Origin of the sequence: Streptomyces camelliae (assembly GCF_027625935.1) — a bacterium.
GTDB classification, from domain to species: domain Bacteria; phylum Actinomycetota; class Actinomycetes; order Streptomycetales; family Streptomycetaceae; genus Streptomyces; species Streptomyces camelliae.
The window spans coordinates 7,063,973-7,118,974 of the sequence record NZ_CP115300.1 but is presented as its reverse complement, the minus strand read 5'-3'; the positions used below and the strand labels follow the sequence as shown (position 1 = coordinate 7,118,974).

Below are 55,002 nucleotides of genomic sequence, written 5' to 3'. Positions count from 1 at the left end.
CGGGAGGTGAGTTCCAGCTCGATGGGTCCGGCGGCGAGGACCTTGCCCTGGCGGATCATGAGGACGTGGGTGAAGCCGGGGGCGATCTCCTCGACGTGGTGCGTGACCATGATCATCGAGGGGGCGATCGGGTCGCGGGCGAGCCGGCCGAGGCGGCGGACCAGGTCCTCGCGGCCGCCGAGGTCGAGGCCGGCGGCGGGCTCGTCGAGCAGGAGCAGCTCGGGGTCGGTCATCAGGGCGCGGGCGATGAGGGTGCGCTTGCGCTCGCCCTCGGAGAGGGTGCCGAAGCGGCGGTCCACGTAGTCGGTCATGCCGAGGCGGTCGAGGAAGGCGCGGGCGCGCTGCTCGTCGACCTCGTCGTACTCCTCCTGCCAGTGGGCCGTCATGCCGTAGGCGGCGGTCAGGACGGTCTCCAGGACGGTCTGGCGCTTGGGGAGCTTCTCGGCCATGGCGATGCCGGCCATCCCGATGCGGGGGCGCAGCTCGAAGACGTCGACCTTGCCCAGGGTGTCGCCGAGGATCGTGGCGGTGCCCTTGCTGGGGTAGAGGTAGCTGGAGGCGACGTTCAGGAGGGTGGTCTTGCCGGCGCCGTTGGGGCCGAGGATGACCCAGCGTTCGCCCTCCTTCACCGACCAGGAGACCTGGTCCAGCAGAGCCCGGCCCTCACGGATCACGGATACGTCCTGAAGCTCCAGAACCTCGCTCATGAGCGCGTTGTCTCCCCTTGCAGTGTGGCCGGTCTCGGCTGTCGCGTACGCCTGTGGCTCGGGCCGCAGTGCCGGTGGGCGCGGCCCTCATGAAATCTACGCCACGAGTGCGCCGCTCCATTCCATCGGTCCGGTCCTTAGGGTGGGGGCATGCTCTCGGAACCGCGTTCAGGACGCCTTGCCGCTTGGGGAAATGCCCTTTTGGCCGGACTTGTCTCTCCGGATGACGCCGTGCTCGCCATCGTGGGCGAGGACGCGGTGCACCGGGTGGAGGGGCTGCCCGGGGAGTCCGCGCCGGTCGGGCTCACGCTCGCGCTGGGGCGGCTGCGCACGTTGGGGGTGACCGGGCTGCGGGTGGCGCTGCCGGCGCCCGGCCATCCGCTGGGGCTGAGCGGTCCGCCGGAATTCAACGCGCGGGCGCTGGAGGCCGAGGAGGCGGTGGTCTGCTTCGGGGCCGCGTTCGGGCTGGTGCCAGAGGTGTACGAGGCCGGGCCCGCGGGTGATGTGCATGCCGAGGTGGTCTGGCATGTGCTGCCGGTGCGGGAGGCGCCGCCCGCCGATGTGCCGTCGCTGGGCGAGGCCGAGCGGGAGCTGGCGGAGGCGTTGCGCGAGGCGACCGAGGTGCTGTCGAAGCTGGACGTCACCGGGTCGGGTCCGGTGGCGGAGGCGGCGATCGACGCGTACCGGGCACGGGCCGAGCGCGGCCGGGAGGTGCTGGCGCCGGGATATCCGCCGCGTGCGGTACGGGTGTTGGAGCTGGCGCAGCGGGTCACGCTGCTGGTGTCGCTGGCGTACGGCAATGGGCACGGGGGTGCGGTCAGCGCCGGCGAGATGGCCGCGCGGTCGGAGGCGTTGCGACCGGTGGAGCGGACGGCTCGGCGGGCGCAGGTGGCGGCGTACAACTCCATCGTGGAGGAGCGGGAGCGGGGAACGCGGTAAGGGGTGGGCCGGGGGGCGTCGCCGCTCGGGGGTGCGGCGGGCGCGCCCGCGCCCGCGTCGACGCCGACGACGGACACGGCGACCACGGCCACGGCGGCCGTGCGGTCGGCTGCGAAACCGACAGGCCTCCCGGTGTGCCCGGGAGGCCTGTGGTCACTGTCGGCGGGACGTCACTGGTTGACGCCGAGGTTGCCGAAGGCCGGGTTCAGCGCGCCGATGACGTTCGCGCTGTTGCCGACCACGTTCACCGGGATGTGCACCGGCACCTGAGCGACATTGCCCGAGACGACACCGGGGGAGCCCTGGGCGTCGCCGACGGCCTGGGCGCCGTCGTTGGCGGAGGCCAGGCCCGCACCGGCGGCCACGAGACCACCGGCGAGCATCGTCACGGCCGCTGCCTTCTTCAGGTTCTTCACTTTCCAACCCCTCCTAGGCGTTCACCACGGCGGTTCGCCGTGGCACGCACTGGAGAACGGCACGGTTCGCCGGAGGATGCGCCGTCCGGGTGACATTCCCACGACGGTATGAATCTCAGTCCGGAGTGTGACCCTCAGGGTTGCCGTGCGTGACGCCCGCGGCGGGGCGGCGGGGCGGGTGTTTCAGCCGGCCACGCCGTGGCGTACGGCCCACAGCGCGGCCTGGGTGCGGTCGGCGAGGTCGAGTTTCATCAGGATGTTGGAGACATGCGTCTTGACGGTCTTCTCCGACAGGACGAGGGCGCGGGCTATCTCGCGGTTGGAGCGGCCGTCGGCGATCAGGCCGAGCACCTCGTTCTCCCGCTCGGTCAGCGAACCGCCCCTGCCCTGGCCGGAGTTGCTCTCGTCCTGGGAGAGCAGGGCGCCGGCGACCTCCGGCTGGAGCAGGACGTGGCCGGCGTGCACGGAGCGGATGGCGCCGGCGAGGGCGTCGGGGTCCACGTCCTTGTAGACGTACCCGGCGGCGCCCGCGCGCAGGGCGGGGACGACCGTGCGCTGTTCGGTGAAGCTGGTGACGATCAGCACGCGCGCGGGGTTGGCGAGTTCGCGGAGCTTGCGCAGGGCGTCGATGCCGTCCATGCCGGGCATCTTGACGTCCATCAGGACGACGTCCGGGCGCAGTTCCTCGGCGCGGGCGACGCCCTCGGCGCCGTCGGCCGCCTCTCCGACGACCTCGATGTCGTCCTGCACCTCCAGGAAGGTGCGCAGGCCCCGGCGGACGACCTGGTGGTCGTCGACGAGCAGCACCTTGATCGGGTCAGCCACCGGGGACCTCCATCTCGATCGTGGTGCCCTTGCCGGGCACCGATTCCACGGTCAGCGTGCCGCCGACCCCGCTCGCCCGGTCTCGCATCGAGACCAGGCCCAGATGCCGTCCGGCGTGGCGGACGGCCTTGGGGTCGAAGCCCCTGCCGTCGTCGCTGACGCGCAGCACGGCTCCGCCGCCGCGCCGGTCGACGCTCACCGCGACATGGCCGGCGCCGGAGTGGCGCAGTGCGTTGTGCAGGGCCTCCTGGGCGACCCGGAGCAGGGCTTCCTCCTGGGCGGCGGGCAGGGCGCGGAAGCTATTACTGGTGAAGGTCACGCGCGCGGTGTGGGCGCGGTCGAGGACCTGGATCTGGGTGCGCAGGGTGGCGATGAGACCGTCCTCGTCGAGGGCGGCGGGGCGCAACTCCACGACGGCGGCGCGCAGTTCGTCGACGGCCTCGGCGGCGAGCGTGGCGACCTGCTGGAGTTCGCCCTTGGCGCGGGCGGGGTCGCGGTCGACGAGGGCCGCTGCGGCCTGGGCGGTCAGGCGCAGGGAGAAGAGCTTCTGGCTGACGGCGTCGTGCAGTTCGTGGGCGAGGCGGGAGCGTTCCTCGGCGATGGTGAGCTCGCGGCTGCGTTCGTAGAGCCGGGCGTTGGTGAGGGCGATGGCGGCGTGCTGGGCGAGGATGGCGAGCAGCTCCTGGTCCTCTTCCGTGAAGCCGCAACTGCCTTCCGGTTCGGGGCGCGGGGGGTGTGCGGGGTTTCCCCCCACAGAATGCAGCTTGTTGGCGAGGAAGAGGGCGCCGATGACCTCGTCGCCGTCGCGGATGGGCAGGCCCAGGAAGTCGACCAGGTCGGGGTGGGCGGACGGCCAGCCCTCGAAGCGGGGGTCCTTGCGCACGTCGGCGAGACGCTCCGGGCGGGCCTCGTGCAGCATCGAGGCGAGGATGCCGTGCTGGCGGGGCAGCGGGCCGATGGCCTTCCACTGGGCGTCGCTGACGCCGTCGACGACGAACTGGGCGAAGCCGCCGTGGTCGTCGGGGACGCCGAGGGCGGCGTACTGCGCGTCGAGCAGCTCGCGGGCGGAGGCGACGATCGTCTTGAGGACGTCGCGCACCTCCAGATGCCTGCTCATGGCCAGCAACGCGGAGCTCACCGCGGCGAGGCCGGACCGGGGGCCTTGACTCATGTCCTCACGGTACCGGCGGGGTGTGACAGCGCGGATCGGACCGCCGGGGGCCGGGCCCGGTCCGCTGGGCGTAGGGCGGGCGGCGTAGGTCGCCGACCCGGGTTCGGCGGCGGGGCCCCTCGGCCGGGGTTCGGCAGTGCGGTGGGTCGCTCGGCCGGAGTTCGGCGGTGTGGGCCGCTCGGCCGGAGTTCGGCGGTGTGGGCCGCTCCGCCGGGGCGCGAGGAAGGCATCGGGTCCAGGGAGCGCGGCAGAGGTCCCTGGCGAGGGGGCGCAGCACGGATCCCTCCACGCGCGGGGACGACGGCCGGTGGGCGGTCGAGCTGCGGGAACCGGACGACGAGGGCGGCACGCGCGCGCGTACGGGCACGCACGCGGGGACCAGGGTGTCGTTGCCGGGTGGGGCGCGGCCGGGGCGGAGGAAGTGGTGCGGGCGGCCGAGGCGGAGGGAGTGGTGCGGGCGGCCGAGGGGTGGACGGACCTGGTGGTCATGCCGGAGCGCGGGGTGCGGGTGGTGGACGGGCTGCTGACCGGGCTGCACGAGCCGGAGGCCTCGCACCTTACTGATGCTGGAGGCGGTCGGGGGGCGGGCCGCGGTCGACCGCGGCTACGACGAGGCGCTGCGCGGGCTCTGCCTGTGGCATGAGTCCGCCGATGTCCACCTCGTCCTCCCGGAAGAGAGCCCTCACACAGAGCATTGCGATGGCAACTCTTGGTGAAACCGTTACGTCTCTGATGTGAGCCCGCGCATAGGGCCCACATCACGTACTAACGGACATAGGAGAAAAAGCTTCCCGGAGCGAACGGGGCGGACGGGCCAGTCTGTCCCGTTTTGCCCTTCCCCGATCCACTACCCGGGATCGTATGTCACATCTTTGCCTGGGCATTTTGCGCCAGCTAAGAATTGCTCCGTCGCTCAGCGCCGTGGGTCACCGGCCCGCGGCGTTCGTGCGGGAGGAGCCGATTCCCCCGGCGGACGCAGGAGCGACCTCCGCGCTTACGAGAGGTCCATCAGCCATGCCCAAGAACGTTCTCACCCGAGCTCATAGTCGCGCCCTGACCAAGCAGGGCAAGGCCGCCATCGCCGGTGTCGCCGCCCTCGGCGCCGCCGCCCTGGCCATCTCGGCGGCCCCCGGCCACGCCGAGACCGTCACCACCGGTGCCCCGGCCGCCGCCGCCCAGGTCGCGAGCAGCACGGCGCTGAAGAACGTCCAGGGCACGGTCACCGACCAGCTCGCCACGGACACGGTCAAGCTCGACGGCTTCGCCGCGCAGAAGAAGGCCGCCGACGCCGCCGTGGCGAAGAAGGCCGCCGACGAGGCCGCCGCCAAGAAGGCCGCCGCCGACGCCGCCGCGCAGAAGGCCGCTCAGGAGCGCGCCGCCAACGACGCCGCGAGCCGTTCCGCGCAGCGCCCGCAGATGGAGATGGTCGCCGCCAAGAAGACGTACGCCAACAACCTCGACGGCTGGATCCGCGAGGCCCTGGACATCATGAAGGCCAAGGGCATCCCGGGCTCCTACAGCGGTCTGCACCGCAACATCATGCGGGAGTCCTCGGGCAACCCGATGGCCATCAACAACTGGGACATCAACGCCGCCAACGGCATCCCGTCCAAGGGCCTGCTCCAGGTGATCCAGCCCACCTTCAACGCGTACCACGTGTCGGGCACGTCCTGGAACATCTACGACCCGGTCGCCAACATCACTGCCGCCGCCAACTACGCGGCGCACCGCTACGGCTCGATGGACAACGTCAACAGCGCGTACTGAGGCCTGGCGCGGACCTCAGCGACGTAACGGACGCAATGCCGAAGGGCGGCACCCCGGGAAACGGGGTGCCGCCCTTCGGCGTCGTACGGGCGCGGTTACTTGCGCATGACCTCCGGCTCGTGGCGGCGCAGGAAGCGGGCCACGAAGAAGCCGCAGATCACACCGAGCACGATCAGCGCGACCATGTCCAGGGTCCAGGCCCCGCCCGTGTGGTTCCACAGCGGGTCGGTGCTGCTCGGGTTGTCGGTGTTCGGCGCGATGTTGTTGAAGTCCAGCGTGGCACCGGCCGCGGCCACCGCCCAGCGCGACGGCATCAGGTACGAGAACTCGTTGACGCCGAGCGTGCCGTGCAGAGTGAACAGACATCCGGTGAAGACGACCTGGATGATCGCGAACATCACCAGCAGCGGCATGGTCTTCTCGGCGGTCTTCACCAGCGAGGAGATCACCAGGCCGACCATCATCGACGTGAAGCCGAGCGCCATGATCGGCACGCACAGCTCGAACAGCGTCGAGCCGCCGAGTACGACGCCCTGGTCCGGGATCTCGCGGCTGGAGAAGCCGATCACGCCGACCAGCAGGCCCTGCAGCACGGTGACGGCGCCGAGCACGACCACCTTGGACATCAGGTACGCCGAGCGGGACAGACCGGTCGCGCGCTCCCGCTCGTAGATGACCCGTTCCTTGATCAGCTCACGCACCGAGTTCGCGGCACCCGCGAAGCACGCGCCGACGGCGAGGATGAGCAGCACCGTGGTGGCCGTGCCGTTCGGGATGTGCGCGCCGGTGCGCGGGTTGACCGCCTCGTTGACCAGCAGGCCCCGCTTGTGGTCGATCAGCAGGCTGACCGAGCCGAGCACCGCCGGCAGGATCACCGTCAGCGCCAGGAAGCCCTTGTCGGAGACGATCACCGACACATAGCGCCGGATCAGGGTCATCAGCTGCGAGCCCCACGCCTGCGGCTTGGGCGGCTTGATGGCCTGCGGCGGCGGCATGTGTGCGGATACGGACTGCGGGGCGGCCGCGTCGATGTCCGCCGCGTACATCTGGTAGTGCTGCGAGCCCTTCCAGCGGCCCGACCAGTCGTAGTCACGGTAGTTCTCGAAGGCGGAGAAGACATCGGCCCAGCTGTCGTAGCCGAAGAAGTTCAACGCCTCCTCCGGCGGGCCGAAGTACGCCACCGCGCCGCCCGGCGCCATCACCAGCAGCTTGTCGCACAGCGCCAGCTCGGCCACCGAGTGGGTGACGACGAGGACCGTACGGCCGTCGTCGGCGAGGCCGCGCAGCAGCTGCATGACATCGCGGTCCATGCCCGGGTCGAGACCGGAGGTCGGCTCGTCCAGGAAGATCAGTGACGGCTTGGTGAGCAGCTCCAGGGCGACCGAGACGCGCTTGCGCTGACCGCCGGACAGGGACGTGACCTTCTTGTCCTTGTGGACGTCCAGCTTCAGCTCGCGCAGCACCTCGTCGATGCGGGCGTCGCGCTCGGCCGCGGTGGTGTCGGCAGGGAAGCGCAGCTTGGCCGCGTACTTCAGGGCCTTCTTGACGGTCAGCTCCTTGTGCAGGATGTCGTCCTGCGGGACCAGACCGATGCGCTGGCGCAGCTCGGCGAACTGCTTGTACAGGTTCCGGTTGTCGTACAGCACCTCGCCCTGGTTGGCGGGCCGGTAGCCGGTGAGCGCCTTGAGCAGGGTCGACTTGCCGGAGCCGGACGGGCCGATGACCGCGATCAGCGACTTCTCCGGGACACCGAAGGAGACGTCCTTCAGGATCTGCTTGCCGCCGTCGACGGTGACGGTCAGATGGCGCGCGGAGAAGGAGACCTCACCGGTGTCGACGAACTCTTCCAGCCGGTCGCCGACGATCCGGAAGGTGGAGTGACCGACGCCGACGATGTCGTTCGGGCCGAGCTGGACCGAGCCGCCCTTGGGCACCGGATGGCCGTTGACGTACGTGCCGTTGTGCGAGCCCAGGTCGCGGATCTCGAAGCGGCCGTCGGGCGTCGAGTGGAACTCGGCGTGGTGCCGGGAGACCTGGAGGTCCGAGACGACCAGCTCGTTCTCCAGGGCACGGCCGATGCGCATCACGCGGCCGATGGAGAACTGGTGGAACGTGGTCGGGCTCCGGTCGCCGTAGACCGGCGGCGCCCCCGCGCCGCCACCGGGCGTCTTCTGCGCGTACTGATCGGCGGGCGCCGCCTGCTGCTGCGGGAACGCCGCGGCCTGCGGCTGCTGCCAGCCGGGCTGCTGCGGCGCCGGTGCCTGCTGAGGCACCGCCTGCTGGGCCGGTGCCTGCTGCGGTACGGCGGCCTGCTGGGCCGGCGGGGCCTGCTGGGCCCAGCCCGGAGCACCGGCTGCCTGCGCGCCGGCGCCCTGCGCGGCGTACGGCGCCTGCTGCTGTCGGCCGGCCACGGCACCGGACAGATTCAGCCGCGGTCCGTCGGTCGCGTTGCCGAGGTGCAGCGCCGAGCCCGGGCCGATCTCCATGTGCTGGATCCGCTGACCCTGCACGAACGTGCCGTTGGTGCTGCCGTGGTCCTCGACGACCCAACTGCGGCCGTTGAAGCTGACCGTGGCGTGTCGCCAGGACACCCTGGCGTCGTCGAAGACGATGTCACCCTGCGGATCGCGGCCGAGGGTGTACGGCCGGGACGGATCCAGCGTCCAGGTCCGTCCGTTTGATTCCAGAACGAGTTCAGGCACTCCATGCCCCACTGAGTTGTCCCCCGAATTACCCCCATCGCAGGGAGTCTAGGGATGTCGAACATCGGGGGGAACTATTTCAGGCTCCGCCCTCTGACCGAAACCCGGGCCTTGTCACGGATGCACCCGTGCGCTCCAACTCGCGCCGTTGACGGGGTTGAAATCCATCCGGAGAGTGGTAATCCCGGCGAGGGGGACAAGCACGGCCGTGCCGCCGCGCGGCGGTTCGACGGCCACAGCGCCGCGGTTCGGCGGGATCTGCCACGAGGGGATCGGGGGGTCTGCCATGAGCTCAGCCACGCGTGCCGGGTCCACGCGGCGCGCCGGAAAGGTGCCCTGGACGGATGCCCTGTTGTCCGCGATCGCCGCGGTGAGCTGGGCGTTGATCGGGATGGCGGGCACGGCCGCGCTCGGACTGCATCTGCTCCAGGCGGACACGGCGGGCTCACTGGGCCCCATGACGGCCGCTGTTGTGGCGCTCGGGGCGGGTGGTTCGGTCACGCCGTCGGGCGATGTGTCCGCTTTCGGACTGAAAGGCGCCGAGGCGCACACCGCCATCGAGATCACGCCACTCGGGGTGAGTCTGGTCGGTGCCCTGCTGTTGTCGTGGTTCTTCCTACGATCCTTGCGCACGGCCGGAGTTGTCATCGCCCCCGCCGAACTCCTCGCGCGCGCGGGCACGATGACGGTGCTCTTCGTGGCGATGCTGGGCGGTCTCGCCTGGGCCGGGCACGACGTCATCACCATCGACGGCGGCTCGCTCGGCGCCGGTGCGCTGCCGGGCGCGGGCGGGAAAGGGAGCGGCGGACTCAGCCTGCCCGGCCTCGGGGACGTGAGCGGGCTGCTGCCGGACCGGATCGGCGGCCTGATCCACGCCAAGGCCGGCGTCGGCTTCACCGTGGACACCCCGGCCACGCTCCTGGGCGGGCTCGGCTGGTGCGCCGGGGTTCTGCTGATCGCGCTGCTGGCCGGCCGCCGCGCTCCCCTGCCGCCGGGCTGGTCCGCGGTGCACCGGGTGGTACGGCCGGCGGTCTCGGCGCTCGTCACCGTCCTGCTGCTGGCCGTCGCGGCCGGGCTCGCCGCGGCGGCGTACGCGGCGATCGGCGACGACCACCCGCGGCGGATCGCCGGCGCGGCCCTGCTCGGCGCCCCCGACGGCGTCTGGCTCGGCCTGCCCCTCGGCCTGTTCGTCCCCTGGGACGGCCACGCCACGGGACTGCTCCGCACGGTCCTCCCCCATCCCCTGGACCAGCTCATCGGCACGAGCTCCGACCGTCCGGTGACCGTGCGCCGACTGGCCGACCTGGACAACCGGGTGTGGCTGCTGACGGTGGCGGCCGCGCTGGCAATGCTGCTGGCCGGCGTATTGACAGCGGCGCGTACGGCGGTGGTACGCGGGTCTTCTCGCAGCGCCGTGGGGCGGGGCGCCGCGGGGCGGGGAGTGCGGGGGCCTCACGGCGCCGTGGGGCGCGGGGGGCGGCGGCTGGGCAGCGCCCTGAGTCGTAGGGTGCGGCCGGGGGACACCGCCCGCGGTTATGAGGTACGGCCGCCAGACAGCACCCGCGGTGATGAGGCACGGCCGCAAGGCAACCGCCCCGGCCGCGGAGTACGGCCACCCGACACCGCGCTCGGCCGTGAGGTACGGCCGCCAGACAGCACCCGTGGTGATGAGGCGCGGCCGCAAGGCAACCGCCCCGGCCGCGGAGTACGGCCACCCGACGCCGCACTCGGCCGTGAGGTACGGCCGCCCGACACCGCCCTCGGTCTGGCCGTCCGCTGCGCTGTGCGCCTCGGCATCGTCACCGCCCTCGCCCTCCCTCTGCTCGTCCGGCTGGCGGACGTCTCCGTGACCGCGTCGCTGTCCGTCCTCGGCTTCGACGCCTTCGGCGCGGGTGTCGTGCTGCACGGCCACCTCGGGTCCGCGCTGTTGCTGGGGGCGGTGTGGGGTGCGGGCGCGGGGGCGGTGGGGGCGCTGCTGGCCTGGGCCACGGGGGCGGCGGGGTCCAGTGCGGTGTGGGCGGCTCGGGGAGCACCGGCCGGGGTGGCGGTCGACCGGGCCGAGGACGAGGAGGGCGCCGGCGCGGTGTACGGCCCCGGGCGCGGGAGTGCGGCCGAGACTCACGGGAGTGCGGCCGAGGCTTCGGGGTACGGCGGTGCGGCGGGGCCTGCGCCCTACGGTGGCCCCGGTGCCGGCGGCTCCGGTGCCGGCGGCTCCGGTGCGGCAGGATCCGGACGCCCCGGACACGGCGGCGGTGCCGGGCCGTACGCTCCAGGTGCGCCGTACCGGCCGCCGAATCCGGACACGAACCCCTACCTGAAGGTGCCGGAAGAGCCCCGCGGGGAGCCCGAGGACGCGCGACCGCCGGGGTCCCGCGACGATGTGTACGGCGCCCCGACCGTCGCCGGGCCCCTCGACGGCGCTCCCCCGCCACCCCGGCGCCGTCCCCCGGCACGGCCAGGGGACCGCTCACGGCGGCCGGACGGTCCCGAGTGGCCACCGCCGCCCCCGCCCCCGCCCCCGCCCACGGCACCGCCGGGGAAGCCGAAGCGGCGCGGCTGACTCCGCCGGGTCCCCGCCCGGCACCCGGCCGACACCGCTCCCCCTGTGCCGCCTCCCGTTTCTCCCCGTGCTGCCCTGCCCGCCCGGGGTGACTCGTGGCACAGTCGAGGTGGAGCCAGGGGATGCCGTACGGGGGCGCCACGGTTTCTCCTGGTGGCAAGATCCCCGACACCGATCGGACATCCATTGTTCCGTGTCCGTCAGGCGGACCTCGGCGGCGCGGGGCACTGGGTGCCGGATACGGTGGTGACACCATGAGCGCTTCGCAGATCCCTGCTTCGCAGACCCCCGAGGTCCCCACTCTCCTCGTCAAGATCTTCGGCAAGGACAGGCCGGGCATCACGGCGGGCCTGTTCGACACCCTGGCCGCCTACCTCGTCGACGTGGTCGACATCGAGCAGGTCGTCACCCGGGGCCGCCTGGTGCTGTGCGCGCTGGTGACCAAGCCGCCGGCCGGCCTGGAGGGCGACCTGCGGGCCACGGTGCACAGCTGGGCCGAGTCGATGAAGATGCAGGCGGAGATCATCTCGGGGCTCGGCGACAACCAGCCGCGCGGTCTCGGGCGCTCCCTGGTGACCGTTCTCGGCCATCCGCTCACCGCCGAGTCGACGGCCGCCGTGGCCGCCCGGATCGCCAAGGCCGGCGGCAACATCGACCGTATCTTCCGGCTCGCCAAGTACCCGGTGACCGCGGTGGAGTTCGCCATCTCCGGTGTGGAGACCGAGCCGCTGCGCACGGCCCTGGCCTCCGACGCGGCGGCACTGGGTGTCGACATCGCGGTCGTCTCGGCGGGGCTGCACCGGCGCGCTCAGCGGCTGGTGGTCATGGACGTGGACTCCACCCTGATCCAGGACGAGGTCATCGAGCTGTTCGCCGCGCACGCCGGCTGTGAGGACCAGGTCGCCGAGGTGACGGCGGCGGCGATGCGCGGGGAGCTGGACTTCGAGCAGTCCCTGCACGCGCGCGTGGCGCTGCTGAAGGGGCTGGACGCCTCCGTGGTGGAGAAGGTCCGCAACGAGGTCCGGCTGACGCCGGGCGCGCGCACCCTGATCCGTACGCTGAAACGACTCGGCTACCAGGTCGGGGTCGTCTCCGGTGGCTTCACCCAGGTCACGGACGATCTGAAGGAACGGCTGGGCCTGGACTTCGCGCAGGCCAACACGCTGGAGATCGTCGACGGCAAGCTCACCGGCCGGGTCACGGGCGAGATCGTGGACCGGGCGGGCAAGGCGCGGCTGCTGCGCCGGTTCGCCGCGGAGGCCGGGGTGCCGCTGTCGCAGACGGTGGCGATCGGCGACGGCGCCAACGACCTGGACATGCTGAACGCGGCCGGTCTGGGGGTCGCCTTCAACGCCAAGCCGGTGGTGCGCGAGGCGGCGCACACGGCGGTGAACTTCCCCTTCCTCGACACCGTGCTGTATCTGCTGGGCGTCAGCCGCGAAGAGGTCGAGGCGGCGGACACGCACGACGAGGGCTGAGCCGCTCCGGCCGCCCGGCACACGGAAGGGCCCGGCACCGCGCGGTGCCGGGCCCTTCCGTGTGCCGGGGAGGTCAGTCGGCGGGGGCCCAGTAGTCCGTGAGCGTGGCCACGCCCGGCTCCAGGCTCTTCCAGGGGCCGTCGAAGGTCAGCAGGGCGAATCCGGCGGGCGGGAGGCCGCGGCGCTCCATCCGATCGCGGGCGTCGCCCTCGACGGCTCCGGAGAGGATGCCGGCCAGGCCGTGCGCACCGGGGTTGTGGCCGATCAGGATCACGTTGCGCACGTCGTCCGGGGTCTCGTTGAGCACGGCGATCAGCTCGCCGGGGGAAGCCTCGTAGATCCGCTCCTCGTAGACGGTCCTCGGGCGCTCCGCCAGTTCGTGGACGGCCAGCTTCCAGGTCTCGCGGGTCCGGACCGCGGTGGAGCACAGGGCCAGGTCGAAGGCGATACCGGTGTCGGCCAGCTTGCGTCCGGCGACGGCGGCGTCCATGCGTCCGCGCTCGGCGAGGGGACGCTCATGGTCGGACACCTGGGGCCAGTCGGCTTTCGCATGCCGGAAGAGGACGATCCTGTGAGGTTCTGCGGCGCTCATACGCCCCAGCTTCGCATGAAACAGGCCATGTGGTGCAGGGAGTTGATGTGCGGATTCACCGCGCGCGGGGGCTCCGGGTCAGCGCGCGAGGAGATGCTGGGCGCGCTCGAAGAGCTGCGTGATCGCGGGGTCGCCGCCGGCCGCGTGCGCGTCCGAGGGGTTCAGTATCAGCAACAGCAGCGCGATGAACGCGAGCGCGGGCAGGGCGAGGGCCCACCAGGGCAGCCGGATGTCCACACCGCCCGTGGTCGCCGGGTGGGGCCGGGAGTGGGTGCGGGCCGACATGATCGCCTCCGTGGGTCTTCGAGCGGGTCCGTGACCGCCATGTGCGGTCACATCTCGAAGCTACGGAATCCGGGGCCGCCAACCCATCCGGACTTCCACCCAGTTGACCCTGACCCTTACCCCCTAAGGGATGGTGGAGCTAGCCCCACCATCCACCGGGCGGAACGGCCGGCACCGGGCCCGGAGGTGGCCGGAAGGCGACCCTCAGGGCATGGCCGCCTCAGGGGGAGACGGCCTCAGCCGGGAGACGACCCAAGGGGGAAGGCGCCCCCAGGGGAAGGCGCCCCCAGGGGAAGGCGACCTCAGGGGGAGGCGATGATCGCGATGACGGCGATGACGGCGAAGATGGCGAAGAACGAGCCGAAGACGAGCAGCATCTTCTTCTGGCCGTTCTGCGGGTTCGGGTCGAGCACAGGCTGCATGCGGTCAGTGTCGCACCCGTCCCCCGCGCGCGTGCCGCCGGGGCCCGCCGTGCCGCCGGGGCCCGCTCAGCGCGCCGTCGCCTCGTCCTCCACGGTGCGGTTGCGGCCCGCCAGGAAGCCGACCAGGATCTGCGGCACCATCAGGCCCGCCATGAGGGCGATCGGCAGTCCCCAGCCGCCGCTCTGCTGGTAGAGCACACCGACCAGCAGCGGGCCGGGGATGGAGATGAGGTAGCCGGTGCTCTGCGCGAACGCGGACAGCTGGGCGACGCCCGCACCGCTCCTGGCCCGCATGCCGACCATCGTCAGGGCCAGCGGGAAGGCGCAGTTGGAGATGCCGAGCAGCACCGCCCAGGCCCAGGCGCCGGCGGCCGGCGCGACGTAGAGACCGGCGTAACCGGCGAGCCCGCACACGCCGAGGACCAGCACGATCGGCCCCTGCTGGGGCAGCCGGGTGGCGACGCGCGGGATGACGAAGGCCAGCGGCACGCCCATCACCATGGTGACGGCGAGCAGCACGCCCGCGGTGCCGGCCGGGACACCGGCGTCCCGGAAGATCTGTGCCATCCAGCCCATGGTGATGTAGGCGGCGGTGGCCTGGAGGCCGAAGAAGACGGCGAGCGCCCAGGCGGTGCGGCTGCGGGTGATGCGCAGGGGCGCGGGCTGGTCCCCGGCCGACTCGGCGGACCCGGCCGCCTCCGCCGCACGCCCCGGCTGCGGCCGGGGCCGGAGCTGCGCGGGGGCGGTGCCGCGGTCCCTGACGAGCGGCAGCCAGGGCAGGACGGCGGCGGCCGCGAGGGCGGCCCACACGGCGAGGCCGGGCCGCCAGCCGCCGCCCAGGCCGTCGGTCAGCGGCACGGTGACCGCGGCGGCCAGGGAGGTACCCATGGCCAGGGCCATCGAGTACAGGCCGGTCATCGAGCCGACGCGGTCGGGGAACCAGCGCTTCACGATGACCGGCATGAGCACGTTGCTGACCGCGATGCCCATGAGGGCGAGTGCGCTGGCGGCCAGGAAGCCGGCCGTACTCCCGGCGTACGGCCGTATCAGCAGGCCCGCGGTGATGGCGGCCATGCCGGCGCACACCACGGCGGCCGGGCCGAAGCGGCGGGCCAGGCGGGGGGCGGTGACGCCGAAGACGGCGAAGCAGAGCGGGGGCACGGAGGTGAGCAGGCCGGCCACGCTGCCGCTCATGCCGAGCCCGTCGCGGACCTCCTCCAGGAGGGCGCCGAGGCTGGTGATGGCCGGGCGGAGGTTCAGCGCGGAGAGCACGATGCCGACGACGACCAGGCGGGCCGCCCACGCGCGCGTGCGGTCTGCGCCGGGGACCGCATCGGAGGTCGCACCAGGGGTCGTCTCGGCAGTACTCGCCGCGGCGGTGACCCGGCGTCCGGGGTCCCGGTGTCCGGGATCCCGGCGTCCGGGGGATGGCATCGCCGTACGGGTGTCCGTGGTCCGGGTTTCCTCACTAGCCATGAAACACATCATAGAATCATGGGATGATTGGTTGTCCATCCCCGGGACGTCCGGACCCGGGCCTGTCGTGCGAAGGTGTGCCATGCCCCTGAGCCACCCGCGTCGTTCGGCGCTGTCCGAGCAGGTCATCGCCGAACTGCGCAACCAGATCACCTCCGGCGAGTGGCCGGTCGGCTCGCGTATCCCGACGGAGCCGGAGCTGGTCGAGCAGCTCGGCGTCGCCCGCAACACGGTCCGCGAGGCCGTCCGTGCGCTCGCGCACAACGGTCTGCTGGACATCCGGCAGGGCTCCGGCACGTACGTGGTGGCGACGAGCGAGCTGGCCGGCGTGATGCACCGCCGGTTCGCCGGCGCCGACCCGCGGCACATCGCCGAGCTGCGCGCCGCGCTGGAGTCGGCCGCGGCGAAGCTGGCCGCCGAGCGGCGCACCGAGAAGGACCTCAAGCAGCTGGACGCGCTCATGGAGCGGCGTGAGGAGGCCTGGGAGACGGGCGACGCGGAGGCGTTCGTGGCGGCCGACGCCACCTTCCACCTGGCCGTCGTGGCCGCCTCCCACAACGACGTCATGACGGCGATGTACGCCGACCTGGGCGAGGTGCTGCGGGACTGGCTGCGCGCGGACGTCGGGGCGGAGCTGACCCCGGAGACGCACATGGATCACACCCGGCTGCTGGACGCGATCCGCACCGGGGACGCGGAAGCGGCGGCGGCCGAGGCGGCGAGCTATCCCTTCCTGTGCCGGCCGGGCCGGTTCAGCGCACCTTCTGGTGGCTGATCCAGGCAGAGCGGACCTCCTTCCAGCACCGGCCCGTGAGCCGTACCGTCAGGGCGGGCCCGGCGTCCACCGGGGCGCTGTCGGTGTCGATGTCCCACCAGCGCGCGCACTTGATGTGCAGACGTACGCGGTCGGTGTCGACATAGGGGTTGTGGCAGTAGGCCACCACATGTGAGCCGTGCACCGCCGTCCGGCAGGCGGCGCCGAACGGGCTGGGCGCGGGCGGCTTCCCGTCGTGCACGCGCGCGTGGGCCGGCGCGGCGTACGGAGCGGAGAGCAGGAGGGCCACGGCCACGGTCACCGGGGCCAGGCTACTGGACAGGCGCACAAGGGGACCTCCTCGGCCGGGCTGGGGAGGATCACGTGAGGTGAACGCGTAATCAAGAGTGCGCCGTTGAGCCGGGTGCGCGCCCGGCGGGTGGGCCGAACGGGTGACGTCGCCGATACGGCCCCCGATACGACCCCCGATACGGCCGAGGCCCGCAGCCCCTGAAGGGGTGCGGGCCTCGGCCGGTGGTCGTGCCTCGGCGGCAGCGTCACGCGCCGATCGCGTGCAGGCCGCCGTCGACGTGAATGATCTCGCCGGTGGTCTTCGGGAACCAGTCGCTCAGCAGGGCGACGATGCCGCGGCCGGCCGGCTCCGGGTCCTTAAGGTCCCACTCCAGCGGGGAGCGGGTGTCCCAGACGGCGGCCAGCTCGGTGAAGCCCGGGATGGACTTGGCGGCCATGGAGCCGAGCGGGCCCGCGGAGATGAGGTTGCAGCGGATGTTCTGCTTGCCCAGGTCACGGGCGATGTAGCGGCTGGTCGCCTCCAGGGCGGCCTTGGCCGGGCCCATCCAGTCGTACTGCGGCCAGGCGAACTGCGCGTCGAAGGTGAGGCCGACGACCGAGCCGCCGTTCTGCATCAGCGGCAGGCAGGCCATGGTCAGCGACTTCAGGGAGTACGCCGAGACGTGCATGGCGGTGGCGACGGACTCGAACGGGGTGTTGAGGAAGTTGCCGCCGAGCGCGTCCTGCGGCGCGAAGCCGATGGAGTGCACGACGCCGTCCAGGCCGCCCAGCTCCTCGCCGACGATGTCGGCCAGCCGGCCGAGGTGCTCGTCGTTGGTGACGTCCAGCTCGATGACCTTGGTGGGCTTCGGCAGCTTCTTGGCGATGCGCTCGGTCAGCGTGGGCCGCGGGAACGCGGTCAGGATGACCTCCGCGCCCTGCTCCTGGGCCAGCTTGGCCGCGTGGAAGGCGATGGAGGACTCCGTCAGCACACCGGTGATCAGGATGCGCTTGCCCTCAAGGATTCCGCTCATGGTGATCAGTGACCCATTCCCAGTCCGCCGTCAACGGGGATGACGGCTCCAGTGATGTACGAGGCGTCGTCCGAGGCGAGGAACCGCACCGTCGCGGCGATCTCCTCGGGCTGCGCGTAACGGCCGAGCGGCACCTGCGACACGATGTTCTTGCGCTGCTCGTCGGTGAGCACCTTGGTCATGTCGGTGTCGACGAAGCCAGGCGCGACGACGTTGAAGGTGATGTTGCGCGAGCCCAGCTCACGGGCGAGGGAGCGCGCGAAGCCGACCAGGGCGGCCTTGGAGGCGGCGTAGTTCGCCTGCCCCGCCGAGCCCAGCAGACCGACCACGGACGAGATCAGGACGACGCGGCCCTTCTTGGCGCGCAGCATGCCGCGGTTGGCGCGCTTGACGACCCGGAAGGTGCCGGTGAGGTTGGTGTCGATGACCGAGGTGAAGTCCTCCTCGGACATGCGCATCAGGAGCTGGTCCTTGGTCACGCCGGCGTTGGCGACGAGGACCTCGACCGGACCGTGCTGGTCCTCGATCTCCTTGTAGGCCTGCTCCACCTGCTCCGGGTCGGTGATGTCGCACCTCACGGCCAGGCAGCCCAGATCCGTCAGGGTGGCCGGCGGCTCACCCGAGCGGTACGTGATCGCGACCTTGTCCCCGGCATCGGCGAATGCGCGGGCGATGGCGAGGCCGATGCCCCGGTTTCCTCCGGTGACGAGAACCGAGCGGCTCAACGGATCACCCTTTCGATAGCGGTCTGAAGCGTCGTGCTACCCGCCCGAACACGTCGACGGCAGGCGGCTTCATCGAAAACCTATCGGTAGCGCCACGTGCCCGGGCAATCGGGCACCGACAGTGGCTGGGGTGCGGCGCTGTCGGGTTTCTACAGTCGGCCGTCGGATCAGTCCCCCGCGCCGGGAGCGTGAGCCGTCGGACCTGACTGGTGTGCCGCATCCAGCATGCGCTTACCCACAGGCTGCCGGTGACCCGTCTCCGACCGCCAGGCGGGTGGCCCCTGGTCCGACAGCTCGCGCAGGGTGCGTTCGACCTGCCGCAAATGGCCACCGTGGTCGTCGCCGTACGCGCCCACGACTGTCGGCCAGCGTTCCAGGAGCTGTGCGAACTCCTCCGCCGGCCAGAACAGAACGCATGCGTCGAGGTCGCCGTGCACGCCGAAGCGCTCCACCTCCAGGACTCCAAGGACAAGGGCATCCGTCCTCTCGCTGTCACGCGGACCGCCTGGGCCCGTTCACGGGGCTCGCGGCGGGCTCGTCTCTGGACGGCTGAGGTCACGTCGTAACGTTCGCGGGCGGGCACGGGAGTTGGTCCCGCGCCCGCCCGCTGTGCTGAGCCTCGTCGCCCCCGTCCTCCAGACCGCCCAGCAGTCGCCAGGCGAGATCCGCGAGAGTCGCGCCCTCGGGCGTGAGCCCGCGCCGACTGCACTCATGCCGTAGAACGGCTCTCTCTGGGTCACGTCCGCGGGAGTGGTGTATCGACGGCCACTCGGTGATCTCTTCTTTGAGGCTATGCGGTGAGTTCCGTCGGGATGACTGTGTCGTCGGTTTCTGACTCGATCGGGTGGAGGCGGGCCTTGGCCAGCAGGTCGAGTCCCATGTAGCGGCGGGCTTCGGTCCACTCGTCGTTCTGCTCGGCCAGCACCGCGCCGACCAGGCGGATCAGGGCGGTGCGGTCGGGGAAGATGCCGACCACGTCGGTGCGGCGGCGGATCTCCTTGTTGAGCCGTTCCTGCGGATTGTTCGACCAGATCTGCCGCCAGATCTCGCGCGGGAACGCGGTGAACGCCAGCACATCGCCCTGAGCGGCGTCCAAGTGGGCTGCCGCCTTGGGGAACTTGGCCTCCAATGCGTCCAGGACGTGCCGCATCTGGGACTGGACTGCATCGATGTCGGGTTGTTCGAAGACGGTCCGCAGCAGCGTGGCCACCCACGGCTGGGCCGACTTGGGCACCTGGCTCAGCAACGCGCGGGCGTAGTGAGTACGACATCGCTGCCAGCTCGCGCCGGGCAGGGTGGCCCCGATCGCGTTGACCAGGCCCATGTGCGCGTCTGAGATGACCAGTTGGACGCCCGATAGGCCGCGGGCGATCAGGGAGCGCAGGAAGGCCAGCCAGCCGGCGCCGTCCTCGGCAGTGGCCACGTCCAGGCCGAGAATCTCACGGTGCCCATCGGCGTTGACGCCGACCGCGATCAGCGCGTGGACGTTGATGATGCGGCCGCCCTCGCGAACCTTCTGCGTGAGCGCGTCCACCCAGACGAACGCGTAGGGGCCGGCGTCCAGGGGCCGGTTGCGGAACGCGGCGACCTGTTCGTCGAGATGCTTGGCCATGGCGCTGACCTGGGACTTCGACAGCTGGGTGACGCCCAGGCTCTCGGCGAGCTTCTCCACTCGGCGGGTGGAGACGCCGAGCAGATAGGCGGTGGCGACCACGCTGATGAGGGCCTGCTCAGCCCGGCGGCGACGCTCCAGCAGCCAGTGCGGGAAGTAACTGCCCTGACGCAGCTTGGGAACGGCGAGTTCGACGGTGCCCGCGCGGGTGTCCCACTCGCGAAGGCGATACCCGTTGCGATGGTTGACTCGCTCGTCGCTGACCTGCCCGTATTCAGCATTGCAGAGGGCATCGGCCTCGGCGGACATGAGCGCGTCCGCGAACGTCTTGACCATCGCGCGCAGCAGATCGGGACTCGCCGCTGCGAGGTTGTCCTCCGCGAGGGCGTGCAGGGGCAGACTGTCGGGTGCGGTCATCGTGCTGATCTCCTTCGTGACTCGACATCTCGAAGATCAGCCGGTGGCCGTTCATCTATGCGGGCGTCACCCCGACGCGGGAGCAAACCCCCGGATCAGGTCGAACCCGTACACCACTTCCCAGGACGCAACCTCTCTCTGGACGGGCGGACCGGAAACCGTCTGAGCAACTTGATCGGTCTCTGAGCCCAGCGGTGGCCACTGACAGCCCATGAAGCTTTCGCGCTTTCGCCTGCCCCCAAGGGAAAACCCGCATGTACGCAGAGTGCGGGGCATGTTTGACTTCCGTCATCGGCGATTCGGATGGTCCGAGCAGGCCGGACCAGGTGGTAGCAGCGAAGGGATCCCACCCGTGCCTCATGAAATCGATCAGTCGTTCCTGGCACTGCCCCTACGCCCCCTCGCCGACGCCGCGCTCGCACGCGCGCGTGCGCTGGGGGCCGAGCACGCGGACTTCCGGTTCGAGCGGGTGCGCAGCGCCTCCTGGCGGTTGCGGGACGCCAAGCCCGCAGGTTCGTCGGACACCACCGACCTCGGGTACGCGGTCCGGGTCGTGCACGGCGGTACGTGGGGCTTCGCCTCCGGGGTGGACCTGACCCTGGACGCGGCGGCCAAGGTCGCCTCGCAGGCGGTGGCGATGGCCAAGCTGTCCGCGCAGGTGATCAGGGCCGCAGGGTCCGACGAGCGGGTGGAGCTGGCCGACGAAGCCGTGCACGCCGACAAGACGTGGATCTCGTCGTACGAGATCGATCCGTTCTCGGTGCCCGACGAGGAGAAGGCCGCGCTGCTGGCCGACTGGAGCACGCGGCTGCTGGCCGCGCGGGGCGTCGACCATGTGGACGCCTCGCTGCTCACCGTGCACGAGAACAAGTTCTACGCCGACACCGCCGGGACCGTGACGACGCAGCAGCGGGTACGGCTGCACCCCCAGCTCACCGCCGTGTCGGTGGACGAGTCGAGCGGCGAGTTCGACTCGATGCGGACCATCGCGCCGCCCGTCGGCCGCGGCTGGGAGTATCTGACCGGCACCGGCTGGGACTGGGACGGCGAACTGGAGCGGATCCCGGAGCTGCTCGCCGAGAAGATGCGGGCCCCGAGCGTGGAGCCGGGCCTGTACGACCTGGTGGTCGATCCCTCCAACCTGTGGCTGACGATCCATGAGTCCATCGGGCATGCGACGGAGCTGGACCGGGCGCTCGGCTACGAGGCCGCCTACGCCGGCACCTCCTTCGCCACCTTCGACCAACTGGGCAAGCTGCGGTACGGCTCCGAGCTGATGAACGTCACCGGCGACCGCACCGCCGAGCACGGCCTCGCGACCATCGGATACGACGACGAGGGCGTCGAGGCGCAGTCCTGGGACCTGGTGAAGGACGGCACCCTGGTCGGCTACCAGCTGGACCGCAGGATCGCGAAGCTGACCGGGTTCGACCGCTCCAACGGCTGCGCCTTCGCCGACTCCCCCGGGCATGTGCCCGTGCAGCGCATGGCCAATGTGTCCCTGAAGCCGGATCCCGCCGGGCTGTCCACCGAGGATCTGATCGGGGGCGTCGACCGGGGCATCTACGTCGTCGGCGACCGGTCCTGGTCGATCGACATGCAGCGGTACAACTTCCAGTTCACCGGGCAGCGCTTCTTCAGGATCGAGAACGGGCGGATCACCGGGCAGCTGAAGGACGTGGCCTACCAGGCCACGACCACGGACTTCTGGGGCTCGATGGCGGCGGTCGGGGGCCCCCAGACGTACGTCCTCGGCGGCGCCTTCAACTGCGGCAAGGCCCAGCCGGGCCAGGTGGCGTCCGTGTCGCACGGGTGCCCGTCGGCCCTGTTCAAGGGCGTCAACATCCTCAACACGACTCAGGAGGCCGGTCGATGAGCGCCCGTAGCAACAAGCCGCACGAGGTCGTCGAGCAGGCGCTCGCGCTGTCCCGGGCCGACGGCTGTGTCGTCATCGCCGACGAGCACTCGACCGCCAACCTGCGCTGGGCGGGCAACGCACTCACGACCAACGGTGTCACGCGCGGTCGTACGCTCACCGTGATCGCGACCGTGGACGGCAAGGAGGGCACGGCCTCGGGGGTCGTGTCCCGGTCGGCCGTCACGGCGGACGAGCTGGAGCCGCTGGTGCGGGCCGCCGAAACCGCCGCGCGCGGTGCCGGGCCCGCCGAGGACGCCCAGCCCCTGGTCACCGGGGTGCCCGAGTCCCCCGACTTCGCGGACGCGCCCGCCGAGACCTCCTCCGCGGTGTTCGCCGATTTCGCCCCGGCCCTCGGCGAGGCGTTCGCACGCGCGCGTGCGGGCGGCCGTGAGCTTTATGGCTTCGCCAACCACGAGCTGGTGTCCACGTATGTGGGTACGTCCACGGGCCTGCGCCTGCGCCACGACCAGCCCACCGGCACGCTGGAGCTGAACGCCAAGTCGCCCGACCGGCTGCGCTCGGCGTGGGCCGGCCGCTCCACACGGGACTTCAAGGACGTCGACCCGGGCGCCCTGGACGCCGAGCTGGCCGTACGGCTCGGCTGGGCGGAGCGGCGGGTGGAGCTGCCCGCGGGCCGGTACGAGACGCTGCTGCCGCCGACCGCGGTCGCGGACCTGCTGATCTACCAGCTGTGGTCGGCGTCGGGCCGGGACGCGGCCGAGGGCCGGACGGTGTTCTCCAAGCCGGGCGGCGGCACGCGCGTGGGCGACCGGCTGAGCGACCTGCCACTGACGCTGCGCAGCGACCCGAACGAGCCCGGCCTGGAGTGCGCGCCCTTCGTCGTCGCCCACTCCTCCGGCGGCGACCAGTCGGTGTTCGACAACGGGCTGCCGGCACACACCACCCGGTGGATCGACGAGGGTGTGCTCAAGAACCTCACCACCACCCGGCACAGCGCCGCGCTGACCGGGCTGCCGGTCGCCCCGGCGCTCGGGAACCTGATCCTGGACGGCGGGGACGACCGCTCGCTTCAGGAGATGGTCGCGGGGACCGAGCGCGGGCTGCTGCTGACCTGCTTGTGGTACATCCGCGAGGTCGACCCGGCGACGCTGCTGCTCACCGGTCTGACCCGGGACGGCGTCTACCTCGTGGAGAACGGCGAGGTGACCGGGCAGGTGAACAACTTCCGGTTCAACGAGTCGCCGGTGGACCTCCTGGGGCGGGCCACCGAGGCCGGGCGCACCGAGAAGACGCTGCCGCGCGAGTGGAGCGACTGGTTCACCCGGGCCGCGATGCCCGCGCTGCGCATCCCGGATTTCAATATGAGCTCTGTCAGTCAGGGCGTATAACCTCGTAGGCGGTAGTCGCTCGACTGCCCGAAGATCATCAAGGAGATACGAGAACCGTGACGGACATCGTCGACGAGCTGAAGTGGCGTGGGCTCATCGCCCTCTCCACGGACGAGGACGCATTGCGCAAGGCGTTCGCGGACGGTCCCGTCACGTTCTATTGCGGCTTCGACCCGACCGCGCCCAGTCTGCACCTCGGCAATCTGGTGCAGATCCTCACGATGCGCCGCATCCAGCAGGCGGGCAACCGTCCGCTGGGCCTGGTCGGGGGTGCCACCGGTCTGATCGGTGACCCGAAGCCCACCGCGGAGCGCACGCTCAACGCGCCCGAGATCGTCGCCCAGTGGGTGGAGCGGCTGCGCGCGCAGATCGAGCCGCTGCTGGACTTCGAGGGCCCGCACGCCGCGGTGATGGTCAACAACCTGGACTGGACCCAGGGCCTGTCGGCCATCGAGTTCCTGCGGGACATCGGCAAGCACTTCCGGGTCAACAAGATGATCGCGAAGGAGGCCGTCTCCCGGCGGCTGAACTCCGACGCGGGCATCAGCTACACCGAGTTCAGCTACCAGATCCTGCAGGGCATGGACTTCCTTGAGCTGTACCGGCGGTACGGCTGCACCCTGCAGACCGGTGGCAGCGACCAGTGGGGCAACCTCACGTCGGGCACCGACCTGATCCACCGGGTCGAGCCGCACGCCGTGGTTCACGCGCTCGGCACCCCGCTGATCACCAAGGCGGACGGCACCAAGTTCGGCAAGACCGAGTCCGGCACGGTCTGGCTCGACCCCGAGATGACGACGCCGTACGCGTTCTACCAGTTCTGGCTGAACGCGGACGACCGGGACGTCTCGAAGTTCCTGCGCATCTTCAGCTTCAAGTCCCGCGAGGAGATCGAGGAGCTGGAGCAGCAGACGCAGGACCGTCCGCAGGCGCGGGCGGCGCAGCGGGCGCTCGCCGAGGAGCTGACGACGCTGGTGCACGGCGCCGACCAGACGGCCGCGGTGATCGCCGCGAGCCGCGCCCTCTTCGGGCAGGGCGAGCTGGCGGAGCTGGACGGGGCGACGCTGGCGGCGGCGCTGTCCGAGGTGCCGCACATTCAGGTCACCGAGCTGGCTCCGGTGGTCGACCTGTTCGCGGAGGTCGGTCTCGTCGCCAGCAAGTCCGCCGCGCGGCGGACGGTGAAGGAGGGCGGCGCCTACGTGAACAACGTGAAGGTCGCCTCCGAGGATGCCGTCCCGGCGAAGGACGAGCTGCTGGACGGGCGGTGGCTGGTGCTGCGGCGTGGGAAGAAGAACCTCGCCGCGGTGGAGGTTGTCTCGGCTTAGCGCCGTCGGGGCGTGGGGTTCGCACATCGATGCGACCCCGCGCCCCTTTTCACCTTCAGGGCGTTTTCAGGTTCACCTTCAGGGCGTTTTCAGGCCGACGTCCGTTGTGCCTTCCTCTTCCCCAGCGTCGCCATGTACAAGGCGTCCACGGCCCCCACGATGATGATGGCCGCCACCAGCTGGAAGATGTGCCGGGTCCAGTCGATGCCCCGGGTCGCGGCGACGCCTGCGGCGCGGGCGACGGCATTGCCCACGATGGCGCCGAGCATGCCGCAGATGGTGGTCAGCCACAGGGGGCTGTGCTGCTTTCCCGGGATGACGGCCTTGGCGATGATGCCGAGCACGAATCCCACGATGATCGCCCACAACCAGCCCATGGCTGCCTCCTCGTACGGCTCTACGTGAGCATTACGGCCAGTGTGGTGGGGTGGTCCGTACGGCGCATGTCGGGTTCGCCCGTGCGGGGCGGTTCCGGGGGCGTTGTCGCAGGCAGTGGGTGCCCCGGTCTCGTCGGTGGCAGGGCCGCGGCGTAACGTGGGACGTGTCCCTGTCCGGTTCCCGGCCGGGCCTGGACGACGGTGCGGGCCGGGGGAGAGTCCGATGCGGGCGGATGGTGGACTGTGATGCGGAAACAGCACGGCGGAGGCGTCCAGGTGTTCCGGATCACCGGAGCCCGGACGGGTCTCGCCGAGGACGTGCGGGGCCGGCAGCGGCGGTACGTCATCTCGATGACGATCCGCACGGTGTCGGTGATCCTCGCGGTCGCCCTGTGGAACGTCGAGCGGTACGTCGCCGTCGTGGCGCTGGTGTTCGGTGCGCTGCTCCCCTATGTCGCCGTGGTGATCGCGAACGCGGGCCGTGAGCGGCCGCCGTCCCTGCCGTCGACGTTCGTCAGCATGCCGACGCCGCCGATGATCACGCCGCCGCGGGCCGAGGACGCGGGGGCGCAGTCCGTGCCGGGGGACGCCGGGGCTGAGCAGAAGCGGAATGCGCGCCACTCATGAAGCTCAAGAAAAGCTCAGATCAATCGTGCAGTTACGGTGCCGGTCGACGGGGTTGCCGTGACATACTGCGTACGCGCTCCGCATCCCCCGTCGGAGCGACGGACCGACGCCGGGCAGCTCCCCCCGTGGCTGCTCGGCGTCGCCTTGTTCGGGCCCTTTTCTGCGAGACGAACCTGTGACTGACGAGACCCCTGTCTGCTCCGCCAAGGGCTGCCGTACCGCTGCCGTGTGGGTGCTGGCCTGGAACAACCCGAAGATTCACACGCCGGAGCGGCGCAAGACGTGGCTCGCGTGCGAGGAGCATCGCGAGCATCTCTCGCAGTTTCTCGGGGTGCGGGGGTTCCTGAAGGACGTGGTGAAGTTCGAGGACTGGGAAGCGCCCGAAGGGGCCTGAGCGCTCCGCTGGAAGTGCCGCGATGTGTGGTCGGTCGTCTGCGGCTCCGTCGTGGCTGGTCGCTCCCCCAAGCTCTCGACTTCGTTCGAGCAGGGAGGTACCCCCATCGCGGCGGTAGCCGCACATCAGGTACAGCCCCGCGCCCCTTCGGTGCGCGACCGAACCGCAGTCGACTTTGCCCGACTTGCTCAGCTAGCCGCCGATCGCGGACATCGGCCGGTCCGGCTGCACGAACGACGGGTCGTCCAGGCCCGCCCCCGCCTTCTTCCCCCACATGGCCAGCCGCCAGATGCGAGCGATCTCCTCGTCCGGGGCGCCGGAGCGCAGGGCCGCGCACAGGTCGGTCTCCTCGGTGGCGAACAGGCAGGTGCGTATCTGGCCGTCGGCCGTGAGGCGGGTGCGGTCGCAGGCCGCGCAGAAGGGGCGGGTCACCGAGGCGATGACGCCGACCCGGTGCGGGCCGCCGTCGACCAGCCAGCGCTCCGCGGGGGCCGAGCCGCGCTCGTCGGCGCCCTCGGGGGTGAGGTCGAAGCGGGTGCGCAGGGAGGTGAGGATGTCCCCGGCGGTGACCATGCCCTCGCGCTTCCAGCCGTGCTGGGCGTCGAGCGGCATCTGCTCGATGAAGCGCTGTTCGTAGCCGTGCTCGATCGCCCAGGCCAGCAGGTCGGGGGCCTCGTCGTCGTTCAGACCCGGCATCAGCACCGAGTTGATCTTGACGGGGGTGAGGCCCGCCTCGTGGGCGGCTTCCAGGCCCTCGATGACGTCCTTGTGCCGGTCGCGGCGGGTGAGGGTCTTGAAGACGTCCGGGCGCAAAGTGTCCAGGGAGACGTTGACCCGGTCCAGGCCTGCCGCCTTCAGGGCCGCCGCGGTGCGCTTGAGGCCGATGCCGTTGGTCGTCAGCGAGGTCTGGGGGCGGGGGGTGAGGGCCGCGACGCGCTCGACGATGCCGACCAGACCCGGGCGCAGCAGGGGCTCACCGCCGGTGAAGCGGACCTCCTCGATGCCGAGCATGCGCACCGCGATGTCGATGAGGCGGACGATCTCGTCGTCCGTGAGCAGGTCGGGCTTGGCCAGCCACTGCAGGCCCTCCTCGGGCATGCAGTAGGTGCAGCGCAGATTGCACCGGTCGGTCAGCGAGACCCTCAGGTCGGTGGCCACTCGGCCGTAGGTGTCGATGAGCACGTGGGCCCCCTCCCTCGTCCCGGAGTATTCGGGTTGCGTTACCTGCGAGCCTACGTGACGCCACTGACAACGACAGCGACCCGATCCGACGAGGTACGACGCGGCCGCGTCGTAGGACCGTACAGTCCTGGCCGACGCGACCGTCGTACGAAGGTGTCAGTGCTGGTGTCAGGCTGGTGCCGCCGCTGGTGTCAGTGCGCTCCGGTGCCGGTCAGGGACCGCACCTCCAGTTCGGTGTACTTGCCGGCGTCCGGGACCTCCTTCGACAGCAGGGTGCCCACGGCGCCGAGCAGGAAGCCGACGGGGATGGAGATGATGCCGGGGTTCTCCAGCGGGAACCAGTGGAAGTCGACGCCGGGGAACATCGAGGCCGGGCTGCCGGAGACCACCGGTGAGAACAGCACCAGGCCGACCGCGGTGACCAGGCCGCCGTAGATCGACCACAGGGCGCCGGAGGTGGTGAACCGCTTCCAGAACAGGCTGTAGAGGATGGTGGGCAGGTTCGCGGAGGCGGCGACCGCGAAGGCGAGGGCGACCAGCCCGGCCACGTTCAGGTCGCGGGCGAGGGCGCCGAGGACGATGGAGACGGCGCCGATGCCGACGGTCGCCCAGCGGGCCGCGCCGATCTCCTGCTTCTCGGTGGCCTGCCCCTTCTTGATGACGTTGGCGTAGATGTCGTGCGCGAAGGACGACGAGGAGGCCAGGGTCAGGCCCGCGACGACCGCGAGGATCGTGGCGAAGGCGACCGCGGAGATCGTGGCGAGCAGGACGGCGCCCCAGTTGGAGTCGACGCCGCCCAGGTGCAGCGCCAGCAGGGGTGCCGCGGTGTTGCCGGCCTTGTTGGAGGCGATGATCTCGGCCGGCTTGATCAGCGCGGCGGCGCCGAAGCCGAGGGCGAGGGTCATCAGGTAGAAGGCGCCGATCAGACCGATCGCCCAGATCACCGATTTCCGGGCGGCCTTCGCCGTCGGCACGGTGTAGAAGCGGATCAGGATGTGCGGCAGGCCCGCGGTGCCGAGGACCAGGGCGAGGCCGAGCGAGAGGAAGTCCAGCTTGGTGGTGCCGGTGGCGCCGTACTTCAGGCCGGGCTCCAGGAAGGCGGACCCCTTGCCGCTGTTGTCGGCGGCCCTGCCGAGCAGATCGGAGACGTTGAAGTGGAACTTCAGCAGGACCAGGAACGTCAGCAGCAGGGCACCCAGGATGAGCAGGACGGCCTTGACCATCTGGACCCAGGTCGTGCCCTTCATGCCGCCGATGGTGACGTAGACGATCATCAGGACGCCGACCAGGGCGACGATGCCGATCTTGCCGCCGTCGCTGGTGATGCCCAGGAGGAGGGAGACCAGGACGCCCGCGCCCGCCATCTGGGCCAGCAGGTAGAAGATCGAGACGACGATGGTGGAGACGCCGGCCGCCGTGCGGACCGGGCGCTGGCGCATGCGGTAGGCCAGCACGTCGCCCATGGTGTAGCGGCCGGAGTTGCGCAGCGGCTCGGCGACCAGGAGCAGGGCGACGAGCCAGGCGACCAGGAAGCCGATGGAGTACAGGAAGCCGTCGTAGCCGAAGAGGGCGATGGCGCCGGCGATGCCGAGGAAGGACGCGGCGGACATGTAGTCGCCGGAGACGGCGAGGCCGTTCTGGAAGCCGGTGAACTGGCGTCCGCCGGCGTAGAAGTCGGCCGCGTCCTTGGTCTGGCGGCCGGCCCAGACGGTGATGACGAGGGTCGCGGCGACGAACACCGCGAACAGGGTGATGATCAGCGGCCGGTGCTGGCTCGCCTCGCCGGCGGCCACCGTGATCGCGGGGCTCATGCTCCGCCCTCCATCCGGGACTTGATGGCCTCCGCCTTGGGGTCGAGCTCGGCGGCAGCGTGCCGCGCGTACCACCAGGCGATGAGGAACGTGGTGAGGAACTGGGCGAGACCCAGGACGAGGGCGACGTTGACGTTCCCGGCGATCTTGGTACCCATGAAGCCGTCCGCGTAGTTGGAGAGCAGGACGTAGAGCAGGTACCAGGCGGTGAAGGCGATGGTGAGCGGGAAGGCGAACGAGCGGTGGGCGCGGCGCAGTTCACCGAACTCCGCGCTCTGCTGCACCTCTGCGAACTCCTCGGTGGAGGGAAGGTTGGTCCCCGACCGTGCGGGGGGCGGTGTCTCGGTGGCCACGGAGGTCTCCTCGCGTTCGCGGATGCCATGGACGACGGGAGGCTCGATCGTGCTCGTGCTCCCTGCCCAAGGTCCACGGCGCCACGCGAGGACCGGTTCAAGTCCTATGAGTTGAACCGCAAGCGGTCTTGTCGAGTCATTGCCAAGTCATTGATGATCGGTAAGCCGGGGAGATAGCTTCACTCTGCACCACTCGTCATGCACCTGCCCGAATCCCACACCCGCGCCTCGGGCGGTTTTCGTATCCGGATGAAGTGGAGATCCCATGGCTCATCTGCGTTCCAGACGCCGGCTCGCGCTCGCCGTGCCCGTCGTGCTGTCCCTGACCGCCTCGCTCGGCTTCCTGCCGGCGGCGGCCTCGGCGGCGACCGTCACGGCACCGGCGGCGCGGGCGACGGGGAACGGCCCGAACCTCTCGTACGTGGTCAACACCCGGACCGACCACCGCACGATCGAGTCGGTCGAGCGGGAGATCACACGCAACGGCGGTTCCGTCGTGGCCGGTTACGACAGAATCGGCGTGATCGTCGTCCACTCCGCCGACCCGGACTTCGCCCAGGAGATCCGCGCGGTGCCCGGGGTGGACTCGGCCGGTGCCACCCGCACCGCGCCGCTGCCCGCCCAGTCCACCACCGACGAGGGCGCCCCGAAGACGTTGAGCGCGGGGGATATCGCCGCGGCCGAGGCTGCGGCGACGGCGGGACAGGACCCGCTGGAGCCGCTGCAGTGGGACCTGCCGGCCATCAAGGCGGACAAGGCGCACGGGAAGACGCTGGGCAGCCCGGACGTCACGGTCGGGGTCATCGACACCGGTGTGGACGACACCCACCCGGACATCGCGCCCAACTTCAACCGCGCGGACTCCGTCAACTGCGTGTCCGGCAAGCCCGACACGACGGACGGCGCCTGGCGGCCGAGCGCGCTGGAGAGCCCGCACGGCACGCATGTGGCCGGTGAGATCGCGGCCGCGAAGAACGGCATCGGCATCACCGGCGTGGCACCGGGCGTCAAGGTGGCCGGCATCAAGGCCGCCGCCGGCTCGCAGGGGTTCTTCTACACGGAGGCCGTGGTCTGCAGCTTCGTGTGGGCGGCCGAGCATCACATCGACGTGACCAACAACAGCTATTACACCGACCCGTGGTACTTCAACTGCACCGACGACCCCGACCAGAAGGCGCTGGTGGACGCCATCACGCGGGCCTCGCGGTACGCCGAGAAGAAGGGCACGGTCAACGTCGCGGCGGCGGGCAACGAGAACTACGACCTCGCGTCCGACTCGATCACCGACCCGTCCTCCCCGGACGACGGCACCCCGTCGGACCGCGTGATCGACCCGCACACGTGCTACGACATCCCGACCCAGCTGCCGGGTGTCGTCACCGTCGCGGCGACCGGCGCGAAGGGTCTGAAGTCGTCGTTCTCCAACTACGGCCTCGGCGTGATCGACATCGCCGCGCCGGGCGGCGACTCGACCGCGTACCAGAAGCCGGAGCCCCCGGCGACGAGCGGCCTCATCCTGGGTCCGCTGCCGGGCGGCAAGTGGGGCTACATGGCCGGTACGTCGATGGCGACCCCGCATGTCGCGGGCGTTGCCGCATTGATCAAGTCAACCCATCCGCACGCTCCGGCGAGCCTGGTGAAGGCGCTGCTGTACGCGGAGGCCGACGCCACGCCGTGCACGGACCCGTACGACATCAACGGTGACGGCAAGGTCGACGCGGTGTGCGAGGGGGCGAAGGACTACAACGGCTTCTACGGCTTCGGCACGGCGGACGCGCTGGCCGCGGTGACCAAGTAGGGCCCGGCCGCGGGTGGGTGGCGACGGCGCGTTCCGGCCACCCGCCCGTACGGCATGATCCGGCCATGAACTCATTTCAGGATCCGGCGGCCTGGGAGCCCGCGCCGGTGCGGCCCCGCGCCTGGCTGATACGGCGCTTCGTGCTGAGTGCCGCCTACCGGCCGGTGCACTGGCTGTGGGTATTGCTCGTCTGGGGCTTCGTGCTGGGCTTCGCCGCGCTGGCAGAGATCGTCACGACGTTCAGCGATCGGGCCGAGAACGCCGCCGGCCGGTTCCTCGACCGGCTGACGGCCCGGACGGCGCTCCCCCGCTGGTGCGTCAGCCGGCGGGAGGTCCAGCACGAGGGGGACGCCGCCTACTACCGGGCGCTGGTCGACGACGCCGTCACCCGCCGGACCGAGCAGGTCGCGCAGCCGAAGCCGGCGGTGCCGCGCGAGTGGACGGTGCCCGTGCGCGACTACCGGGGCGCGGGGGCCCGGTACGTCGCCGAGCGGGCGCAGGCGCAGGGCTGGCAGCTGCGGCCGTCCGACGTCCGCAAGGAGGTGAGCCTGTACTGGCCTCACCCGGTCTCCCCCACAGGTTGATTCAATCAATATTGATTGATCAATAATGCATAGTGTAGTCATGACTGCTGATGTCGAGGTGGCATGGTCTGCACTGGGCGGCGATCCCGCCCTCCTCTCCCGGGTGACGGCGGTCCAGCGGCCGGGCGCCCTTCCGGCGCGGCTTCCCGTACGGCAGCTGGCACGCGCGTGTGTCGGCGCCTGCGCGCTGGCCGCCGCGGAGCTGGCGGCCCGCCGGGCCGGGCTCGCCGAGGTGCCCGCCGTCCGGGTCGACGACGGCGCCGTCGCGACCGCCTTCCACAGCGAGCGGCAGCTGCTGGTCGACGGGCGGGCGCCGGTCGCGTTCGCGCCGCTGTCGCGGTTCTGGCGGACGGCCGACGGCTGGGTGCGCACCCACGCCAACTACCCGCAGCACCGGGCCCGGTTGCTCGGCGCGCTGGGCCTGCCGGCGGACGCCTCGGCACAGGACACGGCCGCGCGGCTCGCCGAACGGCCCGCCCTGGAGGTCGAGGAGGCGGTCTACGGCGCCGGCGGCCTCGCCGTGGCCCTGCGCGGCCCGAAGGAGTGGGCGGCCACCGGGCAGGCCGACGAGGTGGCCGCGCGCCCGCTGGTCGAGCGCGAGCGCCCGGACGCGGCCCACGCGCGCGTGCTACCCCCGCTCGACCCCGGCGCCGCTCCCCTGCTGCCCGCCGCCGGACTGCGCGTCCTCGACCTGACCCGGGTCCTCGCCGGTCCCGTCGCCACCCGCACCCTCGCCCTGCTGGGCGCGGACGTACTGCGCCTGGACGCCCCCTGGCTGCCCGAACTCCCCGACCAGCACGCCGACACGGGCTTCGGCAAGCGGTCGGCCACGCTCGACCTCGGCACCGACCGCGCCGCCTTCGAGGAGCTGCTGGCGTCGGCGGACGTCGTCGTCACCGGCTACCGGCCGGGCGCCCTCGACCGGTTCGGGCTCTGCCCACAGGCGCTGATCGAGCGCCGGCCCGGGCTGGTCGTGGCACAGGTCTCGGCGTGGGGCGCGTACGGCCCCTGGGGCGCGCGGCGCGGCTTCGACAGCCTGGTGCAGGTCGCCACCGGCATCGCGGTGACCGAGGGCTCGGCGGACGCGCCCGGCGTGCTGCCCGCGCAGGCGCTCGACCACGGAACCGGCTATCTGCTGGCGGCGGCCGTCCTGCGGGCGCTGACCGAGCGGTCGTACGACGGCGGCGGCCGGTCGGTGCGGCTGGCGCTGGCCCGGACGGCCCACTGGCTGACCGACGGGATCCGGCCGACCGCGGCCACGGGTGCGCCGTACGAGGGCCCGGACGCCTGGCTGGCCGAGACGGACGGCCCGCTCGGCCGGCTGCGGCACGCCGTGGCGCCGGTGGCCTTCGCGGGCGGCCCCGAGGGCTGGGCGGCGCCTCCGGTGCCCTGGGGGTCGTCACCGGCCCGCTGGCGGTGAGCGCGCGGTCGGCCGGAAATCTGCGTTTGCGTGGAATGCCGAACTGCCAGTTGTTTTCCGGTACTTGCCCGGTTCTGTGCCGACTGGCGAAGATCGCGGGGTGAGCGCGATGCGACCGACCGCCGAGGCGACGGAAGAGGGCGGCGCCGGCCGGACCGTCGCCCTCCTCGCCCTGACCGCGCTGGGCGCCCTGATCCCGCTGCTCGGGCCGTCGGCGGCGCTGCACGGCACCGGGGAGGCTGCCGCGCCGGGCGTGGGCGGCATCGGTCTGCTGCGGACGGTGCTGTTCGCCGCGCTGAGCGTGCCGCTGGGCGAGCTGTTCGTGCGGGGACTGGCCCGGCGGCTGCCCGGCGCCCCGCCCGAACGGCCGCGCAGCTGGGCGGCGTTCACCGCAGCGGCCGGCTTCCTCGCCGCGCTGGCGCTCGCCTCGGTGGTGTCCGCCGGTGATCTGGTCCCGCACAGCCTGGGCCAGATCGACGTCGGCGGGCTCTACGGCTCCCGGGACGGCAAGCTGGCCCTGCTGGAGGTCAACGCCTTCCTGCTGGCAGGCCTGTGCGCGCTCTCCCGGCACCCGGCGGCGCAGGTGTGGCCGCTGGCGGCGGCGGTGGTCGCGGAGGCGCTGCGCGCGCACCCCACGACCGAGCACGGCCCGCTGACCGGCTCGGCGCTGACTTCGGTGCACCTGACGTGCGCGGCGCTGTGGACCGGCGGTCTGCCGTACGCCCTGCGCACGCTCAGGCTGTGGCGCGGCGATCCGGCGGGGGCCGCACTGCTGGGCCGCTACGCGCGCGTGGCGCTGGTCCTGCTGGCGGCCATCACCGCGACGGGCGTGTGGAGTTCGCTGCGGCGGATGCCGGCCGCCACGATCCTGGACCAGCTGACGACGACGGCGTACGGACGCGCCCTGCTGGCCAAGGTCGTCCTGGTCGCCGTCGTCGCCCTGCTCGCCCTGTGGGCCCGGATCCGGCTGCGGCGCGCGCCGGACCCGCTGGCCGCGTCCGTGCCCGCGCGCGCCGAGGTGATCGCCCTGGGCGCGGTCGTGGCGGTCTCGGGCCTGCTCACGGCGCTACCCTTACCGATCCGCTGGACCTAGGCCCTGTCGTCGAACTCCCTCCCCAGCCTTCGGCCGGGAGGTGCCCCCAGCCCCGCGACGCCATGCACGCTCCTCCGAGCTCTTCGAGCAGGGACCCCCACTCGCCGCACCGACAGCGACATCAGCTGCTCCGCAGCGGGCGCGAGGCCCGCCCTCCGGGCGGACGGCGGGAGTTCGACGACAGGACCCAGCGGGTCACCGGTCGCCTGTGACCAGGACCTTGAGGGCGGTGCGCTCGTCCATCGCCTTGTAGCCCTCGGGGACGTCCTCGATGCCGACGGTCATGTCGAACACCGGCGAGGGGTCGATCGTGCCGTCCAGGACGTCGGGGAGCAGGTCGGGGATGTAGGCGCGGACCGGGGCGACGCCGCCGCGCAGGGCGATGTTCCGGTCGAACATGATGCCGAGGTCCAGACCGGTGCCGCTGCCGTGCGGGACGCCGACGAAGCCGATCGCGCCGCCGGCCCGGGTGATGTCGAGCGCGGTGCGCATGGACTGTTCGGTGCCGACGGCCTCGACGACGGCGTGCGCACCCTGACCGCGCGTCAGCTCGCGGACGGCCTCGACGGCGGCCTCCCCGCGCTCGGCGACGACGTCGGTGGCGCCGAAGCGGCGCGCGATGTCGGTGCGGACCTGGTGCCGGCCGAGGGCGATGATCCGCTCGGCGCCGAGCCGCTTGGCGGCCAGTACCGCGCACAGGCCGACCGCGCCGTCACCGACGACCGCGACCGTGGCGCCGGGGCGGGCGCCCGCGCCGAGGGCGGCGTGATGGCCGGTGCCGAGCACGTCGGAGAGGGTCAGCAGCGCGGCCAGCAGGTGGTCGTCGGAGGCCGCCTCCTTGGGCAGCTGGACCAGGGTGCCGTCGGCGAACGGCACGCGCACGGCCTCGCCCTGGCCGCCGTCGTAGCCGACGGAGCCCCAGAAGCCGCCGTGCTCGCACGACGTCGTCAGGCCCTCGCGGCAGTAGTCGCACACGCCGTCGGACCACACGAACGGCGCGACCACCAGGTCACCGCGCCGCACGGTCGACACCTCCGAGCCGGTCTCCTCGACGACACCGAGGAACTCGTGCCCGATGCGCTGCCCCGGCTGCCGGGCCGCCTCACCCCGGTAGGCCCACAGGTCGCTGCCGCAGATGCAGGCGCGCAGCACCCGTACGACGGCGTCGGTGGGAAGCTGCACCACGGGCTCGGGTACGTCCTCCACGCGCATGTCGTACGGGGCGTGGATGGTGGTGGCGCGCATGGCGAGGGTCCTTCTCGTACGGGGGCGTGCGGTGCGCTCAGGGGGTGCGCGAGCGCACCTCACCGTACGCCGCCGCGACCGGGCCCCGCGCGCCGAGGGGGCCGCCGGCCGGCGCGCTCGTCAGACGCCTGTCGCGCCCAGCAGCCGTCCGGCCGCGTAGGTGACCCCCATCGCCAGGGCCCCGCCCACCACGTTGCGCAGCACCGCGCGCCCGGGATGCGCCGCGCCGAGGCGGGCGCTGGTCCAGCCGGTGAGGACGAGGGCGGCCAGGACCGACAGGACGGTGACGGGGAGCCGCCAGGCGAGCGGGGGAAGCACGATGGCCAGCAGCGGCAGCAGCGCGCCCACGGTGAAGGCCAGGAAGCTCGCCCACGCGGCGTGCCAGGGGTTGGTCAGCTCCTCGGGGTCGATCCCGAGCTCCACGCGCGCGTGTGCCTGCAACGGATCCCGCGCGGTGAGCTGTTCGGCGGCTTCCCGGGCCACCTCCCGGGTGAGGCCGCGCGCCTCCAGCAGGTTGGTCAGCTCCTCCAGTTCGGCCTCCGGCTGTTCCCGCAGTTCCCGCTTCTCCAGGGCCAGCGCGGCCTTCTCGGAGTCGCGCTGGGTGGAGACGGAGACGTACTCGCCGGCCGCCATGGACATCGACCCGGCGAGCAGGCCGGCGAGCCCGGCGGTGATGAGGGCGGACCGGCTCTGGGTCGCACCGGCGACGCCGACGACGATGCCCGCGGTGGAGACGATGCCGTCGTTCGCGCCGAGCACGGCGGCCCGCAGCCAGTTCAGCCGCGAGCCGAGCGCGCCTCCGTGGGCCTCGTCGTGGGTTGGTTGCGTCACAGCAGGGAGGATCGCACTCCCGGGGCCGCCGCCCCGGCATCACCACACCCGGTCGGGGTCACCTCGCCGGTGCTCGGCAACAGGACGACTCCGCAGAGCCGTTCGGGGGCTCGGACACGAACCCCGCGAGCCGGCGGGCGCGGTGCACCGGCGCCGGGGCGGCCCTTCGCCCGGCGGCCGGCCGGGATGGGTCCGCGGGCGGGTGTGGGATCGGGGTGTCAGTCGTGACCCGTATCCTCAATGACCATGCTCGAAGACCGTGCGACCGCAGTGTCCTCCCCCACCCAGTGGCCGGCCGCGTATCCGAAGGGATACGCGGTCGTTGACGTGGAGACCACCGGCCTGGCCCGGGACGACCGGATCATCTCGGCGGCCGTGTACCGGCTGGACGAGCGCGGCGAGGTCGAGGACCACTGGTACACGCTGGTCAACCCGGAGCGCGATCCGGGACCCGTGTGGATACACGGTCTGACGAGCGAGGTACTCGAAGGGGCGCCTCTGTTCACCGACATCGCCGAGGAGTTCGCGGCCCGGCTCGACGGCCGGGTGCTCGTCGCGCACAACGCCGTCTTCGACTGGCAGATGATCGCGCGGGAGTACGCGCGCGCGGAGCGCGAGGCGCCGGTGCGCCAGCGGCTGTGCACCATCGCGCTGTCGAAGGAGCTGGGGCTGCCGCTGCCCAACTTCAAGCTGGAGTCGCTGGCGGCGCACTACGGCGTCGTACAGCAGCGGGCGCACCACGCGCTGGACGACGCGCGCGTGCTGGCGGAGGCGTTCCGGCCGAGCCTGCGGGCCGCGGCGGCGGGCGGCGTACGGCTGCCGCTGCTGGAGTGCCGGCCGCTGACGGAGTGGTCGGACCGCCCCGTGCCCCGGCAGGCCTCGGGCGGGTACGGCGGTTACCGGCCGAGCACGTGGCGCCCGTCCCGGAGGCGGCCCGCCTGCCCCTACCCCAACCCCGGCCGTTACGAAGACGGCAAACGCCTCAAACAGGGCATGCGGGTGGCGTTCTCCGGGGACACCTCCACCGAGCGCGAGCTGCTGGAGGACCGGGCGACCGAGGCCGGGCTGCATGTGGCGTCCAGCATCTCCCGGCTGACCAGCCTGCTGGTGACCAACGACCCCGACTCGGGCACGTCCAAGGTGGTCAAGGCACGCCAGTTCGGCACCCCGGTGGTCGACGAGGCCGCCTTCGGGCAGCTGCTGCGCGATGTCGAGCCCGCCGACGAGTGACCGTACGAGCGGGACAGCGGTCGTACGAAGGCACGAGCGGCCGTACGAACGGGTGATTGCCGTACGACTCACCCGGCGACCGCTCGCCCGCGGCCGGGTGGGCGGCCCACCCTGTGGCGCATGGCGAAATGCGAAGTTTGCGGCAATGACTACGGAATGACCTTCGAGGTCCACGCCCAGGGCGCGGTGCACGTCTTCGACTGCTTCTCCTGTGCGATCCACCGCATGGCACCGGTCTGCGAGCACTGCAAGGTCTCGATCATCGGCCAGGGCGCGGAGGCGGACGGCAAGTTCTACTGCGGCGCGCACTGCGCCCGCGAAGCGGGAAAGGTGGGGATCGTCGACCGGGTGTGACCCGGTACCCGCCTGAATGCGCCCCACGGCCCGGAGGTACCGTCGTGGGGTGCACCGCTACCGCTTCCTGTTGTCCGCCCAGTGGATCATCCTCACCCTCGTCGCGATCGCACTGATCCCGACGATGATCCGGCTCGGCTTCTGGCAGGGGCACCGGTACGACGAGCGCACCGCGCGCAACAACCTGGTCTCCGAGGCGCTGCACGCCAAGCCGGTCCCGGTCGAGCAGCTCTCCTCCCCCGGCCACGCCGTGACCCGCACGGAGAAGTACCGCACGGTCACCGCGACCGGCACGTTCGACACCGCCAAGGAGGAAGTGGTCCGGCGCCGGACCAACTCCGACGGCGAGGTCGGCTTCCACGTGCTCACCCCGTTCGTCCTCACCGACGGCAAGGTGCTGCTGGTCAACCGCGGCTGGATCCCCGCCGACGGCGCCCAGACCGCCTTCCCGAAGATCCCCGCCCCGCCGGCCGGCAGGACCACCGTCACCGGCCGGCTGATGGCCGACGAGACGACCGCGGCGAGCGGCATCAAGAACGTCCAGGGCCTGCCCGACCGGCAGATCATGCTGATCAACAGCGCACAGCAGGCGCACCGGCTCGGCGCCCAGGTGCTCGGCGGTTACATCGAGCAGACCGGGCCGCAGACCGACTCCCCGGAGCAGATCTCCGACCCGGGCAGCGAGGACGCCCCGCTGAACTACGCGTACATGATCCAGTGGTGGCTGTTCGCCGCGGGCGTCCCGGTCGGCTGGTGGTTCCTGCTCCGGCGCGAGATCCGCGACCAGGAGGAGGCCGCGGCGGCCGAGGCCGCGACGGACGCGCAGGAGAAGCCGGAGAAGCCCGAGGAGACGGAACCCGCCGCCGTGTGATCCAGGGGCGCGCGGGGAACGGCACTTCACTCCCCCGGCGCACCACCTGATTGGCCCCCAGGCCGTCCGGGAAACCGGATCCCGTGAACGCGCGCATCGAGGACTACGCCGTCATCGGGGACGAACAGACCGCGGCCCTGGTCGGCCGCGACGGGTCGATCGACTGGCTGTGCCTGCCCCGCTTCGACTCCGGCGCCTGCTTCGCGAAGCTGCTGGGCGACGAGGACCACGGCTACTGGCGGATCGCACCCAAGGGGGCCGGTGCCTGCACGCGCCGCGCCTACCGGACCGACACCCTCGTCCTGGACACCGAGTGGAAGACCGACGAGGGCACCGTACGCGTCACCGACCTGATGCCGCAGCGCGACCGCGCCCCCGACGTCGTACGCATCGTGGAGGGCGTCAGCGGACACGTCACCGTCCGCAGCACCCTGCGGCTGCGCTTCGACTACGGCTCGATCGTCCCCTGGATGCGGCGCTCCGACGGCCACCGGGTCGCCGTCGCCGGACCGGACTCGGTGTGGCTGCGCACCGAGCCGCACGTGGACATGTGGGGCGAGGACTTCGGCACCCACTCCGAGTTCACCGTCCGCAAAGGCCAGCGGGTCGCGTTCGTGCTGACCTGGCACCCCTCGCACGAGCCGCGCCCCCCGCTCGTCGACCCGTACAAGGCACTGAACGCCAGCGTCAAGGACTGGCGGCGCTGGGCCTCCCGCTGCCGCTACGACGGGCCGTACCGGGATGCCGTCGTACGCTCCCTGATCACGCTCAAGGCCCTCACCTACGCCCCGACCGGCGGGATCGTCGCCGCGGCCACCACCTCGCTGCCCGAGGAGCTGGGCGGGGTGCGCAACTGGGACTACCGCTACTGCTGGCTGCGCGACTCCACCCTCACCCTCGGCGCCCTGCTCCACGCCGGCTACCACAAGGAGGCCGAGGCCTGGCGTGACTGGCTGCTGCGCGCGGTCGCGGGCGACCCGGCGGACCTGCAGATCATGTACGGCCTGGGCGGTGAGCGCCGGCTGCCGGAGTGGGAGCTGTCCTGGCTGCCCGGCTTCGCCGACTCCGCGCCCGTACGCGTCGGCAACGGCGCCGTCGGCCAGCTCCAGCTGGACGTGTACGGCGAGGTCATGGACTCGCTGTACCTGGCGCGCGGCGCGGGCCTGCCCACCAGGCCGCACATGTGGGCCATCCAGCGCTCGCTGATGACGTTCCTCCAGTCGTCCTGGCAGCAGCCCGACGAGGGCCTGTGGGAAGTGCGCGGCGGCCGGCGCCAGTTCGTGCACTCCAAGGTGATGGTGTGGGTGGCCGCCGACCGCGCCGTACGGACCCTGGAGAAGTACCCGGAGCTGGAGGGCGACGCGGACGGCTGGCGGGCGATGCGCGACGAGGTGCACCGGGAGGTGTGCGAGCGGGGCTACGACGCGCGGCGGAAGACCTTCACCCAGTACTACGGCTCGCGCGAACTGGACGCCGCGCTGCTGCTGATCCCCCGGGTCGGCTTCCTGCCGCCCGACGACCCGCGCGTGATCGGCACGGTCGACGCGATCCGCGAGGACCTGGGCCACGGCGGCTTCGTGCGGCGTTACGACACCGACGCGATCGGCGTCGACGGCATGCCGGGCGGCGAGGGCGCGTTCCTCGCCTGCTCGTTCTGGCTCGCGGACGCCCTGCATCTGACGGGCCGGGAGGACGAGGCCCGGGAGCTGTTCGACCGGCTGGTGGGCCTCACCAGCGACGTGGGGCTGCTGGCGGAGGAGTACGACCCCGGGCAGGGCCGCCAGGTGGGCAACTTCCCGCAGGCCTTCAGCCATATCGCCCTGGTGAACACCGCCCTCACGCTCTTCGGGGAGGACGAGGCAGGATAGGGGCCATGGATCTTGGACTGAAAGACCGGGTGTACGTCGTCACCGGAGCGACGCGCGGGCTGGGCAACGCCGCAGCGCGGGAACTCGTCGCCGACGGGGCGAAGGTCGTGATCAGCGGCCGGGACGAGAAGCGGGTGGCCGACGCCGCCGCCGAACTGGGCCCGGACGCGCTGGGCATGGCCATGGACAACTCCGACGCCGAGGCTCCCGAGCGGCTGATCGCGGCCGCCCGTGAGCGGTTCGGCGGCTTCCACGGCGTGCTGGTGAGCGTGGGCGGGCCGCCGCCCGGGTTCGTCGCGGACAACACCGACGAGCAGTGGCGCGGCGCGTTCGAGTCGGTGTTCCTCGGCGCGGTGCGGCTCGCGCGGGCGGCGGCGGCGGAGCTGGAGCCGGGCGGGGTCATCGGGTTCGTGCTGTCCGCGTCGGTGCACGAGCCGATCGCGGGGCTGACCATCTCCAACGGACTGCGGCCGGGGCTCGCCGGGTTCGCCAAGTCGCTCGCGGACGAGCTGGGGCCGCGGGGGATCCGGGTGCTGGGGCTGCTGCCGTCGCGCATCGACACGGACCGCGTGCGCGAGCTCGACGGGCTGTCCGCGGATCCTGAGGCCACTCGGGCCGCGAACGAGTCCCGGATCCCGTTGCGGCGGTACGGGGCGCCGGAGGAGTTCGGGAAGGTTGCGGCGTTCTTGCTGTCTCCGGCCGCGTCGTATCTGACGGGAGTCATGCTGCCGGTGGACGGGGGCATGCGGCACGGGTTCTGACGATCGTCACGTGACCCTTTCCGCATGGTGCTTGACCGCTCGCAGGCATACTTCCGCCGGAAGAGTCGCCAGCCTCGCCGACTCGCGTGCGTGGGTCAGGGCCTCGGCCGTGAACGTGTCCAGGGCCGTCGCCGGGTCCACGTGAGGCTCCAGTCGGAGCCGGATCCTTGCCGTGGGTGCCGTACGGCGGCCGCGCAGGAGGACCTCGGTGTGGGCCACGCCCTCCTGCCGGCCGGCCTCCTGGGCCAGCGCCAGCTCCAGGGCCCTGCCCCGCAGGAGGGCGAAGTCGCCGTCGCCGGTGTCGATGAGGATCTCGCTCAGCCGGCGGCGGCGCAGGACCGCCGTGAGCCACCACAGGGCCAGCAGGACGATGACCGCCAGGCCGGCCAGGACGGCCGGCCACCACCAGTCCGCGTGCCGCCATCGGGTGCGCTCGGCGCGGCTCAGGAGGACGTCGTGCGGGCCGGTGTGGAGCCACCAGGAGGGCATGGGCGCACCCAGGCCGGCGGCCAGTACCGCGCCGCCGAGCACCAGCAGGAGCAGGCCGGCGAGGGCCAGCAGGACGCGGTTGAGACGCCCCGTGCGCATCGCCGTCACCCCTTCCGTCCGGGCCGCGCGACCCGCAGGGCCAAGGTGGGCGGCCGGGCCAGGCCGAGGCCCCGGAGCGCGTCGTTCAGCGTGAGCGCCAGATCGGCGCGTACGTCGTCCAGGTCACGGAAGTGCGAGACGGCGCGGACGTCGGCCTTCGTACGGCGCATCCGCACCCGTACCGAGCGGACCCCGGACACGTCCAGGGCCCGGTCGCGCAGCAGCAGCGCCGCCGACTCGCGCAGGAGCGCGGCGCGGACGTCGGGGTGCGGGGGCCGCATGGGCAGCAGACCGCGCCGGCCGGGCGTGACCGCGAGGACGATCAGCCACAGGCCGAGGGCTACGGCGACCCCCGCACCGGCCAGCACCCAGGTGTCGTCCAGCTGCCGTTCGGCCAGTTGTCGGGCCAGTGCGCGGCGCCAGCGCATCGCCGGGCGGTGGGCGCGGACGGCGGCGACGTCGTACAGCAGCAGGCCGGCGCCGGCCACGAGCAGGACGGCGACGACAGCGGCCGGGACGCGGCGCGGCGACCAGAAGCGGCGGCTGCCGTGCGGGGCCGACGGGGCGGCGGGCGGGGGCTTCTCCAGGGTCGGGGTGGTCGTCGGCGGCTCGCTCATCACGCCCTCCCGTGGACCGTGCCGGGTGCCGGTGCCGGATGCAGCCGTTCGATCTCCACGGCGACCTCCGGCACCTCCATGTCCACCAACGCGCTTACCCGCTCGGTGACGTGACGACGCACGGCGGCGCTGTGGGCGCCGATGTCGCAGGGGTAGCCGAGTTCGAGGTGGACCCGGATGCGGGCGGCCTCATGATGGACGACGACCGTGGCGTGCGGGGCGGCGGCGTCGGCGGGCGGGGACGGCAGCGCCTCGCGGGCGGCCTGTGCGGCGATCTTCGCCACGACCCGGTCGGCGATCCGCAGGGCGCCGCGCTCGCCGGGCGGCGCGAGAGGCGGGCGCGGGCGCACCACCCCGGTCTCGGCGCTCACCGCCGGTCACCTCCGCCGGTCGCGCCGGTCGTCACGGGTGCGGAAGAAGTCACCCGGTTCCAGGTCGCCCTCCGCGAACCGGCCGACGACGAACCCGATCGCACCCAGCGCCGCCACCAGCAGGAACGCGCCGAACCCGCCGAAGTACCCGGCGAAGCCCAGCGCCATCCCGGCGATCATGCCGACCACGGCCATGCTCATGCAACGCTCCTCAACTCGTCAGCGTGCGGGTCCGGGGCTGTGTCCGGCCGCAGTCCGACCGAGGCCCGGCCGGATCACTGGATCCGGGGCTCGGCCTCCTCTTCCTCTTCCTCGGGCAACTTGACGTCGCTCACCGCGATGTTGACCTCCACGACCTCAAGCCCGGTCATGCGTTCCACGGCGGTGATCACGTTCTCGCGCACCGCGCGGGCGACGTCGGTGATCGAGACGCCGTAGTCCACGACGATCTCCAGGTCGAGTGCCGTCTGCACCTCGCCGACCTCGGCCTTGACGCCCCGCGTCACCGACTTGGAGCCGCCCGGAACCCGGTCGCGCACGGCGCCGAAGGTGCGGGCCAGCCCGCTGCCGAGGGCGTGCACGCCGACCACGTCCCGGGCCGCGAGCCCGGCGATCTTCTCCACGACGCCGTCGGCGATGGTGGTCCGCCCGCGGACCGCCGGGTCACCGCCGCCACGCCGGGTGGGCTTGCGGGTCGACAGCTGCGGCTCGTGCTCGCCCTCTGGGGTCGTCGTCATGTCGGTCATCGCCGTACGTCCCTTTCGGTCGTCGTCTCCCGACCACCGTACGCATGGTTCCCCGCCCGCGCGCCGGGGATGCGGCAGGCTGGTGGAATGACGGCGGAGCGGTGGACACAGACTGTGCGGCACCAGTTGGGGCTCGGCAGGCTGCTGCCGCTCGGCGGCCCGGGCGACGGTGCGTGGATCGCGGAGGCGGCCGCCGTCGCCGTACTGGAGCGCGCGGCGGCGGACGCGGTGTCCGAGGTGCGGCTGGGCGCGCTGCGCATCGCCCTGGCCGATCCGGACGACGTGCGCGAGCCCGCCGTACCGGCCCCGCCGGGTGCGCTGCCCCCGGGCGCGCTGCGGCTGACGGCGGACTTCGCGGCGACGGCCGTCGAACCGCTGCCTGCGGTGGCGTCCCGGCTGCGGCTGCGGCTGGCGACGGCCGCGACGCGTCAGCTCGGCCTGGTGGTGACGGAGGTGGACCTCCGGGTGACCGGCCTGCTGGATGCGCGGGAGCCGGCCCGAAAGGTGCGTCCGCCACGGCCGGCACCGGCCCGGGAACCCACGGATCCGGACGAGGCGCGGGCCGCCGCGGCCGCGCTGTCGGTGCCGGGGGTGCGGGAGTTGACGGCATCGCTCGGCCGGGCGGTACGTCTGGAGCGACGCCCGGCCGGTACGGCACTGCCGCACCGGCACGCGCGCGTGGAACTGACGACCGGCGCGGACCACCGGGCCGTCGAGGTGGCCCGGCGGGTCCGCACGGCCGTACGGGACGCGCTGGCGGACCGGCCGACGGTGGCGGTGCTGATCACGGCGGTGGACTGACCGGCCGGCGCGCGGCGTCCGACCGGTGCGGGATTCACTCGCCGACGCCGGCCAGATCCCTGAGCCGGCGAGCCTGGGCGGCCCGCTCGGCCGCCCGCTGCTCGTCGTACGTACGGTCGGCGGCACCGCGCAGCAACGCCTTGGTCTCCACGACCGCGTCCCGCGGCGCGGCCAGCAGCGCCGCGGCCAAGTCCCGTGCCGCCTCGTCCAGTTGGTCGCCGGGCACGGCGAGGTTGGCCAGCCCGGACGCCACCGACTCCGCGGCGCCGACGAACCGTCCGGTGGCGCAGATCTCCAGCGCACGGGCGTACCCGACGAGACCGACCAGCGGGTGCGTACCGGTCAGGTCGGGCACGAGGCCGAGGCTGGTCTCGCGCATGGCGAACTGCACGTCGTCCGCGACGACCCTGAGGTCGCACGCGAGCGCGAGCTGGAAGCCGGCCCCGATGGCGTGCCCCTGGACAGCGGCGATGGACACGATGTCGTTGCGCCGCCACCAGGTGAACGCCTCCTGGAACTCGGCGATGCTCGCGTCGAGCCCGGCGTCGTCACGACGCGCGAGATCGATGAAGGTCGGCTCGCCCGGGAGCCCTTCCGGGGTGAACATCTGCCGGTCCAGCCCCGCGGAGAAGGACTTGCCCTCGCCACGCAGCACGACGACACGGACGGAGCCCGGCAGCAGCCGACCGGCCTCGGTGAGCGCCCGCCACAGGGCGGGGCTCTGCGCATTGCGCTTGGCCGGATTGCTCAGCGTCACCGTGGCGAGCGCGTCGTCGACGGTGAGCCGTACGCCGTCCTTGTCGAGTACAGGAGCGAGGTCCTGGTCGGGCGAAGCCATGGGGCGCCTCCGATGGGTGCGGTCATCCGGGCATGCCGACGGCATGCCTAAGTGACTGCACAGTAACCACCCAGCCGGTCAGACCGCCGACCGGGTGGCCACCATCGAAGCCGATGGGCCGCCCGGAGTCAGGACGATGCGGCCTTCTTGCCCCGGGTCGCTCCGCCACGCCCACGGAGCGTGACGCCCGACTCGCTGAGCATCCGGTGCACGAAGCCATACGAGCGGCCGGTCTCCTCGGCCAGCGCCCGGATGCTCGCACCGGAGTCGTACTTCTTCTTCAGGTCTGCCGCGAGCTTGTCGCGCGCGGCGCCGGTCACCCGGCTGCCCTTCTTCAGAGTCTCGGCCACCCGTGCCTCCTCATGGGAAGTGCGCTCTGGTCTCCTCATGATCACCCCTCTCGGGCGTGATGGCCACCCATTCGGCAAGGTCGGTGAGACATCGTTGTGACGACAGGAGTGGATCCCCACAAGCGGAACAAGGGGTTCCAAGGGGTCGGATCCACGGGGCCGAACGGGTGGATCCGTGAAGTGCCAGGTCAGGGACGCGCGACGGCCGATCCCTTGGGGCGCAAGGGATCGGCCGGGAAATCCGTGTACGACACACCCCGATACGAGGAGATCTCACACAGATGATGGATCACGGATGAGCCGAATGATCCATACGCAGTTGATCAGTACTTCGTGATCAGTGCTTCGGTCACGCCAGGGCGACGAGATCCGCGTAGTCGGAACCCCACAGGTCCTCGACGCCGTCCGGCAGCAGGATGATCCGCTCCGGCTGGAGCGCCTCGACGGCTCCCTCGTCGTGGGTGACGAGGACGACCGCGCCCTTGTAGGTGCGCAGCGCGCCGAGGATCTCCTCGCGGCTCGCGGGGTCCAGGTTGTTGGTCGGCTCGTCGAGCAGCAGCACGTTGGCCGAGGAGACCACCAGGGTGGCCAGGGCGAGCCGGGTCTTCTCGCCGCCGGAGAGGACACCGGCGGGCTTGTCGACGTCGTCGCCGGAGAACAGGAACGAGCCGAGCACCTTGCGGACCTCGACCAGGTCCATGTCGGGGGCGGCCGAGCGCATGTTCTCCAGGACCGTGCGCTCGGGGTCCAGGGTCTCGTGCTCCTGGGCGTAGTAGCCGAGCTTGAGGCCGTGGCCGGGGACGACCTCGCCGGTGTCGGGCTGCTCCACACCGCCGAGCAGACGCAGCAGGGTGGTCTTGCCGGCGCCGTTGAGGCCGAGGATGACGACGCGCGAGCCCTTGTCGATGGCGAGGTCGACGTCGGTGAAGATCTCCAAGGAGCCGTACGACTTCGACAGGCCCTCGGCCATCAGCGGGGTCCTGCCGCAGGGCGCGGGCTCCGGGAAGCGGAGCTTGGCGACCTTGTCGGACTGGCGGACGGCCTCAAGACCGGAGAGCAGCTTGTCGGCCCTGCGGGCCATGTTCTGCGCGGCGACCGTCTTGGTGGCCTTGGCGCGCATCTTGTCGGCCTGGGCGTTGAGGGCGGCGGCCTTCTTCTCGGCGTTGGCGCGCTCGCGCTTGCGGCGCTTCTCGTCGGCCTCGCGCTGCTGCTGGTAGAGCTTCCAGCCCATGTTGTAGACGTCGATCTGGGAGCGGTTCGCGTCCAGGTAGAAGACCTTGTTGACGACCGTCTCGACCAGGTCCACGTCGTGGCTGATGACGATGAAGCCGCCGCGGTAGGTCTTCAGGTAGTCCCGCAGCCAGATGATCGAGTCGGCGTCGAGGTGGTTGGTCGGCTCGTCGAGGAGCAGCGTGTCCGCGTCGGAGAACAGGATCCGGGCCAGCTCGATACGGCGGCGCTGACCACCGGAGAGGGTGTGCAGCGGCTGTCCGAGGACGCGGTCGGGCAGGTTGAGCGCGGCGGCGATGGTGGCGGCCTCGGCCTCGGCGGCGTACCCGCCCTTGGTGAGGAACTCGGTCTCCTGGCGCTCGTACTGCTTGAGGGCCTTCTCGCGGGTGGCGCCCAGGCCGTTGGCGATGCGCTGTTCGTTCTCGCGCATCTTGCGGATCAGTACGTCGAGGCCGCGCGCGGACAGGATCCGGTCCCGGGCGAGGACGTCGAGGTCGCCGGTGCGGGGGTCCTGGGGGAGGTAGCCGACCTCGCCGGAGCGGGTGACGGTGCCGCCGGCGGGGATGCCCTCGCCGGCCAGGACCTTGGTGAGCGTGGTCTTGCCGGCACCGTTGCGGCCGACCAGGCCGATGCGGTCGCCCTTGGCGACACGGAAGGTGGCGGACTCGATGAGGACTCGGGCGCCGGCGCGCAGCTCGATACCGGAGGCGGAGATCACGGACAGACTCCAGGGCGTACAGGAAGGGGCGGGTGGACGGCTGAGGGCGTTCCCGCTGTCTAATGCGCGAGGAGAATGGCCATGGGAGAAGTCTAACGGGCCCGTGCAAGCGGTTTTCCGGCGTCCGTACTACGTCTGTCGTACGGCCGTCGTGACCGGGCCCGTGGGGTGGGGAGTCGCTCGTTCGGGTGTCGGGTCCGGCGGTGGGGCGGCGCGGCGGGTATGGATGGCGCCAGGCTCCGGACGAGGAGCGCGACGGCGCGGGCGAAGGCGGTGACGGGTGCGGTTCGACGACGACGCGAACCTGGACACCTCCGAGGTGCAGGACCGGCGCGGCAGCCCGATCCCCGGCGGCCGGGCGACCGTCGGCGGTGGCCTGGCCGCAGTGATCGCGCTGCTGCTGGCGCTCTTCCTGGGTGTGGGCCCGGAGCGGCTCGGGCTGTCCTCCGGAGCTGACACGGCCACGCCCGCCCCCTCCTCGCTCGCGCAGGTCCAGCGGTCCTGCCGTACCGGGAAGGACGCGAACACCCGGGAGGACTGCCGGGCGGTGGCCGTGGTGAACAGCGTGCAGGACTACTGGGCCCAGCAGTTCCGGCGACGGCACGGGACGTACAGCGCCTCGCCGACCGTGTTCTTCAGCGGCCGGGTCGGCACGGCCTGCGGTACGGCCACCTCGGCGGTGGGGCCGTTCTACTGCGGGGGCGACCGCAAGGTCTATCTGGACCTGGGCTTCTTCGACGAGCTGCGCACGAAGTTCGGGGCGAGTGGCGGGGCCTTCGCGCAGGCGTACGTGATCGCGCACGAGTACGGCCATCACGTGCAGGATCTGCAGGGCCTTCTCGGCCATGCCCAGGACGGGCCGGCCGGGCCGGACAGCAACCTGGTGCGGACGGAGCTGCAGGCGGACTGCTACGCGGGCGTCTGGGCGCACCACGCGACGACCACGCCGGACCCGTCGACGGGCAGGCCGCTGGTCGCGGACCTCACCGCCGCCGACATCCGCGACGGTCTGGACGCGGCGGCCGCCGTCGGGGACGACCGGATCCAGCAGCGGTTCCAGGGCCGGGTGACGCCGGAGATCTGGACGCACGGGTCGGCGCGGCAGCGGCAGCAGTGGTTCCTGCAGGGCTATCGCACGGGCGACATGTGGCAGTGCGACACCTTCCGCTGAGACGCCCACGGTCCTGGTCCGGAACGTTGTCGGTGCCGGCTGCGAAACTGGATGAGGCGCCACGGAACCGGCGTACGAAGGCGTACGAAGGAGTGATCGGCATGGCGGGCACAGGTGGCGGACGGCCGAGCGTCTATCCCTCGCTGCTGTACGCGGACGCGAAGGCGGCGATCAGACAGCTGACGGAGGCCCTCGGCTTCACGGAGCTGTCGCTGTACGAGACGGAGGACGGCACGGTGATGCACGCCGAGCTGGTCCAGGGCCACGGCGCGGTGATGATCGGTTCCAAGGGCCGCGGCGGCCGCTTCGACGCCGCGATGATTGGCGCCGGACCCGCCGGGGTGTACATCGTCGTGGACGACGTGGACGCCCACCACCAGCGGGCCCTGGAGCACGGCGTGGAGATCCTCCTGCCCCCGACGGACCAGGACTACGGCTCGCGGGACTACATGGCGCGTGACCTTGAGGGCAACATCTGGAGCTTCGGGACGTACGCCCCCGAGATCGGCCTCTGAGCCGCCCGCGCCCGTCCCGCGTCGCTCATCCGCCGGTGTGCACCTGGAAGGCGGCCCGGCGCACGGCCTTGGCCAGGGCCGGGTCGGGATGTGCGGCGGCGAGCGCGACCAGGACCTGCACGGTGCGCGGGTGACCGACGGCGCGGACCTCGTCGAGCAGCTGGGGGACGGTGGGCTGCAGCGCGGATTCCAGATGCCGGACCAGCATCGGCGCCTCGCCATGGTCGGCGACGGCGGCGGCGGTGTCCACCCACAGCCAGGTCGCCTCCTCACGGGTGAGGACCTCGTGGGCGTCCTCCGGGTCGACCCCGTCGTGCTCGGCGAGCCACAGCAGGGCGTACGGCCGCAGCGCCGACTCGGTCACGACGGACCGTACGTCGGGCTCGGCGGGCGCGCCGACGACGCGCAGCGCCTCGAAGGCCAGGCCGCGCAGCAGGGCGTCCTCGCCGCGGGCGGCGTCGATCAGCTGGGTGACGGCGCTGCCGACGGGCCGGGCGGCGAGCCAGGCGCGGTACTCGGCGCGGGCCGCGTTCGGGCGGAGCTGGGCGCAGCCGCGGAGCATGTCCTCGGCGGACTGCTCGATGTTGCCGGCGGGGCTCTGCGCGGCCACGCAGATCTGCTCCAGCTTGACCCACACCGCCCAGCTGCCCAGCGGGGTGAGAGTGGCCTGGGCGTCGCCGTAGGTCAGGGCGCCGACGGCGGCGAGGGCCCGCAGCGCCCAGTCGAGGAGGGGTTCCAGCGGGGTGTCGGTGAGCTGCGGCGGTGACACGGGTTCGGGCTGCGGGCCGTAAGGGATCTCGCAGCGCTCGGTGCGCAGTTCGGTGACCCGCTGCTGGAGCAGGTCGAGGAGCTGCTCGACCGGGACAGGACCGGCGGACAGCTGGAGGAAGGAGAGCACCTGGGGCATGGCCGAGACGACCTCGGCGACGGCGGCCGGCTCGTGCTCCGCCGGCTCGGGGGAGGCGAGGGACCAGGCGTCGAAGAGAGCGACCCAGCCGCGCAGTACGGCGCTGTCGTCGCGGTCCCAGGCGCGCAGCCGCCAGCCGGGGCGGGCGCTGTCGCCGTGCACCTCGACGAGTCCGGCGAGGCGGGCGGTGTCCCAGTCGGCGCGGACCTGAGCCGCGCTCAGGCCGAGGTCGGCGGCGGCGCGTTCGGCGGTCGGGTCGGAGAGGGTGGCCTTGCCGTCGGCGGTGGCGCCGGCGCTGCCGGGGCCGAGGACGGCGTCGGCCCAGCGGGCGACGCGGACCGCGCCCGCGAGGCCGGTGCGCGCCATTCCGGCCAGTTCGGCCGGGGCGGGTGTGCCCTCCGGCGGCCGGGGCGAGGGGCGCTGCGGGCGCCGCTGGTTCACAGCTCTGGGGGCGGCGGCCAGGGGTCGCGGTCGGACGAGTCGAAGCCTGGAGTCGCGCGGGATACGGGACGTCACGGGTGCAGTCTTCCGGTTGACGGTCCGAAAACCCAAACGGAATGTCACGGCGGGCGACGGGGCTGGCCAATGCACGGGGTCAGGGGCGGGGCGAGGAGTGCCGATCAGGCCAGTCGTACGGCCTTAAACGGAATGGCCGGGACCGGCCTCACACCAGGGGGGTCATGAAGCGCCGCAGCCGCTCCTGGTACTCCTGCGGGTCGGCGTTCCACATCGCTCCGTGCGGGGCCCGGGCCACGGTGTGCAGGGCGACCAGGTCCGGGCGGCGGTCGGCGAGGCGGCGGGTGTACTCCCAGGGGGCGACCTCGTCGTCCGGGCCGTGGAAGATCAGGGTCGGTACGGTGAGCAGGTCGGGGTCGGTGGGCTGCGCGGCCCGGTCGGCGTACAGGCCGGTCCTGCCCTGGGCGGCCCGCACGGCGAGCGGCAGCAGGGGTGGCGGGGTGTGCCGGGCCCGGGCGAGGGCGCGCAGCGTGGCCTCCCAGCTCAGCACCGGTGAGTCGAGGACGAGCCCGGCGATGCGCTCGCGCACCGGGGAGTGCTCGGCGGCGCGCAGGGCCATGGTGGCGCCGGTGGACCAGCCGAGCAGGACGACGCGGCGGGCGCCGTAGCGGACGGCGTAGCGGATCGCGGCGTCGACGTCCCGCCACTCCGTCTCGCCGAGGTGGTTCAGCCCGTCCGGCGGGCGCGGGGCGCCGAGGTCGCCGCGGTAGGCGAGGGCGAGGACCGGGACCCGGCGGGAGTGCAGCGGGTCCATGAGGTTCATGGCCTGTTCCCGGGTGGTGCCGAGGCCGTGCACGGCGATCAGCCAGGTGTCCCGGGCGCCGGGCACGAACCAGGCGGGCAGGTTGCCCAGTTCGCCGGGCACGTCGATGTCCGCGTGGTCGAGGCCGAGGGCGGTGTCCGGATTGCCGACGTACAGGTTCGGGGTGAGCCACACCGGGTCGCCGGGGGCGAGGGTGCCGTGCGTGACGCGTTCCAGGCGGCGTACGACGGTGTCGGCGCTGTGCTCGGCCGCGTCCAGGACGGGGCCGACGACCGCGTGGGCACCGTCGCCGGCGAGGCCGTAGGTGCCGGGGCGCAGCGAGGCCAGATCGCGGGTCAGCGTGATCCGGCCGGCGGCCGTGGCGTGCACGGTGAGCCTGGGTTCGGTGGGCAGCGGGCGGCCCGCCGGCGCCTTCAGCGCGGCATCACTGGCCAGCCGCCCGACGGCGACGGACGCCGCACCGGCGGCGATGACCGCGGTGACCGCGGTGGCGGTCGCTCTGACTGGGCGCACCAGTCCAGTGTCGTGGGGGTTGCGGACACCGGCCAGTGGAGAGAGCGGGGCGGGGTGAGGCGGTGGGGGCGCGGGAGGGTTCGGCACGGCCGGGCATGCGCGGCGTGGCCGAGCGCCGTCGCGGGAGACTTCGGCACCGCCGGACATGCGCGGCCTGGCCGCGCGCCGTCGCGGCGGCTGTCGGTGGGCGGAGCCGGAAGGGAGCAGCGGGTCCGGGTGGGCGAAGGAAGCGGCGGCGGCTCTCGGTGAGCGGAGCCAGAAGGGAGCGGCGGGTCCGCGTGAGCGGAAGAAGCGGCGGCGGATCGCAGTGGTCGGAGCCAGAAGGGAGCGGCGGGTCCGCGTGAGCGGAAGAAGCGGCGGCGGATCGCAGTGGGCGGAGCCGGCGGCGATAGGGCAGGGCGCGCCGCATGGCCGGGGAATCGCGGGCTGTGCGGCGCGGGCTCACTTTCGCTGCCCGTACCCCCGCAGCCGCTCCCCCGCCTCCGCCAGTTGGGCCTCGGTCAGCAGGGTCGGGGTCAGGCCTGGTACCGAGGACGCCGTCAGCCACAGGCGGCACATCCACTCCAGCTGGGCGGTGCGGTCGTAGGCCTGGTCGAGGGTGGTGCCGTAGGTGATCGTGCCGTGGTTCTGCAGCAGGCAGCCGGAGCGGCCCGCCAGGGCGCGGAGCATGTTCTCGGCCAGTTCGTCGGTGCCGTAGGCGGCATAGGGGGCGACCCGGACGGGGCCGCCGAGGGCCGCGGCCATGTAGTGGACCGGCGGCAGCTCGGACACGAGCGTGGAGACCGCCGTGGCGTGCACGGCGTGGGTGTGGACGATCGCGCGGGCGTCGGTCGTGCGGTAGAGGGCGAGGTGCATGGGGAGCTCGCTGGTCGGCACCAGGGTGCCGAGCACCTGGCGGCCGGTGAGGTCCACGCCGGTGAGGTCGTCCGGGGTGAGCCGGTCGTAGGGGACGCCCGACGGGGTGACCAGCACGATGTCCCCTACGCGCACCGAGACGTTGCCGGAGGTGCCGACGACCAGCCCGTCGGCGACGGTCCGCCGCGCCGCCGCGACCAGGTCCGACCACGCCCGTTCCTGTTCCTGTTCCCGTTCCCGTTCCTGTTCCCGTCCCTGTCCGTGTCCCTGTCCGTGTTCCTCGTCCACCGAAGTCCTTCCCGGATCCGCCGTCACCGCTCAGCCGTCACCGCTCAGCCATTCCGCGATCCTGCCAGCCGTGGTCCGCCGGAGGCGGTGTGCGGCGGAAGGCGACCCGGAAACGGGTGCCTCCGAACGGGCGGAAGTCGCCACGAAACGCCGGAAAAAGGCGCTGCTTCGGTGGGCGCCGGGCCTTGAATGATCCCTCTTGCCCGTGGACGACCGCTCGTCCGCCGACCCGGGGAGACGCATGGCCAGTGAACGCACCCCCTTCCGCCGCCGCGCCGGTGTCGTCACGGCGGCCACGGCGGCGCTCGCCCTCGCGGTGCCCGCGGCCGCAGCCGGGCCCCCGGCGCTGGTCTCGGCCCTGCCCCAGGGGCACGACATCTCCTCGCACCAGGAGCACGTCGACTGGCCGTCCACCCGGACGAAGGGCGCACGGTTCGTCTACGTCAAGGCGACCGAGTCCACGGACTACCACAACCCCTACTTCGACGAGCAGTACGACGGCGCACGCGACGCGGGCCTGCTCCGGGGCGCGTACCACTTCGCGCTGCCGGACAAGTCCTCCGGCGCGGCGCAGGCCGCGTTCTTCGTGCGCAACGGCGGCGACTGGCAGGCGGACGGCTGGACGCTGCCGCCCGCGCTGGACATCGAATACAACCCGTACAGCGCGAAGCTCAAGTGCTACGGGCTGAGCAAGGCGAAGATGGTCCGCTGGATCCGGGCCTTCAGCGACGAGGTGAAGGAGGAGACCGGGCGCCGTCCGGTGATCTACACGACCACCCAGTGGTGGAAGCTCTGCACCGGCAACAGCCGTGCGTTCTCCTCCAGTCACGCGCTGTGGATCGCCCGGCACGGCACCGCCGGACCAGGGACGCTGCCGGGCGGCTGGCGGTACTGGACGTTCTGGCAGTACGGCACCGAGGGCACCTTTCCGGGTGACCAGAATCTCTTCAACGGGCCGGCCGACCGGCTGCGGACCTTCGCGCGCGGCCAGTAGCCAAGGGGCGCCTGGGTCCCGAGCGACACAAGACGGCAAGCGGAATCCCACCCGCCCTCTCCGGACATCGCCACGCCTGCCCCAGTTCACCTTCCGTTCACCCAGGTTGCCTACGGTCGTCCAGCCAATGACCTCGAACGATTGCCTGGGTAAATGGAAAGCTTCTCGCTGATCCTCGCGATTGTGGTGGTAACCGCACTCGCGTTTGATTTCACGAACGGTTTCCACGACACCGCCAACGCGATGGCCACCACCATCTCGACAGGCGCCCTGAAGCCCAAGATCGCAGTTGCCATGTCGGCCGCCCTGAATCTGGTGGGCGCCTTCCTCTCCGTGGAGGTCGCGAAGACGATCTCCAAGGGTCTCGTCGACGAGAAGGGGATCCGTCCCGAGGTCATCTTCGCCGCCCTGGTCGGCGCGATCCTCTGGAACCTGCTGACCTGGCTGGTGGGCCTGCCGTCCAGTTCCTCGCACGCCCTGATGGGCGGCCTGATCGGCGCCACGGTCGCCTCCGCCGGCTTCGGCGCCGTGCACGGCGACGTGCTGGTGACCAAGGTGCTCCTCCCGGCGGTCGCCGCACCGCTCGTCGCCGGCGTCGCGGCCCTGCTGTCCACCCGCCTGTCCTACGGCATCGGCGGCACGGCCGAGGGCGAGGCC

The 55,002-nt window shown here is 72.1% G+C and carries 56 protein-coding genes and 1 pseudogene (2 of these 57 only partly in view); 26 read left to right on the top strand and 31 right to left on the bottom strand.

Annotated features, from left to right (window positions below; translation table 11 throughout):
- Positions 1-707, bottom strand: the 5' portion of a protein-coding gene (locus O1G22_RS32610; RefSeq protein WP_225100728.1) for an ABC transporter ATP-binding protein. Its footprint begins 85 nt before the window's first position; only the first 707 of its 792 coding nucleotides appear in the window; its start codon is at positions 705-707; its stop codon lies beyond the left edge, outside the window.
- Between the two features lie 150 nt (positions 708-857).
- Between O1G22_RS32610 and O1G22_RS32605 the strand changes: the two genes are divergently transcribed.
- Entirely contained in the window at positions 858-1,646 is a 789-nt protein-coding gene (locus tag O1G22_RS32605) for a hypothetical protein (protein ID WP_270084592.1), read from the top strand.
- Positions 1,647-1,816: 170 nt separating this feature from the next.
- Here the strand turns inward: O1G22_RS32605 and O1G22_RS32600 are convergent, their stop codons facing one another.
- From O1G22_RS32600 to O1G22_RS32590, 3 genes are all read right to left on the bottom strand, one after another.
- Entirely contained in the window at positions 1,817-2,062 is a 246-nt protein-coding gene (locus O1G22_RS32600) for a chaplin (protein WP_270084591.1), read from the bottom strand.
- A 183-nt stretch (positions 2,063-2,245) separates the two neighbouring features.
- The gene (locus O1G22_RS32595) at positions 2,246-2,887 is read right to left on the bottom strand and encodes a response regulator (protein ID WP_225100731.1); all 642 of its coding nucleotides are present in this window, start codon (positions 2,885-2,887) and stop codon (positions 2,246-2,248) included.
- A complete protein-coding gene (locus O1G22_RS32590; RefSeq protein ID WP_270084590.1) occupies positions 2,880-4,058 on the bottom strand; it encodes a GAF domain-containing sensor histidine kinase in 1,179 nt (392 codons plus the stop codon). Before O1G22_RS32590 ends, O1G22_RS32595 begins: the two co-directional genes overlap by 8 nt.
- A gap of 349 nt (positions 4,059-4,407) precedes the next feature.
- On the opposite strand from O1G22_RS32590, the pseudogene O1G22_RS32585 reads away from it, so the two are divergent.
- Together O1G22_RS32585 and O1G22_RS32580 are read left to right on the top strand one after the other, a co-directional pair.
- A pseudogene (locus O1G22_RS32585) lies at positions 4,408-4,774 on the top strand (S-adenosylmethionine:tRNA ribosyltransferase-isomerase); the annotation flags it as partial.
- 298 nt (positions 4,775-5,072) lie between these two features.
- Complete coding sequence (locus tag O1G22_RS32580) at positions 5,073-5,825, top strand: transglycosylase SLT domain-containing protein (protein WP_270084589.1); 753 nt, start codon at positions 5,073-5,075, stop codon at positions 5,823-5,825.
- A gap of 95 nt (positions 5,826-5,920) precedes the next feature.
- On the opposite strand, the gene O1G22_RS32575 is transcribed toward O1G22_RS32580, so the two are convergent.
- Positions 5,921-8,527 carry an ABC transporter ATP-binding protein/permease gene (locus O1G22_RS32575; protein ID WP_270084588.1) on the bottom strand — a complete coding sequence of 869 codons (2,607 nt, stop codon included), beginning with the start codon at positions 8,525-8,527 and terminating at the stop codon, positions 5,921-5,923.
- 286 nt (positions 8,528-8,813) lie between these two features.
- Between O1G22_RS32575 and O1G22_RS32570 the strand changes: the two genes are divergently transcribed.
- Together O1G22_RS32570 and serB are read left to right on the top strand one after the other, a co-directional pair.
- Positions 8,814-11,087, top strand: a complete 2,274-nt coding sequence (locus O1G22_RS32570; protein WP_270084587.1) for a streptophobe family protein — start codon at positions 8,814-8,816, stop codon at positions 11,085-11,087.
- 254 nt (positions 11,088-11,341) lie between these two features.
- Positions 11,342-12,565 carry a phosphoserine phosphatase SerB gene (gene serB, locus O1G22_RS32565; protein ID WP_225100736.1) on the top strand — a complete coding sequence of 408 codons (1,224 nt, stop codon included), beginning with the start codon at positions 11,342-11,344 and terminating at the stop codon, positions 12,563-12,565.
- 73 nt (positions 12,566-12,638) lie between these two features.
- Here serB and O1G22_RS32560 read toward each other — a convergent pair whose 3' ends face one another.
- The 4 genes from O1G22_RS32560 to O1G22_RS32545 all read right to left on the bottom strand — a co-directional run bounded on the left by O1G22_RS32560 (position 12,639) and on the right by O1G22_RS32545 (position 15,352).
- Positions 12,639-13,157, bottom strand: coding sequence for a SixA phosphatase family protein (locus O1G22_RS32560; RefSeq protein WP_270084586.1), 519 nt, complete (start codon positions 13,155-13,157; stop codon positions 12,639-12,641).
- A 78-nt stretch (positions 13,158-13,235) separates the two neighbouring features.
- Positions 13,236-13,442 carry a hypothetical protein gene (locus O1G22_RS32555; protein WP_225100738.1) on the bottom strand — a complete coding sequence of 69 codons (207 nt, stop codon included), beginning with the start codon at positions 13,440-13,442 and terminating at the stop codon, positions 13,236-13,238.
- A gap of 302 nt (positions 13,443-13,744) precedes the next feature.
- The gene (locus O1G22_RS32550; RefSeq protein WP_263636869.1) at positions 13,745-13,864 is read right to left on the bottom strand and encodes an SGM_5486 family transporter-associated protein; all 120 of its coding nucleotides are present in this window, start codon (positions 13,862-13,864) and stop codon (positions 13,745-13,747) included.
- A 66-nt stretch (positions 13,865-13,930) separates the two neighbouring features.
- Positions 13,931-15,352, bottom strand: a complete 1,422-nt coding sequence (locus tag O1G22_RS32545; RefSeq protein ID WP_428986428.1) for a CynX/NimT family MFS transporter — start codon at positions 15,350-15,352, stop codon at positions 13,931-13,933.
- Positions 15,353-15,422: 70 nt separating this feature from the next.
- On the opposite strand from O1G22_RS32545, the gene O1G22_RS32540 reads away from it, so the two are divergent.
- The gene (locus O1G22_RS32540) at positions 15,423-16,115 is read left to right on the top strand and encodes a FadR/GntR family transcriptional regulator (protein WP_270084584.1); all 693 of its coding nucleotides are present in this window, start codon (positions 15,423-15,425) and stop codon (positions 16,113-16,115) included.
- Here O1G22_RS32540 and O1G22_RS32535 read toward each other — a convergent pair.
- The 4 genes from O1G22_RS32535 to O1G22_RS32520 form a co-directional block, all read right to left on the bottom strand.
- Positions 16,093-16,443: a hypothetical protein gene (locus tag O1G22_RS32535; RefSeq protein ID WP_270084583.1), complete on the bottom strand. Its 351-nt coding sequence runs from the start codon at positions 16,441-16,443 to the stop codon at positions 16,093-16,095. The two genes, O1G22_RS32540 and O1G22_RS32535, sit on opposite strands and share 23 nt — an antisense overlap.
- Positions 16,444-16,651: 208 nt before the next feature.
- Positions 16,652-17,419, bottom strand: a complete 768-nt coding sequence (gene fabI, locus O1G22_RS32530) for an enoyl-ACP reductase FabI (protein WP_270084582.1) — start codon at positions 17,417-17,419, stop codon at positions 16,652-16,654.
- 5 nt (positions 17,420-17,424) lie between these two features.
- Complete coding sequence (gene fabG / locus O1G22_RS32525) at positions 17,425-18,144, bottom strand: 3-oxoacyl-[acyl-carrier-protein] reductase (protein WP_270084581.1); 720 nt, start codon at positions 18,142-18,144, stop codon at positions 17,425-17,427.
- Between the two features lie 167 nt (positions 18,145-18,311).
- Positions 18,312-18,596, bottom strand: a complete 285-nt coding sequence (locus O1G22_RS32520) for a hypothetical protein (protein WP_270086705.1) — start codon at positions 18,594-18,596, stop codon at positions 18,312-18,314.
- On the opposite strand from O1G22_RS32520, the gene O1G22_RS32515 reads away from it, so the two are divergent.
- Positions 18,576-18,710: a hypothetical protein gene (locus tag O1G22_RS32515; protein WP_270086610.1), complete on the top strand. Its 135-nt coding sequence runs from the start codon at positions 18,576-18,578 to the stop codon at positions 18,708-18,710. The two genes, O1G22_RS32520 and O1G22_RS32515, sit on opposite strands and share 21 nt — an antisense overlap.
- A gap of 224 nt (positions 18,711-18,934) precedes the next feature.
- Here O1G22_RS32515 and O1G22_RS32510 read toward each other — a convergent pair whose 3' ends face one another.
- Complete coding sequence (locus tag O1G22_RS32510; RefSeq protein WP_270079380.1) at positions 18,935-20,173, bottom strand: IS256 family transposase; 1,239 nt, start codon at positions 20,171-20,173, stop codon at positions 18,935-18,937.
- A 352-nt stretch (positions 20,174-20,525) separates the two neighbouring features.
- On the opposite strand from O1G22_RS32510, the gene O1G22_RS32505 reads away from it, so the two are divergent.
- Genes O1G22_RS32505 through tyrS form a run of 3 tightly spaced genes read left to right on the top strand, consistent with a single transcriptional unit; the run spans position 20,526 to position 24,765 of the window.
- Complete coding sequence (locus O1G22_RS32505) at positions 20,526-22,049, top strand: TldD/PmbA family protein (protein WP_270084580.1); 1,524 nt, start codon at positions 20,526-20,528, stop codon at positions 22,047-22,049.
- Positions 22,046-23,440, top strand: coding sequence for a TldD/PmbA family protein (locus O1G22_RS32500; protein WP_270084579.1), 1,395 nt, complete (start codon positions 22,046-22,048; stop codon positions 23,438-23,440). Before O1G22_RS32505 ends, O1G22_RS32500 begins: the two co-directional genes overlap by 4 nt.
- Positions 23,441-23,496: 56 nt before the next feature.
- Entirely contained in the window at positions 23,497-24,765 is a 1,269-nt protein-coding gene (tyrS, locus tag O1G22_RS32495) for a tyrosine--tRNA ligase (RefSeq protein ID WP_270084578.1), read from the top strand.
- A gap of 89 nt (positions 24,766-24,854) precedes the next feature.
- Here tyrS and O1G22_RS32490 read toward each other — a convergent pair whose 3' ends face one another.
- A complete protein-coding gene (locus tag O1G22_RS32490) occupies positions 24,855-25,142 on the bottom strand; it encodes a GlsB/YeaQ/YmgE family stress response membrane protein (RefSeq protein WP_270084577.1) in 288 nt (95 codons plus the stop codon).
- 246 nt (positions 25,143-25,388) lie between these two features.
- Between O1G22_RS32490 and O1G22_RS32485 the strand changes: the two genes are divergently transcribed.
- Positions 25,389-25,769, top strand: a complete 381-nt coding sequence (locus O1G22_RS32485; RefSeq protein WP_270084576.1) for a DUF3099 domain-containing protein — start codon at positions 25,389-25,391, stop codon at positions 25,767-25,769.
- 175 nt (positions 25,770-25,944) lie between these two features.
- On the top strand, positions 25,945-26,163 hold the full coding sequence (locus tag O1G22_RS32480; protein WP_225100757.1) for a hypothetical protein: 219 nt from the start codon (positions 25,945-25,947) through the stop codon (positions 26,161-26,163).
- A gap of 192 nt (positions 26,164-26,355) precedes the next feature.
- On the opposite strand, the gene moaA is transcribed toward O1G22_RS32480, so the two are convergent.
- From moaA to O1G22_RS32465, 3 genes are all read right to left on the bottom strand, one after another.
- A complete protein-coding gene (moaA, locus tag O1G22_RS32475) occupies positions 26,356-27,345 on the bottom strand; it encodes a GTP 3',8-cyclase MoaA (RefSeq protein ID WP_270084575.1) in 990 nt (329 codons plus the stop codon).
- A gap of 191 nt (positions 27,346-27,536) precedes the next feature.
- A complete protein-coding gene (locus O1G22_RS32470; protein ID WP_270084574.1) occupies positions 27,537-29,156 on the bottom strand; it encodes a solute symporter family protein in 1,620 nt (539 codons plus the stop codon).
- Entirely contained in the window at positions 29,153-29,509 is a 357-nt protein-coding gene (locus O1G22_RS32465; protein WP_270084573.1) for a DUF485 domain-containing protein, read from the bottom strand. The genes O1G22_RS32470 and O1G22_RS32465 overlap by 4 nt, the downstream gene beginning before the upstream one ends.
- Before the next feature lie 265 nt (positions 29,510-29,774).
- Between O1G22_RS32465 and O1G22_RS32460 the strand changes: the two genes are divergently transcribed.
- The 4 genes from O1G22_RS32460 (at position 29,775) to O1G22_RS32445 (ending at position 34,404) form a co-directional block, all read left to right on the top strand.
- Positions 29,775-31,307, top strand: coding sequence for a S8 family peptidase (locus O1G22_RS32460; RefSeq protein WP_270084572.1), 1,533 nt, complete (start codon positions 29,775-29,777; stop codon positions 31,305-31,307).
- A 65-nt stretch (positions 31,308-31,372) separates the two neighbouring features.
- Positions 31,373-31,891 (top strand): hypothetical protein, encoded by a 519-nt coding sequence (locus O1G22_RS32455; protein ID WP_270084571.1) that lies wholly within the window; start codon positions 31,373-31,375, stop codon positions 31,889-31,891.
- A 40-nt stretch (positions 31,892-31,931) separates the two neighbouring features.
- A complete protein-coding gene (locus O1G22_RS32450) occupies positions 31,932-33,311 on the top strand; it encodes a CoA transferase (protein ID WP_270084570.1) in 1,380 nt (459 codons plus the stop codon).
- Positions 33,312-33,420: 109 nt separating this feature from the next.
- On the top strand, positions 33,421-34,404 hold the full coding sequence (locus tag O1G22_RS32445) for a CopD family protein (protein ID WP_270084569.1): 984 nt from the start codon (positions 33,421-33,423) through the stop codon (positions 34,402-34,404).
- 195 nt (positions 34,405-34,599) lie between these two features.
- Here the strand turns inward: O1G22_RS32445 and O1G22_RS32440 are convergent, their stop codons facing one another.
- On the bottom strand, positions 34,600-35,649 hold the full coding sequence (locus O1G22_RS32440; protein WP_270084568.1) for a zinc-dependent alcohol dehydrogenase family protein: 1,050 nt from the start codon (positions 35,647-35,649) through the stop codon (positions 34,600-34,602).
- A 120-nt stretch (positions 35,650-35,769) separates the two neighbouring features.
- Complete coding sequence (locus O1G22_RS32435) at positions 35,770-36,480, bottom strand: VIT1/CCC1 transporter family protein (protein ID WP_270084567.1); 711 nt, start codon at positions 36,478-36,480, stop codon at positions 35,770-35,772.
- A gap of 246 nt (positions 36,481-36,726) precedes the next feature.
- Here O1G22_RS32435 and O1G22_RS32430 point away from each other — a divergent pair, with 246 nt between their 5' ends.
- The 5 genes from O1G22_RS32430 to O1G22_RS32410 all read left to right on the top strand — a co-directional run bounded on the left by O1G22_RS32430 (position 36,727) and on the right by O1G22_RS32410 (position 41,564).
- Positions 36,727-37,710 carry a DEDDh family exonuclease gene (locus tag O1G22_RS32430; RefSeq protein ID WP_270084566.1) on the top strand — a complete coding sequence of 328 codons (984 nt, stop codon included), beginning with the start codon at positions 36,727-36,729 and terminating at the stop codon, positions 37,708-37,710.
- A gap of 120 nt (positions 37,711-37,830) precedes the next feature.
- Positions 37,831-38,064, top strand: coding sequence for a hypothetical protein (locus tag O1G22_RS32425; RefSeq protein ID WP_270084565.1), 234 nt, complete (start codon positions 37,831-37,833; stop codon positions 38,062-38,064).
- Positions 38,065-38,113: 49 nt separating this feature from the next.
- Positions 38,114-38,935, top strand: coding sequence for an SURF1 family cytochrome oxidase biogenesis protein (locus O1G22_RS32420; protein WP_428986427.1), 822 nt, complete (start codon positions 38,114-38,116; stop codon positions 38,933-38,935).
- A gap of 83 nt (positions 38,936-39,018) precedes the next feature.
- Positions 39,019-40,803: a glycoside hydrolase family 15 protein gene (locus tag O1G22_RS32415; RefSeq protein ID WP_270084563.1), complete on the top strand. Its 1,785-nt coding sequence runs from the start codon at positions 39,019-39,021 to the stop codon at positions 40,801-40,803.
- Between the two features lie 5 nt (positions 40,804-40,808).
- A complete protein-coding gene (locus O1G22_RS32410; RefSeq protein WP_270084562.1) occupies positions 40,809-41,564 on the top strand; it encodes an SDR family oxidoreductase in 756 nt (251 codons plus the stop codon).
- Between the two features lie 6 nt (positions 41,565-41,570).
- Here the strand turns inward: O1G22_RS32410 and amaP are convergent, their stop codons facing one another.
- The 5 genes from amaP to O1G22_RS32385 all read right to left on the bottom strand — a co-directional run bounded on the left by amaP (position 41,571) and on the right by O1G22_RS32385 (position 43,886).
- Entirely contained in the window at positions 41,571-42,152 is a 582-nt protein-coding gene (gene amaP / locus O1G22_RS32405; RefSeq protein ID WP_270084561.1) for an alkaline shock response membrane anchor protein AmaP, read from the bottom strand.
- Between the two features lie 5 nt (positions 42,153-42,157).
- Positions 42,158-42,769: a DUF6286 domain-containing protein gene (locus tag O1G22_RS32400; RefSeq protein WP_270084560.1), complete on the bottom strand. Its 612-nt coding sequence runs from the start codon at positions 42,767-42,769 to the stop codon at positions 42,158-42,160.
- The gene (locus tag O1G22_RS32395; protein ID WP_270084559.1) at positions 42,769-43,140 is read right to left on the bottom strand and encodes an Asp23/Gls24 family envelope stress response protein; all 372 of its coding nucleotides are present in this window, start codon (positions 43,138-43,140) and stop codon (positions 42,769-42,771) included. The genes O1G22_RS32400 and O1G22_RS32395 overlap by 1 nt, the downstream gene beginning before the upstream one ends.
- 6 nt (positions 43,141-43,146) lie before the next feature.
- Entirely contained in the window at positions 43,147-43,341 is a 195-nt protein-coding gene (locus O1G22_RS32390; RefSeq protein ID WP_270084558.1) for a hypothetical protein, read from the bottom strand.
- 74 nt (positions 43,342-43,415) lie between these two features.
- On the bottom strand, positions 43,416-43,886 hold the full coding sequence (locus O1G22_RS32385; RefSeq protein ID WP_270084557.1) for an Asp23/Gls24 family envelope stress response protein: 471 nt from the start codon (positions 43,884-43,886) through the stop codon (positions 43,416-43,418).
- An 87-nt stretch (positions 43,887-43,973) separates the two neighbouring features.
- Here O1G22_RS32385 and O1G22_RS32380 point away from each other — a divergent pair, with 87 nt between their 5' ends.
- The gene (locus O1G22_RS32380) at positions 43,974-44,687 is read left to right on the top strand and encodes a nucleopolyhedrovirus P10 family protein (RefSeq protein WP_270084556.1); all 714 of its coding nucleotides are present in this window, start codon (positions 43,974-43,976) and stop codon (positions 44,685-44,687) included.
- Positions 44,688-44,721: 34 nt separating this feature from the next.
- Here O1G22_RS32380 and O1G22_RS32375 read toward each other — a convergent pair whose 3' ends face one another.
- From O1G22_RS32375 to O1G22_RS32365, 3 genes are all read right to left on the bottom strand, one after another.
- On the bottom strand, positions 44,722-45,525 hold the full coding sequence (locus O1G22_RS32375; protein ID WP_225100778.1) for an enoyl-CoA hydratase/isomerase family protein: 804 nt from the start codon (positions 45,523-45,525) through the stop codon (positions 44,722-44,724).
- Positions 45,526-45,653: 128 nt separating this feature from the next.
- Positions 45,654-45,875, bottom strand: coding sequence for a helix-turn-helix domain-containing protein (locus O1G22_RS32370; RefSeq protein WP_004002281.1), 222 nt, complete (start codon positions 45,873-45,875; stop codon positions 45,654-45,656).
- 349 nt (positions 45,876-46,224) lie between these two features.
- A complete protein-coding gene (locus tag O1G22_RS32365; RefSeq protein WP_270084555.1) occupies positions 46,225-47,823 on the bottom strand; it encodes an ABC-F family ATP-binding cassette domain-containing protein in 1,599 nt (532 codons plus the stop codon).
- A 280-nt stretch (positions 47,824-48,103) separates the two neighbouring features.
- Between O1G22_RS32365 and ypfJ the strand changes: the two genes are divergently transcribed.
- Together ypfJ and O1G22_RS32355 are read left to right on the top strand one after the other, a co-directional pair.
- The gene (gene ypfJ, locus O1G22_RS32360; RefSeq protein ID WP_270084554.1) at positions 48,104-48,994 is read left to right on the top strand and encodes a KPN_02809 family neutral zinc metallopeptidase; all 891 of its coding nucleotides are present in this window, start codon (positions 48,104-48,106) and stop codon (positions 48,992-48,994) included.
- Positions 48,995-49,095: 101 nt separating this feature from the next.
- On the top strand, positions 49,096-49,509 hold the full coding sequence (locus O1G22_RS32355) for a VOC family protein (protein WP_270084553.1): 414 nt from the start codon (positions 49,096-49,098) through the stop codon (positions 49,507-49,509).
- Positions 49,510-49,534: 25 nt separating this feature from the next.
- Here the strand turns inward: O1G22_RS32355 and O1G22_RS32350 are convergent, their stop codons facing one another.
- The 3 genes from O1G22_RS32350 to O1G22_RS32340 form a co-directional block, all read right to left on the bottom strand.
- Entirely contained in the window at positions 49,535-50,932 is a 1,398-nt protein-coding gene (locus tag O1G22_RS32350) for a hypothetical protein (protein ID WP_428986426.1), read from the bottom strand.
- Positions 50,933-51,080: 148 nt separating this feature from the next.
- Complete coding sequence (locus O1G22_RS32345) at positions 51,081-52,208, bottom strand: alpha/beta hydrolase (protein ID WP_270084552.1); 1,128 nt, start codon at positions 52,206-52,208, stop codon at positions 51,081-51,083.
- A 441-nt stretch (positions 52,209-52,649) separates the two neighbouring features.
- On the bottom strand, positions 52,650-53,351 hold the full coding sequence (locus tag O1G22_RS32340) for a class II aldolase/adducin family protein (RefSeq protein WP_428986425.1): 702 nt from the start codon (positions 53,349-53,351) through the stop codon (positions 52,650-52,652).
- Positions 53,352-53,592: 241 nt separating this feature from the next.
- Between O1G22_RS32340 and O1G22_RS32335 the strand changes: the two genes are divergently transcribed.
- Positions 53,593-54,345, top strand: coding sequence for a lysozyme (locus tag O1G22_RS32335; protein ID WP_270084551.1), 753 nt, complete (start codon positions 53,593-53,595; stop codon positions 54,343-54,345).
- Positions 54,346-54,498: 153 nt separating this feature from the next.
- Positions 54,499-55,002 carry the 5' portion of an inorganic phosphate transporter gene (locus O1G22_RS32330; protein ID WP_270084550.1) on the top strand. 771 nt of this gene lie beyond the right edge of the window, so the window shows 504 of its 1,275 coding nt (coding positions 1-504); it begins with the start codon at positions 54,499-54,501; the stop codon falls past the right edge of the window.

What these genes read in the sequence shown, in the direction of transcription:
- O1G22_RS32560 (WP_270084586.1), bottom strand. Translation starts at nt 13,157, where the DNA reads ATGAGCGCCGCAGAACCTCACAGGATCGTCCTCTTCCGGCATGCGAAA.
- O1G22_RS32440 (WP_270084568.1), bottom strand. Translation starts at nt 35,649, where the DNA reads ATGCGCGCCACCACCATCCACGCCCCGTACGACATGCGCGTGGAGGAC.
- O1G22_RS32555 (WP_225100738.1), bottom strand. Translation starts at nt 13,442, where the DNA reads ATGTCGGCCCGCACCCACTCCCGGCCCCACCCGGCGACCACGGGCGGT.
- O1G22_RS32510 (WP_270079380.1), bottom strand. Translation starts at nt 20,173, where the DNA reads ATGACCGCACCCGACAGTCTGCCCCTGCACGCCCTCGCGGAGGACAAC.
- O1G22_RS32500 (WP_270084579.1), top strand. Translation starts at nt 22,046, where the DNA reads ATGAGCGCCCGTAGCAACAAGCCGCACGAGGTCGTCGAGCAGGCGCTC.
- O1G22_RS32550 (WP_263636869.1), bottom strand. Translation starts at nt 13,864, where the DNA reads ATGCAGCCTGTGCTCGACCCGAACCCGCAGAACGGCCAGAAGAAGATG.
- O1G22_RS32375 (WP_225100778.1), bottom strand. Translation starts at nt 45,525, where the DNA reads ATGGCTTCGCCCGACCAGGACCTCGCTCCTGTACTCGACAAGGACGGC.
- O1G22_RS32400 (WP_270084560.1), bottom strand. Translation starts at nt 42,769, where the DNA reads ATGAGCGAGCCGCCGACGACCACCCCGACCCTGGAGAAGCCCCCGCCC.
- O1G22_RS32570 (WP_270084587.1), top strand. Translation starts at nt 8,814, where the DNA reads ATGAGCTCAGCCACGCGTGCCGGGTCCACGCGGCGCGCCGGAAAGGTG.
- O1G22_RS32455 (WP_270084571.1), top strand. Translation starts at nt 31,373, where the DNA reads ATGAACTCATTTCAGGATCCGGCGGCCTGGGAGCCCGCGCCGGTGCGG.
- O1G22_RS32540 (WP_270084584.1), top strand. Translation starts at nt 15,423, where the DNA reads ATGCCCCTGAGCCACCCGCGTCGTTCGGCGCTGTCCGAGCAGGTCATC.
- serB (WP_225100736.1), top strand. Translation starts at nt 11,342, where the DNA reads ATGAGCGCTTCGCAGATCCCTGCTTCGCAGACCCCCGAGGTCCCCACT.
- O1G22_RS32470 (WP_270084574.1), bottom strand. Translation starts at nt 29,156, where the DNA reads ATGAGCCCCGCGATCACGGTGGCCGCCGGCGAGGCGAGCCAGCACCGG.
- O1G22_RS32450 (WP_270084570.1), top strand. Translation starts at nt 31,932, where the DNA reads ATGACTGCTGATGTCGAGGTGGCATGGTCTGCACTGGGCGGCGATCCC.
- O1G22_RS32430 (WP_270084566.1), top strand. Translation starts at nt 36,727, where the DNA reads ATGCTCGAAGACCGTGCGACCGCAGTGTCCTCCCCCACCCAGTGGCCG.
- O1G22_RS32425 (WP_270084565.1), top strand. Translation starts at nt 37,831, where the DNA reads ATGGCGAAATGCGAAGTTTGCGGCAATGACTACGGAATGACCTTCGAG.
- O1G22_RS32490 (WP_270084577.1), bottom strand. Translation starts at nt 25,142, where the DNA reads ATGGGCTGGTTGTGGGCGATCATCGTGGGATTCGTGCTCGGCATCATC.
- O1G22_RS32355 (WP_270084553.1), top strand. Translation starts at nt 49,096, where the DNA reads ATGGCGGGCACAGGTGGCGGACGGCCGAGCGTCTATCCCTCGCTGCTG.
- O1G22_RS32380 (WP_270084556.1), top strand. Translation starts at nt 43,974, where the DNA reads ATGACGGCGGAGCGGTGGACACAGACTGTGCGGCACCAGTTGGGGCTC.
- O1G22_RS32410 (WP_270084562.1), top strand. Translation starts at nt 40,809, where the DNA reads ATGGATCTTGGACTGAAAGACCGGGTGTACGTCGTCACCGGAGCGACG.
- O1G22_RS32460 (WP_270084572.1), top strand. Translation starts at nt 29,775, where the DNA reads ATGGCTCATCTGCGTTCCAGACGCCGGCTCGCGCTCGCCGTGCCCGTC.
- O1G22_RS32485 (WP_270084576.1), top strand. Translation starts at nt 25,389, where the DNA reads ATGCGGAAACAGCACGGCGGAGGCGTCCAGGTGTTCCGGATCACCGGA.
- amaP (WP_270084561.1), bottom strand. Translation starts at nt 42,152, where the DNA reads ATGCGCACGGGGCGTCTCAACCGCGTCCTGCTGGCCCTCGCCGGCCTG.
- O1G22_RS32605 (WP_270084592.1), top strand. Translation starts at nt 858, where the DNA reads ATGCTCTCGGAACCGCGTTCAGGACGCCTTGCCGCTTGGGGAAATGCC.
- O1G22_RS32335 (WP_270084551.1), top strand. Translation starts at nt 53,593, where the DNA reads ATGGCCAGTGAACGCACCCCCTTCCGCCGCCGCGCCGGTGTCGTCACG.
- O1G22_RS32445 (WP_270084569.1), top strand. Translation starts at nt 33,421, where the DNA reads ATGCGACCGACCGCCGAGGCGACGGAAGAGGGCGGCGCCGGCCGGACC.
- O1G22_RS32385 (WP_270084557.1), bottom strand. Translation starts at nt 43,886, where the DNA reads ATGACCGACATGACGACGACCCCAGAGGGCGAGCACGAGCCGCAGCTG.
- O1G22_RS32580 (WP_270084589.1), top strand. Translation starts at nt 5,073, where the DNA reads ATGCCCAAGAACGTTCTCACCCGAGCTCATAGTCGCGCCCTGACCAAG.
- fabI (WP_270084582.1), bottom strand. Translation starts at nt 17,419, where the DNA reads ATGAGCGGAATCCTTGAGGGCAAGCGCATCCTGATCACCGGTGTGCTG.
- O1G22_RS32545 (WP_428986428.1), bottom strand. Translation starts at nt 15,352, where the DNA reads ATGATGTGTTTCATGGCTAGTGAGGAAACCCGGACCACGGACACCCGT.
- O1G22_RS32590 (WP_270084590.1), bottom strand. Translation starts at nt 4,058, where the DNA reads ATGAGTCAAGGCCCCCGGTCCGGCCTCGCCGCGGTGAGCTCCGCGTTG.
- O1G22_RS32390 (WP_270084558.1), bottom strand. Translation starts at nt 43,341, where the DNA reads ATGAGCATGGCCGTGGTCGGCATGATCGCCGGGATGGCGCTGGGCTTC.